Annotated in this window: 50 protein-coding genes and 1 pseudogene (1 of these 51 running past the window's edge); 27 read left to right on the forward strand and 24 right to left on the reverse strand. The window is 44.0% G+C overall.

The genetic code is table 11. The features are described from left to right. Positions 1-356: 356 nt before the first annotated feature. On the forward strand, positions 357-1,058 hold the full coding sequence (locus ACKLNH_RS17315; RefSeq protein ID WP_413113517.1) for an aspartate/glutamate racemase family protein: 702 nt from the start codon (positions 357-359) through the stop codon (positions 1,056-1,058). Positions 1,059-1,195: 137 nt separating this feature from the next. On the opposite strand, the gene ACKLNH_RS17320 is transcribed toward ACKLNH_RS17315, so the two are convergent. Both ACKLNH_RS17320 and ACKLNH_RS17325 read right to left on the reverse strand, forming a co-directional pair. After that, positions 1,196-1,591 carry an ACT domain-containing protein gene (locus ACKLNH_RS17320; protein ID WP_413113518.1) on the reverse strand — a complete coding sequence of 132 codons (396 nt, stop codon included), beginning with the start codon at positions 1,589-1,591 and terminating at the stop codon, positions 1,196-1,198. 33 nt (positions 1,592-1,624) lie between these two features. Beyond that, positions 1,625-2,548: an arginase family protein gene (locus ACKLNH_RS17325; protein ID WP_413113519.1), complete on the reverse strand. Its 924-nt coding sequence runs from the start codon at positions 2,546-2,548 to the stop codon at positions 1,625-1,627. Positions 2,549-2,723: 175 nt separating this feature from the next. Here ACKLNH_RS17325 and ACKLNH_RS17330 point away from each other — a divergent pair, with 175 nt between their 5' ends. After that, a complete protein-coding gene (locus ACKLNH_RS17330) occupies positions 2,724-4,118 on the forward strand; it encodes a methyl-accepting chemotaxis protein (protein WP_413113520.1) in 1,395 nt (464 codons plus the stop codon). A gap of 71 nt (positions 4,119-4,189) precedes the next feature. Here the strand turns inward: ACKLNH_RS17330 and ACKLNH_RS17335 are convergent, their stop codons facing one another. From ACKLNH_RS17335 to ACKLNH_RS17350, 4 genes are all read right to left on the reverse strand, one after another. Beyond that, the gene (locus ACKLNH_RS17335; protein WP_413113521.1) at positions 4,190-4,624 is read right to left on the reverse strand and encodes a hypothetical protein; all 435 of its coding nucleotides are present in this window, start codon (positions 4,622-4,624) and stop codon (positions 4,190-4,192) included. 19 nt (positions 4,625-4,643) lie between these two features. Continuing rightward, positions 4,644-5,492, reverse strand: a complete 849-nt coding sequence (locus ACKLNH_RS17340) for an alpha/beta hydrolase family protein (RefSeq protein WP_413113522.1) — start codon at positions 5,490-5,492, stop codon at positions 4,644-4,646. Positions 5,493-5,882: 390 nt separating this feature from the next. Further along, positions 5,883-7,961 (reverse strand): hybrid sensor histidine kinase/response regulator, encoded by a 2,079-nt coding sequence (locus ACKLNH_RS17345; RefSeq protein ID WP_413113523.1) that lies wholly within the window; start codon positions 7,959-7,961, stop codon positions 5,883-5,885. Positions 7,962-7,986: 25 nt separating this feature from the next. Continuing rightward, the gene (locus tag ACKLNH_RS17350; protein WP_413113524.1) at positions 7,987-9,189 is read right to left on the reverse strand and encodes an FIST signal transduction protein; all 1,203 of its coding nucleotides are present in this window, start codon (positions 9,187-9,189) and stop codon (positions 7,987-7,989) included. A 125-nt stretch (positions 9,190-9,314) separates the two neighbouring features. Here ACKLNH_RS17350 and ACKLNH_RS17355 point away from each other — a divergent pair, with 125 nt between their 5' ends. Beyond that, on the forward strand, positions 9,315-9,929 hold the full coding sequence (locus tag ACKLNH_RS17355; protein WP_413113525.1) for a hypothetical protein: 615 nt from the start codon (positions 9,315-9,317) through the stop codon (positions 9,927-9,929). A 2-nt stretch (positions 9,930-9,931) separates the two neighbouring features. On the opposite strand, the gene ACKLNH_RS17360 is transcribed toward ACKLNH_RS17355, so the two are convergent. Continuing rightward, positions 9,932-10,198 (reverse strand): hypothetical protein, encoded by a 267-nt coding sequence (locus tag ACKLNH_RS17360; RefSeq protein ID WP_413113526.1) that lies wholly within the window; start codon positions 10,196-10,198, stop codon positions 9,932-9,934. 432 nt (positions 10,199-10,630) lie between these two features. Here ACKLNH_RS17360 and ccoN point away from each other — a divergent pair, with 432 nt between their 5' ends. From ccoN to uspE, 10 genes are all read left to right on the forward strand, one after another. After that, a complete protein-coding gene (ccoN, locus tag ACKLNH_RS17365; RefSeq protein WP_413113527.1) occupies positions 10,631-12,055 on the forward strand; it encodes a cytochrome-c oxidase, cbb3-type subunit I in 1,425 nt (474 codons plus the stop codon). A 10-nt stretch (positions 12,056-12,065) separates the two neighbouring features. Beyond that, positions 12,066-12,722 carry a cytochrome-c oxidase, cbb3-type subunit II gene (gene ccoO / locus ACKLNH_RS17370; RefSeq protein ID WP_413113528.1) on the forward strand — a complete coding sequence of 219 codons (657 nt, stop codon included), beginning with the start codon at positions 12,066-12,068 and terminating at the stop codon, positions 12,720-12,722. Between the two features lie 11 nt (positions 12,723-12,733). After that, entirely contained in the window at positions 12,734-12,916 is a 183-nt protein-coding gene (locus tag ACKLNH_RS17375) for a cbb3-type cytochrome oxidase subunit 3 (protein WP_413113529.1), read from the forward strand. A gap of 3 nt (positions 12,917-12,919) precedes the next feature. After that, on the forward strand, positions 12,920-13,900 hold the full coding sequence (ccoP, locus tag ACKLNH_RS17380; protein WP_413113530.1) for a cytochrome-c oxidase, cbb3-type subunit III: 981 nt from the start codon (positions 12,920-12,922) through the stop codon (positions 13,898-13,900). A gap of 123 nt (positions 13,901-14,023) precedes the next feature. Then, positions 14,024-14,506, forward strand: coding sequence for a FixH family protein (locus ACKLNH_RS17385; RefSeq protein ID WP_413113531.1), 483 nt, complete (start codon positions 14,024-14,026; stop codon positions 14,504-14,506). Further along, positions 14,507-16,867: a heavy metal translocating P-type ATPase gene (locus ACKLNH_RS17390; RefSeq protein ID WP_413113532.1), complete on the forward strand. Its 2,361-nt coding sequence runs from the start codon at positions 14,507-14,509 to the stop codon at positions 16,865-16,867. Next, entirely contained in the window at positions 16,867-17,061 is a 195-nt protein-coding gene (gene ccoS / locus ACKLNH_RS17395; RefSeq protein ID WP_413113533.1) for a cbb3-type cytochrome oxidase assembly protein CcoS, read from the forward strand. Before ACKLNH_RS17390 ends, ccoS begins: the two co-directional genes overlap by 1 nt. Further along, positions 17,058-17,732 carry a sulfite exporter TauE/SafE family protein gene (locus ACKLNH_RS17400; RefSeq protein WP_413113534.1) on the forward strand — a complete coding sequence of 225 codons (675 nt, stop codon included), beginning with the start codon at positions 17,058-17,060 and terminating at the stop codon, positions 17,730-17,732. The genes ccoS and ACKLNH_RS17400 overlap by 4 nt, the downstream gene beginning before the upstream one ends. 67 nt (positions 17,733-17,799) lie before the next feature. Continuing rightward, entirely contained in the window at positions 17,800-18,552 is a 753-nt protein-coding gene (gene fnr, locus ACKLNH_RS17405) for a fumarate/nitrate reduction transcriptional regulator Fnr (RefSeq protein ID WP_413113535.1), read from the forward strand. A gap of 150 nt (positions 18,553-18,702) precedes the next feature. Further along, entirely contained in the window at positions 18,703-19,647 is a 945-nt protein-coding gene (uspE, locus tag ACKLNH_RS17410) for a universal stress protein UspE (protein WP_413113536.1), read from the forward strand. A gap of 68 nt (positions 19,648-19,715) precedes the next feature. On the opposite strand, the gene ttcA is transcribed toward uspE, so the two are convergent. Next, positions 19,716-20,609, reverse strand: a complete 894-nt coding sequence (ttcA, locus tag ACKLNH_RS17415) for a tRNA 2-thiocytidine(32) synthetase TtcA (RefSeq protein ID WP_413113579.1) — start codon at positions 20,607-20,609, stop codon at positions 19,716-19,718. Between the two features lie 208 nt (positions 20,610-20,817). Between ttcA and ACKLNH_RS17420 the strand changes: the two genes are divergently transcribed. From ACKLNH_RS17420 to ACKLNH_RS17440, 5 genes are all read left to right on the forward strand, one after another. Continuing rightward, positions 20,818-22,299 carry a carboxypeptidase M32 gene (locus ACKLNH_RS17420; protein WP_413113580.1) on the forward strand — a complete coding sequence of 494 codons (1,482 nt, stop codon included), beginning with the start codon at positions 20,818-20,820 and terminating at the stop codon, positions 22,297-22,299. 301 nt (positions 22,300-22,600) lie between these two features. Next, entirely contained in the window at positions 22,601-24,205 is a 1,605-nt protein-coding gene (locus ACKLNH_RS17425; protein ID WP_413113537.1) for an ABC-F family ATPase, read from the forward strand. A gap of 402 nt (positions 24,206-24,607) precedes the next feature. Further along, on the forward strand, positions 24,608-25,183 hold the full coding sequence (locus tag ACKLNH_RS17430) for a TMEM165/GDT1 family protein (RefSeq protein ID WP_413113538.1): 576 nt from the start codon (positions 24,608-24,610) through the stop codon (positions 25,181-25,183). Positions 25,184-25,501: 318 nt separating this feature from the next. Next, positions 25,502-26,518, forward strand: coding sequence for a manganese-dependent inorganic pyrophosphatase (locus ACKLNH_RS17435; protein ID WP_413113539.1), 1,017 nt, complete (start codon positions 25,502-25,504; stop codon positions 26,516-26,518). A 350-nt stretch (positions 26,519-26,868) separates the two neighbouring features. Further along, the gene (locus ACKLNH_RS17440) at positions 26,869-28,470 is read left to right on the forward strand and encodes a BCCT family transporter (RefSeq protein WP_413113540.1); all 1,602 of its coding nucleotides are present in this window, start codon (positions 26,869-26,871) and stop codon (positions 28,468-28,470) included. A 148-nt stretch (positions 28,471-28,618) separates the two neighbouring features. Here ACKLNH_RS17440 and ACKLNH_RS17445 read toward each other — a convergent pair whose 3' ends face one another. Next, complete coding sequence (locus ACKLNH_RS17445) at positions 28,619-28,981, reverse strand: DUF3319 domain-containing protein (protein WP_413113541.1); 363 nt, start codon at positions 28,979-28,981, stop codon at positions 28,619-28,621. A gap of 203 nt (positions 28,982-29,184) precedes the next feature. Between ACKLNH_RS17445 and ACKLNH_RS17450 the strand changes: the two genes are divergently transcribed. Next, positions 29,185-30,108: a tyrosine-type recombinase/integrase gene (locus ACKLNH_RS17450; protein WP_413113542.1), complete on the forward strand. Its 924-nt coding sequence runs from the start codon at positions 29,185-29,187 to the stop codon at positions 30,106-30,108. A 17-nt stretch (positions 30,109-30,125) separates the two neighbouring features. On the opposite strand, the gene ACKLNH_RS17455 is transcribed toward ACKLNH_RS17450, so the two are convergent. Further along, positions 30,126-31,109, reverse strand: coding sequence for a D-alanine--D-alanine ligase (locus ACKLNH_RS17455; RefSeq protein WP_413113543.1), 984 nt, complete (start codon positions 31,107-31,109; stop codon positions 30,126-30,128). 126 nt (positions 31,110-31,235) lie between these two features. Beyond that, positions 31,236-31,751 carry an SPOR domain-containing protein gene (locus ACKLNH_RS17460; protein ID WP_413113544.1) on the reverse strand — a complete coding sequence of 172 codons (516 nt, stop codon included), beginning with the start codon at positions 31,749-31,751 and terminating at the stop codon, positions 31,236-31,238. A 245-nt stretch (positions 31,752-31,996) separates the two neighbouring features. Here ACKLNH_RS17460 and ACKLNH_RS17465 point away from each other — a divergent pair, with 245 nt between their 5' ends. Beyond that, complete coding sequence (locus ACKLNH_RS17465; protein ID WP_413113545.1) at positions 31,997-34,678, forward strand: bifunctional acetate--CoA ligase family protein/GNAT family N-acetyltransferase; 2,682 nt, start codon at positions 31,997-31,999, stop codon at positions 34,676-34,678. Positions 34,679-34,721: 43 nt separating this feature from the next. Here ACKLNH_RS17465 and ACKLNH_RS17470 read toward each other — a convergent pair whose 3' ends face one another. Beyond that, positions 34,722-35,609, reverse strand: a complete 888-nt coding sequence (locus ACKLNH_RS17470) for a LysR family transcriptional regulator (protein ID WP_413113546.1) — start codon at positions 35,607-35,609, stop codon at positions 34,722-34,724. Between the two features lie 124 nt (positions 35,610-35,733). Here ACKLNH_RS17470 and ACKLNH_RS17475 point away from each other — a divergent pair, with 124 nt between their 5' ends. Continuing rightward, positions 35,734-36,648 carry a YeiH family protein gene (locus tag ACKLNH_RS17475; RefSeq protein ID WP_413113547.1) on the forward strand — a complete coding sequence of 305 codons (915 nt, stop codon included), beginning with the start codon at positions 35,734-35,736 and terminating at the stop codon, positions 36,646-36,648. Positions 36,649-36,890: 242 nt separating this feature from the next. Here the strand turns inward: ACKLNH_RS17475 and ACKLNH_RS17480 are convergent, their stop codons facing one another. Continuing rightward, positions 36,891-38,189, reverse strand: a complete 1,299-nt coding sequence (locus ACKLNH_RS17480; RefSeq protein WP_413113548.1) for a sigma-54-dependent transcriptional regulator — start codon at positions 38,187-38,189, stop codon at positions 36,891-36,893. Between the two features lie 198 nt (positions 38,190-38,387). Beyond that, on the reverse strand, positions 38,388-39,575 hold the full coding sequence (locus ACKLNH_RS17485; protein ID WP_413113549.1) for a cystathionine beta-lyase: 1,188 nt from the start codon (positions 39,573-39,575) through the stop codon (positions 38,388-38,390). 296 nt (positions 39,576-39,871) lie between these two features. On the opposite strand from ACKLNH_RS17485, the gene ACKLNH_RS17490 reads away from it, so the two are divergent. Continuing rightward, the gene (locus ACKLNH_RS17490; protein WP_413113550.1) at positions 39,872-41,143 is read left to right on the forward strand and encodes a hydroxymethylglutaryl-CoA reductase; all 1,272 of its coding nucleotides are present in this window, start codon (positions 39,872-39,874) and stop codon (positions 41,141-41,143) included. A gap of 141 nt (positions 41,144-41,284) precedes the next feature. On the opposite strand, the gene ACKLNH_RS17495 is transcribed toward ACKLNH_RS17490, so the two are convergent. Together ACKLNH_RS17495 and parM are read right to left on the reverse strand one after the other, a co-directional pair. Continuing rightward, the gene (locus ACKLNH_RS17495) at positions 41,285-42,049 is read right to left on the reverse strand and encodes a hypothetical protein (protein ID WP_413113551.1); all 765 of its coding nucleotides are present in this window, start codon (positions 42,047-42,049) and stop codon (positions 41,285-41,287) included. Continuing rightward, complete coding sequence (gene parM / locus ACKLNH_RS17500) at positions 42,042-43,073, reverse strand: plasmid segregation protein ParM domain-containing protein (RefSeq protein ID WP_413113552.1); 1,032 nt, start codon at positions 43,071-43,073, stop codon at positions 42,042-42,044. Before parM ends, ACKLNH_RS17495 begins: the two co-directional genes overlap by 8 nt. Positions 43,074-43,339: 266 nt before the next feature. Between parM and ACKLNH_RS17505 the strand changes: the two genes are divergently transcribed. Both ACKLNH_RS17505 and ACKLNH_RS17510 read left to right on the forward strand, forming a co-directional pair. After that, entirely contained in the window at positions 43,340-44,209 is an 870-nt protein-coding gene (locus ACKLNH_RS17505) for an NAD(P)-dependent oxidoreductase (RefSeq protein ID WP_413113581.1), read from the forward strand. A gap of 173 nt (positions 44,210-44,382) precedes the next feature. Next, positions 44,383-44,808 carry a hypothetical protein gene (locus ACKLNH_RS17510; RefSeq protein WP_413113553.1) on the forward strand — a complete coding sequence of 142 codons (426 nt, stop codon included), beginning with the start codon at positions 44,383-44,385 and terminating at the stop codon, positions 44,806-44,808. A gap of 114 nt (positions 44,809-44,922) precedes the next feature. On the opposite strand, the gene ACKLNH_RS17515 is transcribed toward ACKLNH_RS17510, so the two are convergent. Beyond that, positions 44,923-46,263 (reverse strand): DEAD/DEAH box helicase, encoded by a 1,341-nt coding sequence (locus ACKLNH_RS17515; protein WP_413113554.1) that lies wholly within the window; start codon positions 46,261-46,263, stop codon positions 44,923-44,925. A gap of 208 nt (positions 46,264-46,471) precedes the next feature. Here ACKLNH_RS17515 and ACKLNH_RS17520 point away from each other — a divergent pair, with 208 nt between their 5' ends. Further along, on the forward strand, positions 46,472-46,981 hold the full coding sequence (locus ACKLNH_RS17520; RefSeq protein WP_413113555.1) for an NUDIX hydrolase: 510 nt from the start codon (positions 46,472-46,474) through the stop codon (positions 46,979-46,981). Between the two features lie 14 nt (positions 46,982-46,995). On the opposite strand, the gene ACKLNH_RS17525 is transcribed toward ACKLNH_RS17520, so the two are convergent. Next, positions 46,996-47,928, reverse strand: coding sequence for a LysR family transcriptional regulator (locus ACKLNH_RS17525; protein ID WP_413113556.1), 933 nt, complete (start codon positions 47,926-47,928; stop codon positions 46,996-46,998). Between the two features lie 101 nt (positions 47,929-48,029). Between ACKLNH_RS17525 and chrA the strand changes: the two genes are divergently transcribed. Beyond that, entirely contained in the window at positions 48,030-49,163 is a 1,134-nt protein-coding gene (gene chrA, locus ACKLNH_RS17530; RefSeq protein ID WP_413113557.1) for a chromate efflux transporter, read from the forward strand. 343 nt (positions 49,164-49,506) lie between these two features. Here the strand turns inward: chrA and ACKLNH_RS17535 are convergent, their stop codons facing one another. The 3 genes and pseudogenes from ACKLNH_RS17535 to ACKLNH_RS17545 all read right to left on the reverse strand — a co-directional run. Next, positions 49,507-50,124: a fumarylacetoacetate hydrolase family protein gene (locus ACKLNH_RS17535; protein WP_413113558.1), complete on the reverse strand. Its 618-nt coding sequence runs from the start codon at positions 50,122-50,124 to the stop codon at positions 49,507-49,509. 108 nt (positions 50,125-50,232) lie between these two features. Continuing rightward, a complete protein-coding gene (locus tag ACKLNH_RS17540) occupies positions 50,233-52,203 on the reverse strand; it encodes an alkaline phosphatase D family protein (RefSeq protein WP_413113559.1) in 1,971 nt (656 codons plus the stop codon). A gap of 259 nt (positions 52,204-52,462) precedes the next feature. Continuing rightward, positions 52,463-52,852, reverse strand: a pseudogene (locus ACKLNH_RS17545) (beta-eliminating lyase-related protein); the annotation flags it as partial. 291 nt (positions 52,853-53,143) lie between these two features. On the opposite strand from ACKLNH_RS17545, the gene ACKLNH_RS17550 reads away from it, so the two are divergent. After that, on the forward strand, positions 53,144-55,252 hold the full coding sequence (locus ACKLNH_RS17550; RefSeq protein WP_413113560.1) for a methyl-accepting chemotaxis protein: 2,109 nt from the start codon (positions 53,144-53,146) through the stop codon (positions 55,250-55,252). A gap of 157 nt (positions 55,253-55,409) precedes the next feature. Here the strand turns inward: ACKLNH_RS17550 and ACKLNH_RS17555 are convergent, their stop codons facing one another. The 3 genes in view from ACKLNH_RS17555 to ACKLNH_RS17565 are tightly spaced (at most 19 nt apart) and all read right to left on the reverse strand, a layout consistent with a single transcriptional unit that may run on beyond the window. Beyond that, positions 55,410-56,177: an amino acid ABC transporter ATP-binding protein gene (locus ACKLNH_RS17555; protein ID WP_413113561.1), complete on the reverse strand. Its 768-nt coding sequence runs from the start codon at positions 56,175-56,177 to the stop codon at positions 55,410-55,412. A gap of 19 nt (positions 56,178-56,196) precedes the next feature. Then, positions 56,197-57,294: an amino acid ABC transporter permease gene (locus tag ACKLNH_RS17560; protein WP_413113562.1), complete on the reverse strand. Its 1,098-nt coding sequence runs from the start codon at positions 57,292-57,294 to the stop codon at positions 56,197-56,199. Position 57,295: 1 nt separating this feature from the next. Next, positions 57,296-57,671, reverse strand: the end of a protein-coding gene (locus ACKLNH_RS17565; protein WP_413113582.1) for an amino acid ABC transporter permease. The gene runs 827 nt beyond the window's last position; the window shows 376 of its 1,203 coding nt (coding positions 828-1,203); its start codon lies beyond the right edge, outside the window; the stop codon is at positions 57,296-57,298.

Consider the following 57,671-nt stretch of genomic DNA (forward strand, 5'->3'; position numbering starts at 1 on the left):
TCCGCAGCAAGAAAGCCCCGAAACGCACGGCCCAGCAGCGGGCTATCAGGCAGCTCGAAGCCATCAACCCGGTACTCATTCACTCGGAACAATTCAAAGCCAGCAACAGGAAAAAGCCATGACATCCCTACTCCACAGCCACTTATTAGCAATGATGAACTACCTTAAAAAGAGACAGTTTTAACTGGGAAAACTCACTGACATTTTAAAATGGGATAAACAAATGGTGTTAGTCCTATAGACAATAATTGTCTAGCTTGAAACATGGCTAAATGTTGGAAATGATTAGTGCGAAGTGATAATAATGGAGTATGTAAATTATTGATTAAGAATAAATTTGAGTTGCGGAGTATAAGATGAAAACAATTGGCATGCTAGGTGGCATGAGCTGGGAATCAACCGCTAGCTATTATAAAGCAATCAATGAAGCGGTTAAGTCTGAACTTGGTGGTTTACATTCTGCCAAAATTTGTTTGTATAGCGTCGATTTCAACGAAATCGAAAAGTTACAGCATGCAGGAGAATGGAATGAAACAGCACAGATTTTAGCGAATGCTGCTAAGTCAGTTGAAGCTGGCGGCGCCGATTTTTTGCTCATTTGTACCAACACAATGCATAAGGTCGTACCGGAGATTGAAGCTGAAATATCCATTCCCATCTTGCATATTGCTGATGCGACAGCCGAAAAGTTGCTTGCCGACGGTGTTAAAAATGTCGGGCTACTGGGGACACGATTCACAATGGAACAGGATTTCTATAAAGGCCGCTTAGTTGAGAAGTTTGATATCAATGTGGTTGTCCCCACTACCGATGATCAGACCATTATTCACGACATCATTTATGATGAATTGTGCCAAGGAATTATTCGCGTCGAATCAAGAGACGCGTATTTGAGTATTGTCGAGCGGTTACATGAACAAGGTGCTGAAGCGGTGATACTTGGGTGTACTGAAATCGCCCTACTTATCCAGCAACAATACACTCAAGTACCGTTATACGATACAACTGAGATACATGCAGCCAAGGCGGTTCAACGAGCAATCGCGAAAGAATATTAATATTAGACCAATGTCGTAAGGACAATCTGAGAATAACGACTACCTTTAATATTGTATTCCCTTGCAAAATTTGGCGACTTACTCATTTATAGTCATACCTTAATGAGTAAGTCGCATTTTTTATGCATTGCACAGTGTTAATCCATTAATTCAGTCAATGTCGCTAATGCTAACTCTGCGTTATCGATTGGAACAAAAATATGATCATGGTAATACGCAGCAATGACATTGGCACTGATCTGCTTTGATGCTAGTTTGCTAGAAACTGCCGCCGTTAAACCAACCGCATTAAGGCTAGAGTGAACTGACAGTGTAATTTGCTTAAATACACCATCGTAATGCAAGTTCGCATCGCTTGCGATCTCCTTATGTAGGACCAGCGTCAGCCCTTCCGCTTCAATAAAGCTAGCGATAGGATTTAGATGCAAATACTGAGTTAACTCCCCTGTTACGGTACAAAATACATATTCCCCTTGTTGTAGCGTGGGTAGCAAAGCGCGTAGCATTTCATCTAACTGATTGATTCCCGACATGTAACACCCTCTTTCTCGCGGGTCCGATATTGGTTATTGATAAAAGCCCCACACTGCATCAATCAACTTTATCATGAGCTCTTTAGATATGCCCTTTTTGTCTAATGCAGGTAGATATTCGACAAACTCAGCACCAATAAATTTGTTACTGGCTGCAATAGTACGCACCAAGTGAAGCGCTTCTCTTGCTGTTAAGCCGCCAACGTTGGGCGTTGCGCAAGCCCTGAATATGCTGCCATCTAATACATCATAATCAAACGAGAGATAGATATGATCATACTCCAGCTCTAACTTGGTCATTAAATCATCCACCGCTTGATTAAAACCCCGCTGTTCAATATAGGGAAAGTCGTAATTGGTAATTCCGTTCTCTTGGATGAGATCAAATTCATTGCGCATTAAATCTCGTACGCCAACATAGTAAATGTCTTGCGGGTTAAGGCAATTGTTTACGGGAATTTGCCAACCGTTGTGCGGATATTTGTTCATCATTATCGCTAACGGCTTGCCGTGTAAGTTGCTGACTAAGCTAGTATTGCAATCCGCGTGGGCGTCGACCCAAATGACCGCCACTTTCTTACCCCGCTCTTTTTGATGGTACTCCAGCACCGCTTGCAATGTTCCCACTGCGATGGAATGATCACCACCCAGAGTAACGGGTATACGTCCGTTACGGTAGCTGCTTAATAGTTCATGCTTTAGTTCATTGGCATATTGACGTAGGGCTTGATCTTTTTCTTCGTTGTCTAGTAGCTGCTGTACTTCTTTCGTTATACCCACATCACCGACATCTGTAATATCGGCGTGCCAACGGCTGTTCCTTACATCAATCCATTCAGACAATCCAAGCCACGTTGAGCGGTCTAATTGTCGGAGCGCATTAACCGTACTTTCTTTGGTACAAATGCGGCCCAATTGGTTAAGTGGTGCGCCAATAATGTCGAAGCGTCTCGTCAAAATTTTCTCTCCTCTCTATCAGTGATGATAACTAAACAGACTGTTTCCATTCTCTTACACATTTATGTGACGTACGCCCAAATGCGCGTTACACAATCAAGTTAATTAACGTTAGAATCGGCATGCGTATTACTAATGCGTATACATATATTTAAAAAAATCGTGGAATATGGTTATGAAAGAAGTCAGCTTTCGATGGATCGATCGATATCTCATTCATCTAAATTTTCAGCAAAAATTTTATTTGCTCCTCACACTGCCGATTATCGGTATCTTGGTAACAGCATACATCCTATTCAGCGCCGCGAGCTATCAACGCGATGCGTTGGTCACTAGCCAGATAGACACCATTGCAACGGTATTTGAAGTACAGCAAACAACAGAACAAGAAGCACGCCAACTGCTGTCGTCCAGTGCCGTTTCAGTAGGACCAGGTGAAAACCAACGCGCTGTTAATGGCTTCTATATTTCATCGCAGCCAACATCACATCTATTGGGTTATCTTAAGACCAGCTCGATGATTATTTCGTTGCTAACCCTATGCATGATTTTTTTAATCTTGTACTACATTATGACTTTTATCGGTGGTGCGATGTACGTTACACATCAGGCGCTACAGAGACTTGTTGATGGAGATTTAGTCAGCCGGCTAAATTTTATTCCAGTAAATGATGAGTTCAGCACCATCGCAGTCACGATTGATCGCGTTGCAGAACGAGAACAAAAACTGGTACAAGCCAGCCAAAAAACTACTGCGCTTATTCAGCAATTAAGTAGTCAGCTAAAGCAGAATAGCTTGAATTCAGAACAGATGACGGATACCCAATGTCAACATTTAGACTCACTTGGTAGCGCGTCCGAAGAGATGGCTTCGTCAATTCACCAAGTCGCTCAGCATGCATCAACCACATCAACCGATACGAAAGCAGCGCACGAGATGACAGTGAGTGGCAGAAATAAGGTCGGTGAGACGCAATCTGCGATTCAGCAGTTGAGTTCAGATATTAACCTCGCTTCTCGCGCAGTAACAAACCTCGATCAAAATGCATCACGAATTGATGAAGTGGTAGCGACCATCAACGGTATCTCCGAGCAAACCAATTTACTCGCGTTAAATGCAGCTATCGAAGCGGCACGAGCAGGAGAACAAGGGCGCGGTTTTGCTGTAGTTGCAGACGAAGTGCGGACGCTTGCAGGCCGAACGCAAGATGCAACCGTTGAAATTCAGCAGATGATTGAAGCACTGCAAAATGACAGCAAATCGTTGCTGGCTGTGATGGATAAAACCGTGCAATGTGCCGAAGGCAGCGAGTCACTAATTTCGGCGGTGGGACAGGAAATATCAGATATCGCAGAAAAAAATCAATACATCGCCGATAGAAGCATAGAAATTGCCACAGCTGCTAAGCAGCAAGGAACCGTCGCTGATGATATCGCTTCTAGCGTCGAGCAAGTTAAACAGCAGGCAACGCATATTGGAGCACTGATTGCTGCGTCTTCTCAAGAGATAGAACAATTGAATCAGCAAGCCGAAGGATTAGAGTCTTTAATGGCACCGCTACGCGTTTAGTGTAAATATTTTATCAGCGCCTCGTTGTTACGGGGCGCTCGTTTAAAAAAGAGTATTAACTACCGCTCTGTTCAAGACACTCTTTCTAGATACCAAGTTCCTCGGCATGGGCCGTTAGTAATGTGCCAGCTTCCTACTATCTGGTTATTGTTGGCAATCGCAGAGAAACGATAGTCCCAAAGACGATGGTTCGCATATAGTACCAATTCACCCTTTTCCGACACCCACCCTTGTAGCTGACTGTTGTTGTATGTAAGAGTAATAAGCGCTTTACCGTCTTCAATACTTCCGGTGATCGTCGTACGTTTGCATAGGCTGCTTTCAGTCATGTTGATACGCCTACCCTCCCACAGCCCATCAAATCGGGTGGTAACGTTAAAAACGGGTGATTCTGGCAGTTGCGGAAAAGTGCCCGTGTTATTACGACCAAATAGATCGAATTTACTCCCGAACACAATGACGAATATCGTACCAATGACGAGAGCTATTGCGATGTAATTTCTCATTGCTTTGCTATGTTATTACTTATTTTCCGATGATTAATTTATTATCAATCAGGTAACTATCTAAGGTTTCTTGCCATTTATCGGGGTAATCACCTAGCAGATGACCGTTCACGCTTCCTAAATCAAAGGCTTTAAAACTGCCCTGCCCGCCAGCAGAAAGAAACGCGTCATAATTTTGTCTTGAATGCCCTAATGAATAAAATGAGTCATTTCGACCGTACAGCCATAACGACGGAGCAGTATACTTTGCCCCCATCCGAGACAAGCTGCCATTTATAGTTTCTGCGCTATAGCAGTTCTCTGATATCCATCCACCAACAAAGTTAAGTACGCCTTTTACTTTCTCTGGATGCCTTCCCGCGTATGCAATACTTAAAATGCCTCCACGTGAGATACCGCCAATAACAACATGCTGGGCATCTACAAACGGCATAGCTCGAATCACATCTATTGCTGCATCTATATCGCTCAACGCTCTCTCTGCACCGGCTAATGATAGGTCCTGGTTGCAGGTATAACCTTGTTCGCGGTCTTCAGAAAAACCTTCATCATACATCCCTTCTGAACGACCTCGCCCTCTTCGCATCGGTATAACCACTGCCCAATTCTTAGCAAGAAAGTAGTCGACCAGTGCTTCAAAATAGTTAACCTTAGACGTGAAGAGATACGGATCTCGACCATAACCTGTTGAACCATGATTAAGTACCACTGTGGGTAGTGGTGATAGGGCTTGTTTCGGCTTATGTATTATGAATTCTAATTTAACGGGTTGATTATCGAGGGTGACTGGAACCAAAACCGTTTCCTCTGCCGACGCAGCAGGAAATGCCAAAAAAAAGAGACAACATGATATCCAGTGTTTTACCATTATTAGTATACTCCCTTTTAATATAATGAATAAATGCGGTCTCTAAAATAGCCTTAAGGTATAGCAAGCCACGAATGACAGCACTTATTAAGTTCGCCAACAGAAATGACTGTGGGACATTTAAAACCATGGCTACCGCAGCGCAAGTAAGCACGACTCTTACCTGCTAATAAATACGGACAATTATTAATTTCAGATTCAAGCTTAAAGCAAAAAGTGTCAACACCTTTGAATTATTCAGTACGACGAAGAGCCTTTTTTGCGATAAAGAACTCACATGCTTGACGATTTGCCTCGGTTGGTTGCGACCAAGCGCCACATAAATCAGATAGGTTGCCTTTATTCTTAATAAACTGTCTGCACTGGCCACACTTTTCCATTATATTCCCACTATTGTTTTGTTGGTGTTTGATACTTCTGTAGCATTTGGCTCATTGCACTAGCTCTAATTGGCTTGGCCAAAAAGTCGGTCATTCCACATTCAATACAAGCAGCACGATCTGATTCCATTACATTGGCCGTTGTTGCGATAATTGGCGTTGTAATACCGCCTTGACGCAACAACGTTGTGGCTTGATAGCCGTCCATGACTGGCATAGAGACATCCATTAAGATCACATCGAAATTTTTGTTCTGTTGCAGTACCATTTCGACCGCTTTCTCGCCATGTTCAGCCACTTCAACTTTATGGCCTTGCTTTTGAAGCATCAGTTTCGCGATCATTTGGTTTGCTTTACTGTCTTCTACCACCAAAACCGATAGAGAGGCTTTCTGTTTTAACTGTTGGGCCTCAATCACGGCACATGGCGATGAACATCGCTCGATAGGCATAGTAATAGTAAAACGACTTCCTACACCTAGCTTACTTTGAAGTTCGATGCACCCATTAAGCTTTTCAATAAGCAGTTGGCTAATCGCTAAGCCAAGCCCCGTTCCACCGTACTTTCGTGTAATTGAACCGTCTGCCTGTACAAATGGATTAAATAGATGTTGTTGTGACTCTTCGGCGATACCGATACCGGTATCCGAAATTGTAATGTTTAACTCATCGAGTTCTGCGGTTACATTGACAGAAATATGGCCTTGTTCGGTAAATTTAATCGCATTACCCACCAAATTAAATAATATTTGGCTAAAGCGATTTTTATCACCAACAATCCAGTCAGGTGTGTCATCAGAGACAAATACGTCAAAAATGAGCCCTTTTTTCTCGGCCTGTGGTTTAAGGTGGCCTGAAATAAAGCTGATACACTCCCTTAAGTTCATTGGCTCTAAGTATATTTCGATATTCCCAGCTTCAATTTTTGATAGGTCTAGAATATCGTTAATAATATTAAGTAAGAGGTGCGCAGATTGGTCCATCTGTTTAAGCCATGAGGTTTGCTCATTCGTCAGTGTCGAGTCCATTAACACGTCCATTAGCCCCATCACTCCATTCAATGGCGTGCGTATTTCATGACTCATCATAGCAAGAAATTGCGATTTAGCATTGTTAGCTAAATCAGCCTGTAAGCGTGCTTTCGTTATCTCTTCAATATGTTGCCGTCTTGAGGTAATGTCTTTGGCAATACCTCGAAAGCCTAGTAGGTACCCGTTACTATCGTAAAAAGGCTTTCCGCTTAATGCGAACCAGCGTGAGCCATCATCTTGTACCAGTTGGCATTCAAATTCATCAAATGCGCTGACACTAGCAAGAATTGCTTGCAGCGCTCGCTTTTTGTTCTCGCCACTGATGATGTCAAAAAGCCCAGTATTACTAACTCTACGCGTTTCTACATTTGGTGTGGATAAATAAGTAAAGCTGTAGTTTGTATCCACTTCCCAAAACCAGTCACCCGCGGTACGCGCAAAATCTTTAAATCGTAAGCGACTCTTAATGAGTTCTTGTGTTCGTGCCGTAACTAAAGCTTGCAGTCGCTCACGATAATCGATATCGATAATTGTTCGTTCGAGAAGCGGCCTGAACCGCTCAATAACTTTTCGGCATCCTGCGGTAAACGCATTCGGTTTACTGTGGGCAAAAATAAGAACCGCATCTCCAGAGCTAACAGTAACACCAGTGAGCAAGGCTGAACTCACATAAGACTGTAAGTGCGCAGGCAGCACACTAAACTCAGAGGTTAGCGCCGGGTTATACAAAGCAATTGATGCACCGTTTGTGGCTCGGTCAAACAACTCTCCCGCGCGCCACTCAATATCAGAAAACACCGCGTTTGTTGACACTAATTCGCTAAACGTCTGAAACCCACTCTCTCGGCTTAGCACCAGTGCAGTTTCGAAGTTCACATAACGACCAATGACCTCCAATAAACTGTTAAATACTTGCAATTTATCATTGGCTTCTGCCATAGCAGCAATACCTGCAAGAATTGCGGTATTTTCATCTTTTAGTCGTTTTTCCCTTTGCTGACTACGGTGCAGTTCAACTAAAGTCTCTTGCAGCTTTTCGGAATTAAAATAAGTATCCATCTGGTCTCATGTGGGTAGTCAACGACTATGATGCGCTTACAGTTTCAGAGTAAAATAGAACAGCTGAAATCATCAAGTTTCCGTGAGCGTTCTCGCCTCCAAGAAACTGTCCTTGCTCTCCGTAGGTGAAAGCGCAACTAAATGGTTTCTGATGCATGGCATTGTACATAAAACCCCGCACGTCGGGCATGCTTTCTTTCACCTGAAGCATGCATCCAGCACAATATATTGCAATACCGCCAATAGGGTTGATGTATTGCTGCGAACTTAGCTCCATTGCTGAATCAATTACCCGACCAGCACGTTTAATTAAACGCTCCCGGGTGCCCGCCATGAAATAAACTCTATCACTTTGCTCTATATAGGAAAAAAGCTTAATTCCTTGTCGCGGTGTTACTCCATAAGGATGGGATAGCTTGAAGTAAGCAGTACCGTTAATTTCGCCCGCGACACGACCCAGCGGGTTCATGCTTGCTAAAGAGAAAAAGTCGTCATCTGATTTGGCTTCAGAGCCGACACTCTTTAACCAGCCTTGATAAAGCTCAGCCGCGGGACGACCGTCCAGTTCAATAATCTCTCTTCCTTCAACTTTCGTAGCGATGGCACTTGTTCCAGTGCTTGCGTAGCCTGAATGAAAAGAGAGGCTTACTTCACAACTAGGATAAAAAACAGCGATAGAGATCCCATGATTAATGCATTTATCATTGGCGAAAATAGACCAATCGCCTCTAACCTTGTTATCAGCAGCACTCCCGCCCACTATTGGCACCGACGGTCCGATAATACTCTGAATACCGGCAATCACCCCCTCTTCGTGGCCTGGTGTTGCATGTAACAAAACCAGTGCTGGCAGTTCTCCTTTGCGCTGACTGCTCTCTATTGCAGACTTAATACACTCCTGCGCATCTGAATAGGCACTATTGTATGTGCCATTTGTGACCGCCGTCCCATAAGCACCATTTTTATCTTCAACAGCCCACAACACCAATGCATTTTCTGGATAAAATCCAGCATCACACATGGCACCTTGGCATGATGTACAACCCAAAATTTGTGCATCTGGAAATGAAGCTTGAATAACTTGCTTTACTTGCTCTGAATCATGGCTAATGGTGAAGTATACCAATAGCATTTCGGGCTGTGATATTTGAGCACTTAGCTGTTCAATACTTTCCGTTAGCGCTGTGTGTGTATTAGTATTATTCGAACCGGCTGTCGCTATATACATAGGTATTCATCAATATATTGTTGTAATTCGCACTACAATTATAAATGAAGTCGCTTATTCTAGCGAACGTCATTTGTTGTAATTATCGCTACCGAACACGCATTTTTAAAATTTGGTTGTAAGTCATGACAAAACAAAAAAAAGTACTCTTAATAAATGGCACTTCTCATGAAGGTATCGAGTGCGGGAAAGCGTTAGCTGATAGTGGCTATATACCTATAGTGGTAGACAGCAATCTTGAGGCTGGATATAAATTGGTCGAAGCAGAGCCTCGGATACGTTTTCAACATGCAGGCCTACACTCTCCTCATGCATACTCAGACCTGCTAAATATCCTCCCTAGCTATTTATCACCTTTTGATCACGTTGTTTTCTTCTGCTCAACACAGAGCGGACAAGGTTCTCAAGTCAGCATGTTCGAGTCAGAAAATTGGGATAGCCTGTCTAAAGCACTACTTATTAGTCCACTTTCTTTTATAAATAGCGTTAATTTAAACAAGGAAGTTAAATCTCTTATTCTTGTTGCAGATACGATTAGTTCCGACTTCTCCCTATCCCACCCTTTACTCAATTCATTATGCAGTTTTGTTTCTACTCAAGCCCTGCAAAATAGCTACTCGTTTCGTATAAACAGTGTGGAATATCACAGTGGAAATACAGCGCCTATTGATATTGCGAATATGTGCCTATCCATCATCAATGGCGCGGCGAGCTTTAACGGGAAACGCGTCCAAATTTAACCTTATTGTAGTGTCAGTCGGTAATGAACAGTCATGTTTTGGATTTCGACCTCAATCGGTAATGGTTCATCATCAATTAAAATATGCCACGTTCTTTTCTGGTTATCCAACTTCGTCGCGTCTAAAACGGTATCGTCGAATAAAAATGATAACGGTTCGACGTCGTCGGAAAAGGTAATTGCGAGCTTGATTCCTGTTGCTGATTCACCGCCGGTTGGCAGAAGCGCCACTGTCAACTGATTGGTGTCACACGTTTCTTGCTCTAGCAAACACCTAACCTTAATAGTCCGTGTTTGGTCTTGACCTTGGTTTTGTGTGTGTTGATATGTTCGCCAAATAAAAGCTGTACATAAAACAGATAACATGACGATTATTTGAATAAACCGTCCTTTGGTTAATTTTTCCGCAGGCATCATTCCCCCTATTGCTTGCTACATAGCTCAAACTTTTTAAAAAATGTTGCGTATCCGTAAATAGAATGTGGCGTTATGGGTGTCACTCATTCACGTTCTCAAGTATTATACATATTGTTACAGTGTGTTACGTGTTTGTGTGCATGTGCGGTTGAGTATCGAAAGCTCACTCGTCAGCTCAATTATATCTGTTTCATGCGCATAAGCCTGACCATTTTTACGTTCTGTGCAAGTTTTTCGAACAGGGAAACGTTGTGTAGTTGATAAATTAAAGTGGAAGCAAGCAAAATGAATCAAACAGCACAGCTTGATCAAAACTACAACTATACCGTGGTTCGTCAATTCACCTTAGCAACGATACTTTGGGGAATTGTAGGCATGGCGGTAGGGGTTCTCATTGCGGCACAGTTGCGCTGGCCGGAGTTAAACTTTGATATACCATGGCTAACTTATAGCCGGTTACGGCCACTACACACCAACGCGGTTATCTTCGCTTTTGGCACCAGCGCACTTTTTGCCACCTCTTATTATGTTGTCCAGCGAACATGCCAAACGCGTTTATTTGGTGGTCCGTTAGTTGCGTTTACCTTTTGGGGTTGGCAAGCCATTATCTTAGCCGCAGCAATAACTCTGCCTTTAGGGATGACCTCTGGTAAAGAGTATGCAGAGCTTGAGTGGCCAATAGATATTGCCATCGCTTTAGTGTGGGTCTCATATGCCATCGTCTTCTTCGGTACTTTGTTCATACGGCGAACCTCTCATATCTATGTAGCCAATTGGTTCTTCGGCGCATTTATTCTTACGGTCGCAGTCTTGCATATTGTTAATAGCATGGCCTACCCGCTAAGCCTGACGAAATCATATTCTGTCTACTCTGGTGCCGTTGATGCCATGATTCAATGGTGGTATGGGCATAATGCCGTAGGTTTCCTGCTCACCGCTGGGTTCTTGGGAATGATGTACTATTTTGTTCCTAAGCAGGCTGGGCGGCCTGTCTACTCTTATCGCCTCTCCATTGTTCACTTTTGGGCTTTAGTTTCTTTGTATATTTGGGCTGGTCCGCACCACCTTCACTACACAGCGCTTCCAGATTGGACTCAGTCATTGGGCATGGTGATGTCGCTTGTTTTATTCGCCCCCTCATGGGGAGGCATGATAAACGGAATCATGACCCTGTCCGGTGCGTGGCATAAACTGCGCTACGATCCTATTTTGCGTTTTCTTATCGTTTCTTTGTCTTTCTACGGTATGTCTACTTTCGAAGGGCCAATGATGTCGATCAAGACTGTTAATGCACTTTCCCACTACACCGATTGGACCGTAGGTCATGTTCACTCCGGCGCATTGGGTTGGGTCGCAATGGTATCAATTGGGTCTGTCTATCACTTAGTTCCCAAACTATGGGGTCAAGAAAGAATGTACTCAATTAAATTAATCAACGTTCATTTTTGGCTCTCGACCATTGGCACGGTGCTCTATATTGTTGCGATGTGGATTTCAGGCGTAATGCAAGGGCTAATGTGGCGTGCGGTCAATACCGATGGTACGTTAACCTACAGTTTCGTTGAGTCGCTACAGGCGTCATACCCATTCTATCTCGTTCGTTTTATCGGTGGCTTCATTTTCCTTGCTGGTATGGTGTTGATGGCTTACAACACATACAAAACGATCGTAGCGCCAAAAGCCAGCTTAAAAGTCGCTGAACAGGTTTAAGGAGCTAACGATGAGTACAAACAATAAGAATCGTCATGACATTATAGAGCGCAACGTTGGTCTTCTTGCTGTCTTAATCATTGTTGCGATTAGCTTTGGTGCCTTAGTAGAGATCATTCCATTAATGTTCCAAAAGCAAACAACAGAACCTGTGACCAATTTACGTCGTTATACTGCGCTTGAAATGGAAGGGCGAGACGTTTATATCCGTGAAGGCTGTAACGTTTGCCATAGCCAAATGATTCGCCCATTTCGTTCAGAAACGGAACGCTATGGGCATTATTCGGTAGCCGGAGAAAGTGTTTGGGAGCACCCATTTTTATGGGGTTCAAAACGGACAGGGCCAGATCTGGCTCGCGTTGGCGGCCGTTATTCGGACGACTGGCACCGCGTTCATTTAATCGACCCACGTGCTGTTGTGCCTGAATCTAATATGCCGGGTTTTCCTTGGTTAGAAGAAAATCAGTTAGATGGTGAATTAACGGGTAAAAAACTGGCAATATTCAATACGCTAACCAAAGGAAGTTGGCATGTTGATGACGCTGGTAACCCAATACCGCTTTACTCGGATGACTATATTGCAGGCGCAACAGATGAAGTGAAAGGTAAAACAGAAATGGATGCCTTAATTGCTTATCTTCAGTCGCTTGGCCATGCAATGCAATAGGGAGAGAAAATATGGATATCGGAACAATTCATGGTATTTGGACGCTCACTCTATTTGTTAGTTTCATCGGAATTGTATTGTGGGCATATAGCAAGCGACGTAACTCAGCGTTTAAGGAAGCTGCAAACTTGATCTTCGACGATGAAGAACAGCACCGTATGAGCAACTCGACGGATAGCACAAGGAGAGGATAGCCCATGACGACGTTTTGGAGCTTATGGATAACAGTAATTACGATATTTTCGTTAGTCGGAGTGGCTGGGTTACTCTATTGGTGTACTAAAGACACGATGGGAGTAGAAGAAGGCGAAGACATGGGCCACGAATATGATGGGATCAGGGAAATTAATAATCCCTTACCTAAATGGTGGTCATATATGTTTTGGGGCACCATCGCCTTTGCCATTATTTATCTACTTCTCTTTCCTGGTCTTGGTGCTTGGAAGGGCTTACTCGAGTGGCGAAGCTCTGACCAAAATGTTCAAACAGTGGAAGAGTCTAAGCAATCTGTTTTAGACGCTCAACGTGATAAGCGACCAGATCAGTATGCAAAGGAGCTGGACAACGCTAACGACTATTTTGGTGCAGTATTTAAAAAACTCGCCTATGCCGACAATGGCCGTGCTTATCGTCATCTCGAAGAGATAGCACGAGATGATGAAGCGATTAAAGTCGGTCAGCGCCTGTATTTGCAAAACTGTGCCCAGTGTCATGGCTCTGATGCACGCGGTCAAATAGGCTTCCCTAATTTGACAGACAATGCCTGGTTGTACGGTGGTGAAGCAGAAACGATTAAACAAACCCTGATGCATGGTCGCATTGGGCAGATGCCTGGTTGGTTAGATGCGTTCGGTGAAGATGGCGTTCAAGAAGTAGTAAGCTATGTGTTAAGCCTTTCTGGGCGAAAAGTAAACACGAAAGAAGCTCAAGCCGGTCAAACTCGCTTTGTTGTCTGCGCAGCGTGTCATGGCACCGATGGTAAAGGCAACCCAGCATTTGGTGCGCCTGACTTAACCGATGCTATATGGCTATATGGCGACTCGCGTGACAGTGTAATTCAGACCATAGCACATGGTCGTCAAGGTGTGATGCCAGCATGGGAAAATATTCTAGGCGAAGATAAAGTTCATCTTATTTCTGCTTATGTGTGGCAGCTAAGTAATCAAGCACAAGAATAAATGCACCCTTTAGGTCAAAATAATGTTATGCGTAGTTTAAATTCTTTGACCGCGACGCTACAAAGATGTTTCAAGCCCCTGTAATATGGGGCTTGTTTTGTATTTATAGGGAAGTAGTTATTCATGAAGAAGGCATGGTATAAGCAATTTTGGCCTTGGTTTTTAATCGCCCTTCCAGCATCTGCCGTTATTGGGTCTTTAACAACAGTCTCTATCTTTGCAAAGAACAAAGTATCGCTGGTGGCAGAAGATTATTACAAGAAAGGAAAAGCCGTTAATTTAGATTTGTCACGCATCGAACTTGCCCAACAATCCGGCATTAATGCTCTGCTTACTTTCGAGAATCAACAAGGTGAAATCCTTTTCAATCAGGGTGAGCTCGCCGTTTTGCCTTCTCTGCGGATCACATTTAGCCATCGTACATTGCCTGACCAAGATTTTGACCTGCTAATAACGCCGGATGCTTCCGGTATATATAGATTTAATACGACAGCAGTAATAAACGGCCCTTGGTTCATAGAAGTTGAGCCTTTTGATCGGTCGTGGTTGCTGTCTAAAAAAGTAACGTTGCCAATTCAGGGCGCTTGGCTACTAGAGGGAAACTAGATGGATGTAGGCTGCTATCATTGTGGTGAAATAGTACCAACAACAAGCCATTTTTCGCTGTCAATCTTAGGCAAGGAACGGCAGATGTGTTGTCCTGGTTGCCTCGCCGTAGCCGAAACGATCGTTAATAGCGGGCTTACATCTTACTATGAGTACCGAACTGAAAAAGCAGAAAAAGTCGATATTGTTCCAGACGAAATAAAACAATTACATCATTACGATTTACAAGAAGTGCAAAACGATTTTGTTATTCAGGACGATGACACTAGCGAGGTGACGTTGTCACTAGAGGGTGTCACTTGTGCTGCTTGCGCATGGTTGATTGAAAATCAATTAATGTCTATTGAAGGGGTTAAAAGTATTCTTGTCAACACGACAACTCACCGAGCGCGTATACGATGGAATAATGACCATGTAGCGTTAAGCGCGTTACTGCAATCCATTACTCAGCTGGGCTATAATGCGGCCCCCTTTTCTGCCGACGAGCAAGAACTATACTATCAGCGCTCTGTAAAACAGTACCTCTACCGTATAGGTATTGCGGGTCTTGCTACAATGCAAGTAATGATGCTGGCTGTGGCACTTTACTTTGAAGTCTTCTCGGATCTTGATGCTGAGTTTAGATACTATTTTCGCTGGGTTAGCCTTATTTTTGCAACCCCTGTCCTACTCTATTCTGCTTTACCGTTTTACCTTAATGCGTGGCGGAACATTAAGGCATATCACCTTGGTATGGATGTGCCAGTTTCACTGGCTTTATTGTTAGCCTATGGTGCCAGTTTAGTTGCAACGGTGACTGGCCGCGGTGAAGTCTTCTTCGAGTCTGTTTCAATGTTTACCTTCTTTTTACTCGTAGGCCGATTTTTAGAGATGAGGGCAAGACATCAAGCAGCAACGGCCAGTGCCAATCTATTAAAACTGATCCCGACCCTAGCACGGAAAGTGAGTGGTGAGCAGATACTGGCCAAGCTGGTTAAAACGGGCGATCGTTTATTGCTACATCCCGGAGAAACCGTGCCAGCCGATGGCATTATCGTAACGGGTTTCTCCGAATTTGATGAATCGATGCTAAGTGGCGAATCGATGCCAGTAAGTAAATGTGCTGGCGAAAAAGTGTTCGCTGGTACAATTAACGGCGCTGGAAATATCGAACTGGAAGTTAGCTGTGAATCAAAATATTCGATGATTAATACCATCGTCAGATTGCAAGACGAAGCGCAATTGTCTAAACCACAACTGGCAAAGTTCGCTGATACCGTCGCTCGCTATTTTGTCATGGCTATCTTGATAATATCTGCTGCAACATGGATTTATTGGCATCAACATCGCCCCGATGACGCCTTTTGGATTATGCTCTCAGTACTCGTCGCCACCTGCCCTTGTGCACTATCTCTTGCAACCCCTACCGCTTTAACGTGTAGCACCTCGCAATTAAGCAAATGTGGCATTCTCATTCGTAAAGGCCATGTGATTGAAACACTGAGTAAAGTTAACCACCTTATTGTCGATAAAACCGGTACGTTAACTGAAGGTAAAGTAAAATTAGTACGCACAACCGTGCGAGGTGATTGGGATGAGAACACGGTATTAAAGATTGCTGCCAGTTTGGAGTCATTTACGAGCCACCCCATCGCCGATGCCTTTTTGCCATGGAGAAATACCGACTACATTTTTAGCGAGGCTACCAATAGGATTGGGCATGGCCTTCATGGCATTTTAGAGGGTAAAACTTGGAAAATAGGCACTTGGCAATTTGTTTCGTCAGGAGAATCGCCCGATAAATCAGTACAAGTATGGCTGAGTTGCGACAATGAGGTCGTCGCCGGATTTCACTTAAGCGATCCAATTCGTGCATCAAGCCCTGCTCTAATACAAAATGCTTACCAAAATACTATGCGCGTTACTATGTTAACTGGTGATCGTTCAGACACTGCACAACAAGTCGCGACAACACTTGGCATAAAAGAGCTGCGTAGTGGTAATTCGCCTAGTGATAAGCTAGCTTATCTTTCATCCCTCAGTAGTGACGCTGTCACGCTGATGGTCGGCGATGGTGTGAATGATGCCCCTGTACTGGCTGGAGCCCATCTTTCTGTTGCTATGGGCAGTGGCACTGACGTCGCTAAGTCTTCTGCAGATTTGGTTTTGCTCGGCGATGACCTAACCAAACTACTGCATGCAAAAGAGGTGGCTAAGCACACTTATCGTATTATCCGACAAAATTTATCATGGGCGCTGGGTTATAACGTCGTAATTTTACCATTGGCGGTATCCGGCCTTGTTGCCCCCTATATTGCGGTGCTCGGTATGTCTGTTAGTTCGTTAATCGTAGTCAGTAACTCACTGAGGTTAATGAAGTAATGGAAAGTCTCTATCTGCTAATCCCTATCGCCATTTTGCTGGTTTGTGTTGCTGTGGCGATCTTCATATGGGCAGTTAAATCTGACCAATTCGATGACCTTGAGCGTCAAGGTTACTCTATTCTCCTCGATGATTTGCCGAAGAAAAAGAAAACAGATGACAATAAAAGTGCAATAAAAGGAAACAAGCGATGAATGCAGATTGGCTAGCAGCATTCAGTATTGGTTTAGTCGGTGCTGGGCACTGTCTGGGGATGTGTGGCGGCATCGCTTCCGTAATAACAGTAGGGATAAACCCTGATAAACAGCGCTTGCGTTGGCTCTATTTGCTGTTTTATAACGTAGGTCGTATTCTGTCTTATGGCTTAATTGGTGGTTTATTTGGAGGCGTAATTGCAGCCATTTCTCATCTAACATCGGCATATATGGTGTTAGCTAGCCTGCGCTTTGGAGCTGGAATTCTTATGCTCTTATTAGCTCTATATATTGGTGAATGGTGGAAAGGTTTAGTCTACATTGAACAAATAGGGCAAAAAATTTGGCAACCTATTGCTCCTTACGCAAGCAGACTATTACCGTTAAATAGCCCTATTGCAGCGCTGCCTTTTGGTTTTTTATGGGGGTGGCTACCTTGTGGTTTGGTCTATTCTACCCTTAGTCTTGCCGCCGTTAGTGCTAATAGCTTTTCTGGTGCAATGACGATGATTGCATTTGGCATGGGTACCCTGCCAGCAATGCTTCTTATTGGCGGTGCTGCGGGTCAATTTCATATGCTATTGAAAAATAAAGCATTTAAGCAAGTCACGGGGCTGCTTCTACTCGCTTACGGTTTACACACTTGCTTTATCGCGGTTCGAATGCTGTAAAAAAATAGTCATCTGCTATTTGATTGTGGTAAAATTTTGACTTAAATCAAATTGGTAATGCAGGCTTATGATTTCAGACAAACTCTCTACCAAACGTATTCAATCGGGCGGTTGTGCCATCCATTGTCAGGATTGTAGTATCAGTCAGCTATGTATCCCTTTTACGCTCAATGAGTCAGAGTTAGATCAACTAGACCAAATCATTGAGAGGAAAAAGCCAATCCAAAAGGGGCAAGAGCTTTTCAAGGCAGGAACTGAACTAAAATCACTCTATGCTATTCGTTCTGGTACAATCAAAAGTTACACCATCACAGAGCAAGGTGATGAACAGATAACCGCATTTCATTTAGCGGGTGACCTTGTCGGTTTTGATGCAATTACAGATATGTCGCATCCAAGCTTCGCACAAGCTCTTGAAACATCTATGGTTTGTGAAATACCTTTTGAAATCCTAGATGATTTATCTGGAAAAATGCCCAAGCTACGCCAGCAAATAATGCGCCTTATGAGTAATGAAATCAAAGGTGACCAAGAAATGATCTTATTGCTATCGAAAAAGAACGCAGAAGAGCGTCTTGCTGCCTTTTTGTACAACCTTTCTACTCGCTTTTCTCAACGAGGCTTTTCGCCACGCGAGTTCCGTTTGACAATGACTCGAGGCGATATCGGTAACTACTTAGGTTTAACCGTTGAAACCATCAGCCGGCTACTAGGACGCTTCCAGAAATCGGGGATGTTATCAGTGAAAGGTAAATATATTACTATTAACGATCATGATGAACTTGCTCGTTTGGCAGGTAACTCTCGCGACGGTGAATAAGTCTCACTAACCTGTTGCCAATCATAATGAAAAGTGACCTAGACGTTTTGCGTGAGGTCACTTTTCTTATCTAAACTCGGCCTAATATTCCCCCTTATCTTATTATTTGCGTTAAAGTAATTCTATACGGTTTAACGTAAGGATTTAGATATGGGCAAGTTTAATAAGATCTTAGTAGTTATTGACCCCGCGTCAGATCATCAGCCTGCACTTTCCCGAGCACTTCAGTTATCAGAGCGTTGCCCTAATACGGAAATAACACTGTTTCTCGCGATCTATGACTTTTCATATGAAATGACCTCCATGTTATCTGCGGACGAAAGGAAAGCAATGCGCACAGGCGTCATTCATCAGCGAGAAGCGTGGCTTAACGAGGTGATTGAAGAGCCGGTATCAAAAGGACAGAACATTAAACTGAACGTGGTTTGGCATAACCGTCCTTATGAAGCCATTGTTGTTGAGGTAATAACGCAAGATTATGACTTAGTTATTAAAGCTACTCACAAACATGACACACTCGGCTCCATCATTTTTACCCCCACTGACTGGCACCTATTACGCAAGTGCCCTTGCCCCGTGTTGATGGTTAAAGAGCACAGTTGGCCAGAAAATAGCAAAATAATTGCGGCAGTAAATCTTGCGTCAGAGGACGAAGCACACGAACAGTTAAACGATAAAATCGTGAAAGAAGCGCAGGGCTTTGCTGACATGTTGAATAGCGAAACCATTTTACTCAACGCTTACCCATCGACACCAGTGAACATTACGATTGAATTACCAGAGTTTGACCCTGCCTCTTATACAGATGCAGTTAGAGGGCATCATCTCACGGCAATGAAAGCTCTAAGACAAAAACATGGTATCGATGATGAATCAACGCGAGTAGAGGAAGGGTTAGCTGAAGATATCATTCCAGCGGTCGCAAAAGAGTTAGATGCTGAATTGGTTATTCTCGGCACGACCGGACGCACAGGTCTCTCAGCCATTTTTATCGGCAATACCGCTGAGCATACTATCGACAAGTTAGATTGTGATTTGCTCGCACTGAAACCAGAAGGCTATATTAGCCCACTGGATCCTCGGCATCATAAGTAACGGGTAATGTAATGAGCTACGACGGAAAAAGCCCTGAAAATCAGGGCTTTTTTCATAAGGCGTGTTGTCTATATATGTGTTACATCGATAAAAAGCGATTCATCTATATTGGTTGACGATACCGTCGCTTCGTTAAATTCGTACTCTTTTCGCTCACCATCACGATCAAGAGGCAAATTCACAAAATCAAATGCCTCTTTATCCGCTAACTGGCTTGGACTGACATTCTGAATAGACTTAAAGATGTTCTCTACACGGCCCGGTGTTTTCTTATCCCACTCAATCAACATTGCTTTAATAGCTTGGCGCTGCAAGTTTTCTTGTGAACCACAAAGGTTACAAGGAATAATTGGGAAATTCTTATGCTCTGCGTATTTAATCAGATCTTTCTCACGACAATAGGTCAGTGGGCGAATAACCACATTACGACCATCATCAGAACGTAATTTCGGTGGCATCGCTTTTAAACGAGCGCCATGAAACATATTTAAGAACAGTGTTTCTACGATGTCATCTAAATGATGACCTAACGCAATTTTTGTTGCACCAATTTTTTCTGCGAATGAATACAAGGTGCCACGTCGTAAACGAGAACACAAACCACAGGTCGTCTTTCCTTCTGGTACTTTCTCTTTAACTACTGAATATGTATCTTTATCAATAATATAATAAGGGATACCTAGCGTTTTAAAGTACTCTGGCAAAATATGATCAGGAAAGCCAGGCTGCTTTTGATCAAGATTAACTGCAACAACATCAAATTTAATCGGCGCAGCCTTTTGTAGACTGAGCAAGATGTCCAACATCGCAAATGAGTCTTTCCCCCCACTGATGCAAGCCATTACAACATCATTTTCCTCAATCATGTTGTAATCAATGATGGCGTTTCCAACATTTCTTCGCAAACGCTTTTGAAGCTTGTTGAATTCGAGTACTTCTTTTCTGTTATCTTGATCTTTCATCGTCATCTTTTACATCATTTGTTAGACAAATCAGCGTTTGCTGGTAGTTCGGGGCGCTGATTATACGTTGTTTTGCACCAATAAACACTACACGTTTGCGCTATCCTGCTTTTTCACAGCAGAGCCTAACACTTATAGCGATTTATCTGTCAAAAGCGTCGGCAACTGCCCTATAATTCAGCAATATAGAATGTCACTCTGGGGTCGTATTATGTCGTATCTTAAGCTTTGCCAACATTTTGTTAGGCTGTCACATTTTCAGCACCTGGGCGCCATCTGTGGTTGGGATCAGGCTGCTATCATGCCAGTAGGTGGACAAGAAGCTCGCGCGAATGCGATGGCTGAACTTGCGACGCTACAACACCAACTATTAAATGATCTCTCTTTACCTGAATGGTTTCAAGCGGCGAGCGATGAAATGCTAACGGAAAATGAAGCGATCAGTTTGCGGGAAATGAAACGCGTTTGGCAACAAGCGACAATACTTCCCGAGTCTTTAGTGCAAGCGAAATCACTCGCTGGGTCTCGCTGTGAACATGCTTGGCGTCAGCAACGAGTTGAGAATGACTGGACTGGTTTTAAACACAATTTAGAACAGGTCGTTTCCTTGTCTCGCGAAGAAGCACAGTATCGTGCAGACATTGCTAACACGACGCCCTATAACGCAATGCTCGACCTCTACGAACCGGGGATGACTACCACAAAAATTGACGCTCTATTTGATGACATAAAAAGCTGGCTGCCTGAGCTTATTCAACAAGCTAGCGATAATCAAGGTGCTCATCTACCACAAACACCCACAGGCCCGTTTAGTATTAATAAGCAAAAGCAACTTGGCTTAGAAATTATGGGGTGGCTTGGCTTCGATTTTGATCGTGGTCGGTTAGATACGAGTGTCCACCCATTTTGTGGCGGTGTACCTAGCGATGTCCGTATTACGACCCGTTACGATGAAAACGACTTTACTTCGACGTTAATGGGCGTGATTCATGAAACGGGACATGCTCGTTACGAACAAGGTCTACCTAAAGCATGGGCCGGCTTACCCGTTGGGGAAGCCCGTTCTATGGGGATACATGAATCGCAAAGCCTGTTTTTTGAAATGCAGCTATCCCGTCACCCTGATTTTATCGCTCGACTCGCGCCAAAAATAAAACAACATTTCCATCGCGAGAACGACCCGGCACTCTCAGCTGCAAACCTAGTGCGCTTAAATAACCAAATTTCACCTGGGTTGATACGTGTAGATGCCGATGAAGTCACTTATCCTGCTCACATTATTCTACGCTATGAAATTGAAAAAGCACTGATTGAGGGTGCCATCGAAGTGGCAGATCTACCTGATGTGTGGGACCAAAAAATGCAAGCGTATTTAGGGATTTCAACGGCTGGTGATTATAGAAACGGTTGTATGCAAGATATTCACTGGACCGACGGCAGTTTTGGCTATTTCCCAAGCTACACGCTTGGCGCCATGTATGCGGCACAATTTATGGCGGCAATGAAGAAGACCGTCGATGTTGACTCTGTGATTCGCAGTGGCAACCTCTCCCCTATTTTTACATGGTTATCAGACAATATTTGGAGTAAAGGTAGCTTGTTATCAACCGATGAGTTAGTGAAGCATGCCACTGGTGAGACACTAAATGCGCAGTTTTTCCAAGAGCATTTAAGAAGTCGCTATTTGTAGTCAAAAAGCTAAACAAGTGCAGCAATCGCTGCTCTTGTTTAGCTTGTCAATACAATATCATCTACCGTCATTAGGCCTTCTGACTTTCATCTGGTTGGACGTTTGGGTCTGAATCCACTTATGCTCTGGTAAACGACTAGATATAAACTCTCTATTCCCACCATTTGTGATCAGCATCTCACAACTATCATTTTCTCAATATATCTGTATAATCCCCCGCCTATTCAATTTCGCTTTCATTTCTGATGATATCGTCTCGCCCGCGAAGCGATTAACCAACTTCTATACTAGGAATACTTCTTTGATTTCAACCGCAAACATCACAATGCAATTCGGCGCAGAGCCATTATTCGAAAACATTTCAGCTAAGTTCGGTAACGGTAATCGTTACGGCTTAATTGGCGCCAATGGATGTGGTAAATCAACGTTCATGAAGATCCTAAGCGGTGCGCTAACACCCAGCTCTGGAAATGTATCAATTACACCAGGACTAAAGCTCGGTGTACTAAGCCAAGATCAGTTCGCATTCGAAGAATACAGTGTGATTGATGCGGTTATCATGGGTGACAAGAAACTCTGGGAAGTAAAAAAAGAGCGTGATCGTATCTACTCATTGCCAGAAATGAGTGAAGAAGATGGCATGCAAGTTGCCGAGCTAGAAACCGAATTTGCGGAAATGGACGGTTATACCGCCGAGAGTCGCGCTGGTGATATTTTGTTGCAAGCCGGTATTGAGGAAGAGTTCCATTTTGGTCTAATGCAACAAGTCGCGCCAGGTTGGAAATTACGTGTGTTATTGGCTCAGGCACTGTTCGCAAATCCAGATATCTTGTTACTCGATGAACCAACCAACAACTTGGATATTCATACGATTAGTTGGTTAGCTGAAGAACTTAATAAGCGTAAGTGCACCATGATAATCATCTCGCACGATAGGCACTTCTTAAACTCTGTGTGTACGCACATGGCAGACATCGACTACGGTGAACTACGCATTTATCCTGGTAACTATGAGTATTTCTTAGAGGCTTCTGGCCTTATCCGTGAACAGCTATTAGCATCAAATGCTAAAAAAGAAGCAGAAATTAACGAGCTACAAGACTTTGTTAACCGTTTCGGTGCGAACGCTTCGAAAGCTAAGCAAGCCAGTTCACGAGCGAAACGCATGGATAAAATTAAGCTCGATGAAGTAAAAGCAACCAGTCGTATCAGCCCGTCTATTGATTTTGGTGAGGGTAAAAAACTCCATCGTCAGGCGTTAGAACTACAAGATTTAAGCCATGGGTTTGATGGCGAGATTCTATTTGAAAAAGGTAATTTACTGCTTGAAGCAGGCAAACGTCTGGCGGTAATCGGTGAAAATGGTGTAGGTAAAACCACCCTACTACGCTGCCTTGTGAATGAGCTAGAGCAAACCCACGGTGTGGTTAAGTGGTCTGAAAATGCCTCTATTGGCTATTGCCCGCAAGACAGTTCGGCCGATTTTGATAATGACTTAACCATATTCGACTGGATTTCTCAGTGGCGTACCACAAAACATGACGATTTGATGGTGCGCGGTATCTTAGGTCGTTTGTTGTTCACTGCTGATGATGCCAACAAGTTAGCGCGTAACTGTTCTGGTGGTGAAAAAAACCGTCTGTTGTTTGGCAAGTTAATGATGCAAGACATCAATGTGCTTGTTATGGATGAACCCACTAACCATATGGATATGGAAGCCATTGAAGCGTTAAACAATGCGCTTAAGAACTACCAAGGTACGTTGATTTTCGTTAGTCATGACCGTGAGTTTGTCTCTTCGCTTGCAACTGAAATTATTGATGTTAAAGATAAACAGCTTATCAACTTCCAAGGAACGTATGATGAGTATCTTGCCCACCAAAAAAAGATGTTAGCAACAGCATAAATTTGCCACGCTTTTACTGACAACAGTGCAGTGTGTTGTTACTAACACATTCGCCAGCAGCCAGCTTAGTTATACTAAGCTGGCACATTAAGTTTGCCTATCTTCGTCGAACTGAAATGAAACCACAAAACCTCTCATACTCTATTTCATAATGCTCAAATTCAACCATTACACCACTTGTATTCTATCGATCACTTTATTCACAAAATTAACTGTCATGCTTTGAGAGCAAAAATCTAAATCGGATATCATGGTACAATCAACGTCTCGCATGACCACCGCACAGTGTGTTCAACATCTTGCCTTGATGACTATGATAGCTTTCGATGTTTGGCATTCTTAATGCTATTATCTTCGCCTTAAATACTCCAAGCTTACTTTTGAACAGACAATAGAGATACCATGATATCCAACCCAGACCTATTTCCATCTTACCTTTTGACTTTTGGAATGATCTTTCTCGCCGAGATTGGTGATAAGAGCCAACTTGTCTGCATGACACTAGCTTCACGCCACAGAGCCAAGCCCGTATTGCTAGGTGCCGTGAGTGCGTTTGCGCTACTTAACCTTCTGGCGGTTACCCTAGGCACGAGCTTAACCTATGTTATACCTGAAACATGGCTTATTGTTGCTGCAGCCAGCCTATTCGCACTTTTTGGGATACAAGCATTACTCAATTCCGACGAAGAAGAAGAGAGTGCACCAAAGCTTGGAAGAAGTATTTTCATCACCACCTTCTCGATGATTTTTGTTGCCGAGCTTGGGGATAAAACGCAACTCGCGGTCGTATCACTAAGCGCGACATCGCCGCCTATTTCTGTTTGGATGGCTTCTACACTGGCATTGGGCGCAACGTCTGCCATTGGCGTTTTTGCAGGTAGGACGTTTTTTAAACGCTGTAATACCGTTTTACTGCATAAAATCAGTGGCCTATTTTTCATCACCATCGCTATCATGATGATAACTAGCCTTATCTAGTTTGCTCAAACGACCTGTCCCTACCGAGCTAATGCAAGGTGGGGAACATGATCACGCGATCAATTCAAGCACGAAGATGAACAAAGCAAGAAGGGGCAAAAGCGCAACAAAAAAATGCAACAAAGATGCATGGTATGTTAATTCATTCGCATAACAAGCCTAATTGCAACCTGAGTGATTATAAGTTCTGTAATATTAATTACAGCGTCCGAGAATAATATATTGTTATAAATACTTCATGCACATGCAATGTAAATGCAACCGGACGTGGATAGCTTTATCTATTATTAGATTATTCACTTATACTAGAGATCATTTATGAAACACACTATTTTGGGGCTTGCCATTCTTGCTTCTTTTTCTAGCCTAGCTAGCAACGCATTAGACTTATATACGTTATCAAATAATAATACCGATAATCTCATGTGGGTTGGTCACACTAGCCCTGATACTGACACTGTTGCATCGGCAGTGATGGCTGCAACCATCTATGGAGGGAAGGCAACAACACCAGAAAATCTTAACCCTGAAAGCCAATTTGTATTTGAATATTGTAATAGCCCAACACCACAAATAACCACCGACTATGCTGCTTATCAAGTTGGTATTGTAGACTTTAACCAAAGCACTCAATTAGCACACACTATCGAACCAAGCTCAATCGTAGCGATAATTGATCACCATGCAATTGGCGGAACGCCAATTAACATACCAAATATTGCTAGCATAGACATACGCGCTTGGGGATCAACCGCGACTATCCTAGCATCAAATGCAGAAGCCCTTAACATTAAGCTACCAAAATCAGTAGCCTGTGTTGGTCTTGGTGCAATTCTTTCAGATACAGTGATCTTTCAATCGTCCACTACGACAGACTACGATAAGGCTTACGCTAACAAATTAGCAAAAATAGCGGGCGTAACAGATATCGAAGAATTTGGGCAACAAATGCTAATAGCTAAGTCGGATTTGAGCCATTTATCTGCTGATACTATTTTAACCATGGATTATAAGAATTTTGAGTTTGGTGGTAAAAAGGTGGGTATTGGTGTCGCAGAAACCCTAACCGCCCAACAATTGATTGATAGGAAAGATGAGTTTGTCTCTGCCATGAAATCATATAAGGCAACGGAACAGCTCGACTACCTGTTCTTCTCCATCACTGATACAAAAAACAAACGCGCAAATATTATGTGGGTTGATGATGGAGATAAACAAATTCTCAGCCGCGCTTTCGACACCAAGATTGATGGTGATATTTTATCTCTAAATGGCGTTACCTCACGTAAGCGCCAAATTGGACCGGCTATTCAACAATCGATTGAAAGCCTGTAATTAACTGCACAAAGCGAGCCTATTTCAATAAGATTGAGGTGGGCTCCCTTCTTGATGTCTACTACTTCATATGACATAAACAGTAGAAATACCTAATCACTTAGATATTTCGTCCACGAAACAATCTTCATTTCACAAACAACACAACTTACTACCCAAACCTTGTCCCAAGTCATTGCATGTCAATATCCGGCGTTATGCGTTAGGAGGTTAGCCTATTCATTGTTACTATCACTAGCAACAAAACGCAGCAAAATATTTCGACAACGAAGCAATTGCTGAAAAACGGATGTTTTTTTAACCACATTACGTCTGAGTGATTGGTGGTCAAACGTTTTATAAGGAAATGCATGAGTACGTATAAAGATAAATACAGTATTGAAAATACTGACTACACCATTGGGCAAGACAATATACAGAAATGGGGGTTTGATGTTCACAACCCTGTATTTGGCCTAAGTGCTGGCTTAATTATCCTCTTTCTTTTCGCTATATTATTATCCGACGCCGCAACAGCCAACACCACCATAGACAGCATCAAGTGGCAGGTCATTAATCTCTTCGATAGTCTCTTTATTTGGTCAGGCAACCTCTTTTTGGTTATCTGCCTCTTTCTAATTGTTACACCATACGGGAAAATCAGACTTGGCGGCGCGACAAGCAAGCCTGAATATTCAATGCCCTCTTGGCTATCGATGCTATTTGCAGCTGGCATGGGAATTAGCCTCATATTCTGGGGCGTCGCTGAACCTTCGGCCTTTTTTACGGGCTGGGGAGGAACACCGCTTGGTGTTGAAGCATACTCTGCTGAAGCGAAACAAGTCGCTCTAGGGACAACCATTTTCCATTGGGGAATGCACGCGTGGGCATTTTACGCCATCGTCGCGCTATCGCTTGCTTTCTTCAACTATAACAAAGGCCTACCCCTATCAATGCGCTCGATATTCTATCCCATCCTTGGTGATCGTACTTGGGGTTGGTTTGGACATATTATCGATGTGCTCACCGTTTTGGTGACGATTTTTGGAATGGCCACTTCTCTTGGGCTTGGCGCTAAACAAGCGGCCAGTGGCTTAAACCATATTTGGGGTACAAGTTTCGGAATTGAATTACAGTTCGCTGTTATGTTGTTTGTCACATTAATAGCTATTCTATCGATAGTAAGAGGCATGCATGGCGGTGTAAAACTGTTAAGCAACATTAATATTTGCGTTGCCTTTCTCTTTCTTACGTTCATGGGGATTATCGGGTTTAGTTCGTTCAAAACTAACCTACCATTGGCAATTGCTGGCTACATTGAAAATATTATTCCTTTAAGTAATCCCCATGGTCGAGCTGATGCAGAGTGGATGCAAGGCTGGACAGTATTTTATTGGGCATGGTGGGTGACGTGTGCGCCATTTGTTGGGATATTTATTGCTCGTATATCGAAAGGTAGAACCATTCGCGAGTTCCTATCTGCGGTTATCTTCATCCCCTCAATCGTCTGTATTCTTTGGATGACGATTTTTGGCGGGACTGCGATTGACCAAATAATTAACAATGTCGGAGAATTTGGAGCCAATGGCATCACAGATGTATCATCGGCACTGTTTCAAGTCATTAATGCTTTGCCATTCAGCTATGCCATTTCGGTGCTCGCTGTCGTACTGATCATGATTTTTTTCATCACAACCGCTGATTCGGCCTCTCTCGTGATAGACAGTGTAACGTCAGGAGGTAAGATCGATGCGCCGGTTCCACAGCGTATTTTCTGGGCCATATTATCTGGCTCTATCGCGGCGGTATTGCTTTGGATTGGTGGAACAGAGGCAATACAAGCCCTGCAAGCTGGTACCATAATTGCGGCACTGCCCTTTACATTCGTGTTATTGCTGATGTGCGTTAGTTTAATGAAAGGGCTTAGTACCGAGCCTGTGCCTGAAAAAATGCCGTTAGCGGCCATCAAATAAAGTAACGACTATGGCGTAAAGCAAACAGCTTACGGCAAGCGACAGTAAATCCATTGTTATCGAAAAAACCAGCATCAGCATCATTTATGCTGATGCTATTCCAGCACATATTTTTTTGACTCGCAGCGTCTGTATGGTTCGTTAAGGGTTAGCGCAATTTATCAATGTTCTGGTCTAATACACGTTTAACAGCAGCGAGTGACCCCTTTAGTAACTGGCCTCGAATAAGTAAATACCACTCATTCTCTTTCCCTGAGTCATTTATTATTTTAAACCCATGATGAACACAGCTTTGTTGAGTTGGACGTTCTTTAATATGTGTATTCTGAGCCTGCTTTTTAATTTGTTCCGGGCTAACAAACGCCCGCATCTCAGTCGACCAGTCGATACACTTTCTAATGATATCTAAGTCACCTACCACATCATTACCATAAATTTTCGCTTTCCAACAACCTGGCTCGCTTGTAGGGTTATCTATGGTAATTCCACGATGAAATATGCGTTGTCTCACGTATTTTCCTTATGGCTGATGCTGGCTATAAAACCGCTAAAATATGGGTTACAAGTTACTTAATCCTAAGGACTAAAATAATGTCAAGTTGAGACGTGGTCTACATTTTTAATTGAAATGTCATTCTATCACAATCAACGTAAACATCTTTAGTTATAGTGCGTTAGAATGTATTTATCCTTAAGAAAGAAGTGATATGACTCATGAAAAGAATAAAATCCCCCTTTTTATCACCGATTGATGATATCGAGCAGTGGCAACAACTCAGCCACCAGCAGTACTCACATAACAGTTTGTTATCACTTAGGAATGACTGGCATCGATTTCTCGCATTCTGTTACTCCATCCATACACCAGCGTTACCTGCACAGCCCACAACGGTCGTTCGTTATCTTAATGAGATGTCAAAAAGCCGAAAGTACTCGACGTTGCGCCGTTACCTCATATCCATTAATACCGTACACAAATTGGCACACCAACCAGAGCCCAGTCGTTTCCGTGAAGTTCAACGCTTTTTGAAATCACAACAAGTGATTAAACAACACGACCACATTCAAGCTGACGCACTTCACCGCTCTCACCTCGATAAGTTGTACCTGCAACTTCATCTGAGTGAAGAGCGAAAAGACAAACGAGATCTGGCCATCTGGCACCTGATGTTTGAAACTCTGATGAAACGATCAGAATTGATATCGCTCAACTATCACCACTTCTCCCCTACAACCAATGTCGTCGTATTAGAGGACAGTGAATACACGTTATCACCGCGTACTAGTGAGTTAATTCATCAATGGTTAAATGATGCAGATATTTCCCACGGACCTCTCTTTAGGGGACTCGACCGTCATGGCAACATTAGCGATCGTAACATGGACCCTTCGGCTATATATCGTGTTTTCCGGCGCGCTAGTGAATTGTTAGGCCTTCCCAAACATATTACTTTTTCTGGTCAATCTCCACGGGTGGGGGCCAGTAAAGCGTTAGCGAACGATGGCTTAACATTAACTGAAATTCAAGTAGCTGGACGGTGGAAAAGCCCTGCTATGCCCGCTCAATACTTAGGAAAAACAGAGAAGAGTGAGCAAGAAAAGCAGCGCTTCAAAAAACAAAAGCAGTGGCTAAAGTAGCCACTGCTGACGATTCATTATGCGCGTTCGATGGCTTGGCGTAGAAAATCAACCATGCTATGCCCGTTATTTTCGAGCAGCTTAGGGAACATCGAGATAGGTGTCATACCTGGGAAGGTATTGATTTCATTTAATAGAATCTCTTCATCTTCAGAGAGGAAGAAGTCAATTCTTGACAGATCACGCAACTTCATGTGTTTAAATGCTTTCTTTGCCAAGCGCATCATTTCATCACGTTGAGCTTCACTAATATCGGCATTCAGTGTTGTCGATGAGTGGCTTTCTGTACTGTATTTTTCGTCATAGGTATAAAACGTGTCATCAGGACTAAAAACTTCCCCTGGTGGCGTGACTACGACTTCACCATCAATTTCGTAGGCCGCGATTTCCAACTCACGAGGTTTTAGTGCTTTTTCAATCAGTACTTGATCAGAGTATTGAAATGCTTCGTTTAGCGCCAACGTCAATGAGGCTTCGTCAGTCGCTTTATAGCACCCAATCGAAGAGCCTTGGCACGCAGCTTTAACAAAGACGCTACCCCACTTCTCCAGTGCCGCCGTTGCTTCTTTTAATGCCTGCAAATTATTTTCACTTAAGAAAAGGTAAGGCGTATTCGGGATCTCGAGTGCATCAAACCACAGTTTAGTCGTGATTTTATTAAAACAGTTTTTACTCGATTCTGAATTACAACCGATATAAGGCAAGCCCATCATCTCAAGCATTGATTGTAGATCCCCTGTCTCACCCGGGAACCCATGAATGCATGGAACAACAACATCAATCTCTAAATGTGTATCACCAACAAGCAGAACCTTATTCCAACCCAACTGACAAGAATGACCATCTTCAGTTAGCCAACCGTCATCCGTCATTAACACTTGAATTACGTCAAAATGTGAGATCAGAGAAAGCTGTGATCGGATAAATTTTGCTGATACTAGAGACACATCGTGCTCTGACCCGCCTCCACCACATAAAAGCAATACACGCTTGGTATTCATTCTAAACCTTTACTATTTACTCTCGGCGAAAGCCGCCGAATTTACTGCCCCTATCTTATCGAATTAGCAACCAGATGATAGCCCTAAGAGCAAGATTCTCAATCTGGATGCCTATTCCATGAACGCTTATCTCAATTGCCACATCTCTGACGTATTTGACAGATCAATATCTCGAATAAACGGACCATGTCGTTTTACGTCTGCTGGCAGCGCATCCAACGCTATTTTCGCCGCTTCTCTGGAAGAGAATGCACCATACAATAATGTAAACCAAGGCGCATCATTAAGCGTTTTCTCATTGACAAAGATAGGCTTTTCATCAGGCAATGCAGTGATAAAACGGTCAAACCCTTCGCTATTTCTCAATGCCAAGACTTGAATAGAGTACTGCTCCAAGAAGGTTTCAGCTTGCACGTCTTCAACTTTGTCATCAATTAACTCTGCTGTTCCCTGCTCCACAACATCATCCCAGTCATTTAGCTGTTCTTCTTCTGGCAATGCTATAATCGGTATATCTTTACTGACAACCGCCTGTTGGTATTGCTCTATTTCGGCATCAGAAGCCGTGACCGTTGTCGTTACCTCGCTACTCGCACACCCCGCTAACGCAATACATGCGCCTAATATCGTTATCTTTTTCATTCTCTTACTACCTAACTGCACAATAGTAAGCATACTGCCGCTGCTGAAAGAAACGATCAAGTAACTTATTAAAAAATATACGTGATACATAGACCTCCCCTCAAAAATGGTTCGACATCACACCATCAGCACATGGTTTACCACACAAGATTGTTAATTCGTTAAAATTACATCAAACGCTTGTTAACGCACCCATACACTGCAGTCTCGTGGAACCCACTGACAACTACTCGTTAAGGCCAACTATGAATAACGGACTCGATAAACTACTCAATCCCTCGTCCATTGCTGTTATTGGTGCATCAGATACAGAAGGTAGAGCTGGGTATATTGCCGTAAAAAACCTACTACGTGCCGGATTCAAAGGCCCCATTTTACCTGTTACACCAAAGTATGACGCGGTATGTGGCGTGTTGTCCTACCCAACAATTGCTGCGTTGCCCCGCATACCCGACATGGCAATTTTATGTACCAAAGGTGCTAGAAATGCCGAGCTGATAGAAGAGTTAGGGCGCCAGGGTGTAAAACTCGCTATCGTTCTTGCGTCAGGTATGTACACCGGTGAACCTTCCGCATTATCTTTAATGCTAAGTAACGCCAAAAAGTATGGGATGCGTTTGATCGGTCCAAACAGCATGGGATTAATCTTACCGTGGCTAAATCTCAACGCCAGTTTCGCTCCTATACCTGCCCAGAAAGGCAACATCGCTTTTATCTCTCAATCGGCAGCCGTATGCTCAACTATCCTTGACTGGGCAGCAAATAAGAACATCGGCTTCTCAACCTTTATCTCTCTCGGTGATAGTTGTGATGTGGATTTTTCTGAACTGCTCGACATCGTATCGCGAGACAGTAAAACTTCCGCAATTCTGCTCTATATCGACGCCATTAACGACCCACGGCGGTTTATGTCTGCAGCGCGTGCTGCTGCGCGAAATCGGCGTATTTTGGTATTAAAAAGTGGTCGGTGCGACATCAGTGCACAATTATCACAATTACACAGCGGTGGAAAAATTGGCAAAGACCCTGCGTACGAAGCAGCGATCCGTCGTTCGGGCATGTTACGTGTCCATACAACCCATGAATTGTTTGCTGCCGTAGAAACCTTAACTCATGCCGTGCCTTTGCAAGGGGAACGGCTTGCCATCGTAACCAATGGCGGGGGACCAGCAATACTCGCCATTGATGCCCTGATGGAAAAAGGAGGGAAACTCGCACAGCTTAGTGAGACTACGCTATCTAAACTTAAAGGCGCCCTACCTAGCGTTTGCCACAATCAAAATCCTGTCGACTTAATGGGTGATGCTGACGCACAGCGCTATTGCACCGCCATAAAAATACTCTTAGATACCGATGATTTTGATGCCTTGTTGATCATGCATTCCCCTTCAGCAATATCAACAGCCACACAAACGGCAGAAGCGGTCATCGACGTAATAAAACAGCACCCGCGGGCACGTCGATTTAACATACTCACCAATTGGTCGGGTGAAAAAAGCGCTGGTAGCGGCCGCCACTGTTTATTTACCGCTGGAATACCGACCTACCGTACACCTGAAAGCGCCATTTCAGGCTTTATGCATTTAGTCGATTACCGAAGAAATCAAAAACAACTCATGGAGACACCAATTTCCGTTAATGATGATCGTAAATCTGCAGTCCAAGCCCGGTGTTTAATTGAACAAGCCATCGCAGAAGGGGCGCTATCACTACAAACACATGAAGTAAGGCCGATTCTTGAGGCCTATGGTTTTAAAACGCTAAGAACTTGGTTAGCGTCAGATCCAACTGAAGCTGTTTATGTCGCTGAACAAATCGGTTATCCGGTAGCGGTAAAATTGCGCTCACCGGATATTGAACATAAGTCAGAAGTTCAAGGCGTTGTTTTACAGCTACGCGATGCCACGGAGGTGGCTTCTGCGGCACAGGCTATCTTAGACCGAGTCAGCCTCTCCTACCCTGAAGCAAAAATAGATGGACTCATTGTCCAATCAATGGCGAATACCACCAGCGCACAAGAATTACGCATTGGCGTCTATCGCGATGCAGTTTTTGGCCCGGTCATCGTTTTAGGCGAAGGCGGAGCGGAATGGAACCTTAATAACGATGCCGCCGTTGCTATTCCCCCCCTTAATATGGCATTGGCACGGTACCTTATTATAAACGCCCTAAAAAAAGGGAAAATACGCCAACGTAGCTATCCACACTCGCTCAACATTGAAGCACTATGTCGTACCCTAGTAAGGCTGTCGCAAATGGTTATCGACTGCCCGCAAATTATCGAACTAGATATAAACCCCTTATTGGCCACCCATAATGATATGACCGTCATTGATGCTCAACTGCACTTAACCAGCGAAAGCAGTGAGTATTCTCATCAACACTTGGCCATTTGCCCTTACCCGAAAGAGTGGGAGCTAACTGTCACGCTGCATAATGGTACAAATCTGTTGTTACGACCTATCCTTCCCGAAGATGAGCCCACCCATCAGACGTTCATTCAGCAAGTAAATAAAGACGATCTCTACAAACGCTTTTTCTCTGACGTCGGCGAACTCGACCACGAAGCGCTCGCTGCGTTAACTCAAATTGATTATGACAGAGAGATGGCGTTTGTTGCGGTACATAATAACAACGAGATATGGGGTGTTGCTCGCGCACTTGGTGACGCGAAAGGAGAAGAAGCCGAATTCGCAATACTTGTTCGTTCAGACAAAAAAGGGCTTGGACTCGGTAGGATCTTAATGGAGCAAATCATTCGATATAGCGAGGCACGTCAGTTATCGCGTTTAACCGCTATGACGATGCCATCTAACCGCGGCATGATCACTCTCGCGCAGAAACTTGGCTTTAGTGTTGATGTGCAGTTTGAAGACGGCATAGTAGAAATGGAGCTATTGCTCCCACTACATAATAGAAAGAACTAAATAGCGGAAAGAACTAAGCTAGTACAGCTAAGCCGCGCTAAAATTAACGTAACCCCTTTAAGCGTGGAATATGTTCAATGCACCACGCTTTAGCTTTACCCATTTCGCTGCGCCGCCATGCCAATACCATCTCTAACTCAATCGTCGCCTCATTACCAAAGGCGACTAACTCTCCCCGATTTAACTCTTGTTGAACGCTTGCTAAGTTATATGTTCCGATCCCCAAACCGAGTTTTAATACTTTTAACTTATCAGTCATTGAACGAACACGCATCACCGATTGTTTATCAAGGATATTGTACGAGATAGGCGGAGACAATATCGCGCTATCACGAACAGCGACAATTCGAAAGTCCCTTCTGACTTGCGGCGCTAATGGATTATTATGATTTAATATTGGATGGTCAGGATGAGCAACCCATCCCATCACCAGATTACCCAACGGAATCGTCTTTACATCAGTTGGGATCACATCAGGCTTAGGCGCAATCACTAAATCTACCCGCTCCTGTGCCAACGCTTCCCAGCAACCAGCGAGAATTTCTTCTTGAAAGTGCAAACGCGTTCGCCCTTTTTCTTCCAATTCACTAACAAGTGGTAAAAGTGAACCTATATCGACTATCCCATCATAACCAATCGTTAACTCAAGCTCCCAGCCGTGGGCGAGCGTCATCGCATCTCCAACCATCTCTTCTGCTGCCAATAATAGCTGCCGGCCTCGTTCTAACAATAATTGACCTGATTTTGTAAAAACCGCCCGATGTCCAGAACGGTCAAAAATCATAAGGTCTAAATCCTGCTCAAGCTTTTGCACTTGATAGCTTAACGATGAAGGAGCGCGCTGCAGTTCATCTGCCGCCGCCGCGAAGCTTCCACGTCGTTCTATTGCATCCAATATCTGTAATGCTTCGAAAGAGAGCAGTTTATTCATCGGGTATCCTTTCCTATATAAAATTGGATAAATTAAATTAGCAAACATTGATTGATAACCCAATCAAAACTTTTTATGGTAATTGAATCACGGTATACTCTTTCTTTTGCCAGAATTTATTCGCATGAACCCCTCTCACTTGCTTTTCTATTTTTGCGCGGTTATCTGTTTTCATCCAGCCATTCAGTCACCCACAGCATTAATCCTTGGTTTCTCACTCTCTTCGTTTGGATTAGTACCAAAACACTTACCATTAGCAAAATGGAGTAAACGGCTTCTCGCCATTTCAATCGTTGGCCTCGGTTTTGGGATACAAATAAACGCAGCGATTGAAACAATACAACAAGGCTTTATTCTTATTGTCGTCAGTCTTATTGCCACCATTATCATCGGATGGTATTTGGGTCGACTTTTTGCAGTGCCTACCCAATTACGCCACCTGATATCCTGTGGTACCGCGATCTGCGGCGGCAGTGCCATCGCTGCTGTCGGGCCAGCCATTAATGCAAAACCAGAATCAATGTCCATTGCGCTTGCCACGACATTCTTTTTGAATGCTATTGCATTGTTTATTTTTCCAATTATTGGCCATGCGCTGCAATTAGATCAACAGACATTTGGCTTATGGAGCGCGATTGCTATACACGACACGTCTTCTGTTGTAGGAGCAGCTGGTGCATACGGTGAGCAAGCATTGCAGGTGGCAACCACGACCAAATTAGCTCGTGCCCTATGGATAATACCCGTTGCGTTTATTAGTAGTTTGGTTTTTCGCCAGAAAGGTAAGACCGTCGCAATTCCAATGTTTACCTTAGGGTATATTGCGACCATGTTATTAAGTAGCTATCTACCTGCATATAGTGGAATCTACTCAGTACTGTTTAATAGCGCTAAGCAACTTCTGGTGGTCGCGCTGTTTACCATTGGCGCCAATATTACTGTCGATCAGTTTCGTCAAGCTGGATTTAGGCCATTAGTTCTGGCCGTTTGTTTGTGGGCTATCATTTCTGGCGGCTCTTTGATTTATTTGATGGTTTAGATAACCACACGTATAACAACAGAGCAGTAAAAACAGAAAAGTGGAATAGCGCCGACGTTAAGCCTTCGAGGCTCGCTGAAGTAAATATGAACACGATTGCAAATATAATCAATATAATTGATGGCATAATAATCTCCCTATGAGTGAGATTATGGCCGAGACATAACGAAACAAAAAATACCCATTCTTACTTACTTAGTGCGAATGGGTATATAGAGTATTAATCTGTCAGCTGTCTGTGGTCACACGCTACTACGTATCTCCGCCAGAAGGTTGTGTTTATTCAGCAAACGATACATCGTTGCTCTTGACACACCCAGCTCCTTCGCTGCAGAGGATATTTTCCCTTGATGAGCTTCTAGTACGTTTAACAACGTTTCGCGCTCTGCATCGTTTTTTGCCGTGCGCAAACTCGCCTTATTTTTACCTACATCTGGTAGGTCAAAGTGCACAGCATCAATAAACGTTCCTTCACACAGTAATGCCGAACGTTTTATCTGGTTCATTAACTCACGACAATTCCCTGGCCACTCATAATGGGTTAATACCTGCATCGCGGCATCTGTAAATTGGGAGGCATGCAAGTTATATTCGGCCCTAAACTCACTCAAATAGTACTCTGCTAGTTTTGGCACATCCACCATACGCTCTTTTAACGTAGGGACACGAATATGCATAACGTTAAGACGATAATAAAGTTCTTGCGAGAAAGACCCTTCTTTTACCAACTCTTCTAAATCACAGCTCGAAGAGACGATAATACGCAAATCGGCCATATCCTGGCTAAAATCCTTTGCCTCTAATGCCTCTATATACCCTAAGAGCTGCGCTTGATGCGTAGCAGAAAGCATCTCTACATTACTGATATATACCGTACCTTCTTCAAAGGCTTCGTTATTCGGTTCGGTAAATGCTAACGACTCAATGGCATTGGCATTTAAAGCATGGAAAATGGTAGAGCGCCGTGCTGACTGGCGATGAATTTCTTCCGCTACCAGCGTCTTACCTGCACCAGCCTCACCACTGATCACCACATGCATATCTGTCATCGCGACCCGGCGTACCAGTTCTTTCAGCTGTGTTGCAGATTTTGAGTCACCAATAATCCCCTGCCTATCACGCTGATGGTAATTTCCAACCACACTCGTTTCAATTTCTAACATGCCATGTTGATGGCCAATCGTGGATATCAACTGGTTGTGAGGTACTGGCATGGTAAAGTAGTCGACACAGTAATTATTAATAAACGTACATATTGCACTTAAACTCAGTTGTTGCTTATTTAGCAACGCTATCCAGCGCACTTGGCTAGATTTCGCTGCCCGCTGAGCAATACTTTGAATACTAAAATCATTACCACTTAAATCAACGACACAAATGCAAGGGCTCAATTTCTTCAACATTTCGTCGGCTGCGCGTAAATCGTAGCAACAATGCGTAACCCACTCGTCTTTTTCTAGCTGTGCTAACCAAGGCTCATAATTACAACCAATCGCCACTAATTTCGCGCACTCTTTAGTCGTCTCATGATAGCTGGCCACGGCAGTTCCCTCATAAGTTATTAGAGTTATCGATTTTTGCATCATCATTGATGCTTGATTATTAATGCAACTATTTAAAAGATAGCAGTGATCAACTAAAACACCACAACACGATGCACATCATGTGTATGTTTATGCGCCAAGTTGATACGACCGAAAGGATAAGGTAGCAAAAAATGCTACCTTAATAGACAAGTATTATTGGTTTAAAACGTTGTTAAAGCGTGCGAATCCAGCTTCAAGATCGTGGATCAGGTCATCTACATCTTCCAAGCCAATATGTAGCCTTAGTAATGGGCCCGCGAACGTTGTGGTTGTCGCGGTACGTAATGAAGAAATATCTTCATTGGCTAAAATTAGACTCTCAAATCCGCCCCACGAGTAGCCCATGCTAAAGTGTGTCATACCATCCAGCAATGCTGTTAACGCTTCACTGTTTCCACAATTTAACACCACAGAAAATAGCCCATTGCAGCCTTTATAATCGCGAAGATAAAACTCATGTCCAGGGCAGGAAGGCAGTGCTGGGTGGCGGACATGATCAACCTCTGGGCGTTGCGCCAACCATTTAGCGACTTTAAGACTGCTCTGTTCATGTTGCTTTAAACGGACGCCTAAAGTACGTAATCCACGCATCGCCAAATAGAGGTCATCTGGGGAGGTACATTGCCCCATGAGATAACTGTGCTCCCGCAGTTGATGCCAATACTTCTTACTGGCTACCGCCGTTCCTAACATTACGTCAGAATGACCTACAATATACTTGGTTGCTGCCTGAACTGAAATATCCACGCCATGTTCAAACGGAGAAAAATTAACCCCCGCCCCCCAGGTATTATCTAACATCACGATCAAGCCATGTTCGTGGGCAACTCGAGCCAACGTCGGCACATCTTGCACTTCCATTGTAATAGAACAGGGCGATTCCAAGAAAATTAACACGGTATTCTCTTGTATCAAGTCGCGTATTCCTTCGCCGATCATCGGATCATAATAGGTTGTCGAGACACCCAATTTCTTTAGTACTTTGTCGCAATAATCCCGCGTCGGTTCATAAGCACCATCGACCATTAAAATATGATCGCCAGCTTTAACAAAAGCAAGAATTGCGTTAGCAATCGCGGCAGTTCCACAAGGATACACCGCACATCCTTCCCCGCCTTCAAGCTCAACCATTGCATCTTGAAAAGCAAACGTCGTGTTAGTCCCTCGGCGTCCATAAAATAGCGTTTTGTTGGCTCTATTCTTTGTGGCGTGGGCTTTCTCTTCAACACTGTCAAACACAATGGTTGATGCTCGACAAACCGGTGGGTTTACCATGCCTTGTGTCCACTGCTTACTGCGTCCGGCCGTTACAATACGGGTATCACGTCTTTTTTCGCTCATCCTTTGCCATTGTTCCTTTCAATATGGGGCCATTCAATTTTGACCCTTAACTATAACGCTCTCTTTAAATTACTGCGCTAATTGGCAAACAGCAAGGCAAAATGTGTTTTGTTTCTCCACCCTATTCCTTCTGATTACATTACAACATACGCCAAACACCAGGTACCCACGTGGTTTAACAAACTGATGGACATCAAAAATTAAAAATTGATACAAAATAGTGATAATTTGACCACACATCATTTCACTTTTAAGAGTACAATTGTTCGCTCAAACGCAGTAACCGAAAGATACCAATGCCAAAACTCAATCTACAGCAGCAAAACTACGACAACGCATCTCTAGGGAACATTACTGGTGAAGACATCTCGCGTAAACTCAGTCAATCTCAAACACCATTGCGCGCAGTTCAGACGAAGAATCCTTATATCTCTCCGAAACAAGTCAGTAAACGATGGGGAGTTCTAGACAACGAAACAGCCAAAAACGAGTTGCTAGATAGCAAAACTGTCGATGAAATGGATTGCTATAAGAAAAATATTGAAAACTTTATTGGCACAGTAAAGATGCCAGTCGGGCTAGTTGGCCCCATGCGTGTCAACGGTCTGTATGCCAATGATGATTTTTACCTGCCTCTAGCTACGACCGAAGCGGCATTGGTTGCTTCTTACAACCGTGGCGCGCAACTCATTAGTGAGTCTGGCGGCGTGAGCGCCATGCTGCTTAGCGAGGCAGTAATCCGTACTCCAGGGTTCTGCTTTGATACATTGGCTGAAGCGGGTCAATTTGTCGCTTGGGTTGTCACCAAATATGAGCGATTTAAAGACATCGCGCATCAAACGACCCGCCATGGCAAGCTCGTCGATGTTAGCGTCAATATCGAAGCAAATAACGTTTACTTAATCTTTGAATACACGACAGGGGATGCATCAGGCCAGAATATGGTTACCATTGCGACCAACGAAGTGTATAACTACATCCTTTCCCACTCACCGATCACGCCTAAATATGCCTACGTTGAAGCAAACCTTTCTGGTGACAAAAAAGCTACGGCGCAAAGTTTACGCAACGTACGCGGCAAGAAAGTCTCTGCAGAAGTGATCATTCCAGCGGAACTGGTGAAAAAGCGCTTACATACCAGTGTCGACTCGATGGTGAACTACTGCAAACTCTCCGCGACAGGGGGCGTGCTTAGCGGTTCAATCGGTGTGCATGGTCACTATGCTAATGGCCTTGCTGCCTTGTATATTGCATGTGGTCAAGATGCAGCGTGTGTTGCAGAATCTGCGGTGGGTATTACCCGCTTAGAAAAAACGCAATCAGGCGATTTGTACGCTTCTGTGACCCTACCTAACCTTATGATTGGTACAGTCGGCGGAGGAACGGGGTTGCCAAGCCAGCAAGCGTGCTTACAAATTGTCGGACTCGCTGGAGAAGGCAATGCAAAAGCAATGGCTGAAGTGACAGCAGGACTCTGTCTCGCTGGTGAGCTCTCTATTATTGGTGCTTTAAGTGCCGGGCACTTTTCTCGCGCCCATCACAAACTAGCTCGCAACGCCTCAAAATAGTTTGTAGCTTATCAACTGCCATATTAATGCGGTGTCGAATACATCGCATTAACAGCTTTAAACGTGGTATCTAATAAACACCACAAAACAAAAAAGCACACATCTGTGTGCTTTTTATTTCTGCAAACAATGTAACGTTGGTTAGAAAATACCTTTCTTTTTGATTTTCTGCACACTCGCCAAACGTTCGTTGAGATCACTCACTGGAGACACAATCTCTTCAGCAGTTGAAGCCCCTTCCTTCACGTTAGCGATGCCCGTGCCGCTGGCCAACGCTTGAATCGATGCCTGCTGCGCCACTAACATCTTTTTCAACGCGTCTAGCTCTTTTGCTTGCGATTCAACCATACCGAGTAGACGGCTATTTTGTTGCGTTAGTAGATTGTTTGTTCCTGATAACTGCTCAACCACCGATTCAGCAATGGCTTTACTGTCTACGCTACTGTCTACGTTGTTCACTGGTGTCGTCGATTGGGCTGTAAACGCTTCTCGTGTTAGTAGAGCTTCTTCTCTCACCTGCGCTGTTATTGCGGTTTGCAGCGCATTAAGTGTCGCCTGCCCTAAAGATTGCTCATCTTTCGCGACTGAACCAACGTCATTGCTTTCAAGGCCCAACCCTTGCAGGGTTTTACTCAGGGTGAACTCTGAAATCTGTGACTCAGTCAACTGCGCACTCAACTGCTGTGACAGTTCAGGGTTCAACAAATGTAAAAACAACCCGCTTAGGTAAACTTGCTTATGCACATGAATAGCATTGTGCAGCGCAAGGCTAGATTCATCCATAGCGCTGAGTTTACGCCGCTCTTCTGCCCACTGATGCATCACCTTGCTGGCATAAAGATCTGCCGGGTTATTCAATGGGTCTAGAAAAATGGAGTAACTAACGCGTTTGAGCCGATTAGCCATTCACAACCTCTTGCTCTGGCAAGTTAACCGCTTCGCCATCTGCATGGTATAAGCAAAGTTCGCGGGCTAAGGCTTCTTGTGGTTGGTCGACCAAAACAACACGCTCGCCCAATGTTTCATAAGCTTTTTTAACCGCTGGATAAATCAAGCTAGCACCGCCACCAACAAGGTAAACACGGTTTGGGTTTTTTGCGAACTTCTTCGCTTCGTAAGCCACTTGCTTACCCAGCTCATCAATTTTGGTCGCGATTTTCTCTAAAATATGCGGAATTTGTGTTTCGTCATTCACGACTTCGCGCACAAAATCTAAATTATCACGCTGCTTAATCAACTCATTTGCGACGAGGTAGCTCGAATCGCTCTCCGCCACTGCCAATGATTTACGCGCCACATCTGTCACCATGGAAACGCCAATTTCATTGTTACCATAGATAGCAGAAACATCTTCAAACTCGCCAACAATGACGCCCATATCCAACGTAGTACCACCAATATCAATCACCAGCGAACGATTAAACTGACTGACCGATTGCATGGTTAACGTTGATAACACAGCAGGCAAACTTTCTGGCATCACTTCCACGTCAACAATGTTGAACAATTCGCCTTTATTAAGCTCAATACTACGCATTAAATTCTCGCGCTTTCGCGCAATTTTTTCTTCATTCTTTTGGCAATCTTCAGCGTTATAGTATTCAGTAATAGGCAATGTTACGACAAGCGTTACTGGGCATGGCTCAATACCTGTCTGTAGCAACGCATGGTGAACCGACAACAAGTTTAAATCATCATATTGGTAATCGACGTGGGTCGTCTCCAGCGCCTTATCTGACGTCATGTCGTAGGTGTACTTGGTCGTCCCTACGGTATAGTTGTAGATTTTTTTGTCTTTTCTCAGCGCCGCACTTTTCCAGTTTTTACGAAACGAGTTCGGTGAAATTACGGTATGCAGTTCACCGTTTTCTAACCAGCTAACCTTTACGTTGGTTGAGCCATCATCAACTGCAAATTTACGTGGAGCCATTGTCATTGTGATCCTACTTCTATTCTCAATGAAGGAGATTTTAAAATTGCATGAAGTAAATAAAATCAAAGCCATAATGGCAAACTAGACGCACAATATTTGAAGCAGCGCGGCAAAATAAAAATATTTTTATCAATTATTTAAGCAATGCGCAATAACGGTCGAGCGTTAAATATCTTCAGCAATGGGGCAAAATGCGTTGGTGGTTGCCCTTTCGTCGTAAGGAGCGGTATGATTCAAACAAACAAACGGATGAGGCGATTGATATGTTGAATAATGTTGCATTTATTGGGCTTGGAACCATGGGGTACCCAATGGCAGGACACCTTAGTAACAAAGGTTACAATGTTACCACCTTCAATCGTACTACGAGCAAAGCCCAAGCTTGGGTCAAGGAATACAACGGCGCTTTTGCACATACCCCCGCACAATGCGTAGACAATGCCGATATCGTGTTTACCTGCGTTGGCAACGATCAAGACCTACGAGAAGTTTACTGTGGCGAAAATGGAATCCTCGCATCAGTAAAACCCAACACGCTCTTGGTGGACCACACTACCGCTTCACCACAAATCGCCCGAGAGCTTGATAAGTTAGCGCGAGATAAACAGTGTGCTTTTATTGATGCGCCTGTATCTGGCGGTGAAACCGGCGCAATTAACGGCCTCTTAACCATCATGGTGGGTGGAGACGAGGCCGCATTTAAGCAGGCCGAGCCCGTTATGCAAGCTTATGCTAAATCAACGGCACTAATGGGGTCTATCGGTAATGGTCAGGTCACCAAAATGGCTAATCAGCTTTGCGTTGCTGGTGTCTTACAGGGTCTTGCTGAAGCGATTACACTGGCACAAAGCGCAGGGCTAGATATTGAGAAGATGGTGAATGTCCTTAAGCACGGCGCAGCCGGTTCGTGGCAAATGGAAAATCGCGCAGTCACCATGGCAAATGATCAGTTTGATTTTGGTTTCGCTATCGATTGGATGCGTAAAGATCTGGCCATCTGCTTTTCCGAAGCAGATAAACTGGGTGTTGATCTTCCATTGGCACGCCTCGTCGACTCAGCATACGAGGACTTGCAGCAGCAAGGAGAAAACCGTAGCGACACATCTGTATTGATCAAACAATTTAAGCGCTAACTACCCTGCTCGACGCCCGTTATGTCGAGCATTCCTTTTAGGCTAACTAAATGAAAACGCTGTACGCTTTTATAATTTTACTTCTCTCCTCCATAATAAATGTGGTAAATGGAGCACCATCGGTCTACCAGATAAAAATGCTGGATTTCACCGACAGCTACGGAAACGTCAGGATGCGCCATCACCCAGGTTTTCCCTTTCCGGACCCATTACGCATCACGCGTAATCTGAATCTGGAAGGCGCTAATATTGCGCGGCTTCCGCGCACAGTAGACATTGGCGGTAACTTGAATTTGGCCTACACGCCAATCAAGCGATTGCCACAGCGGATACGTGTCGGGGGCTATATTAATTTGGCGCATAGCCAAATTGAATCCTTGTCTAACGGGTTGCAAGTACACGGCGATCTATCGCTGATTGCAACACCAATTAAATCCTTGCCACCCTATCTCTATATCGCAGGGAACTTCTATATAGGCGGAACCAGCATAACGCAACTTCCCCCTTACCTGATGCTGAAGGGTGACTTACATTTAGGCGGGAACCCGTTACCAGACATTCCGGAAACAGCACAAATTGATGGGCTCATCTATTACTGATAAAAGGCTTTTGCGCCGCAACCTAGCACGTCGAGTGGCATTTCATGCTATCAAAATAAAAAATGCGCCATGAATGACATGACGCATTTTAAGGGATAGTGCTAGTTTGAAGGGTTATTCTGGGTCTGGCATTTTACGCTTCTTCGGAACAAACACGCTATCACCCACCGCGACATTCTTATAAAAGGCCTTGTCGCGTTTAGGCGCTGCTGTACCTTGCTTTTTCGGTGCCGCTTTCTTCTGACTTTTTCCAGCCGCTGGCTTGCCTTTTGGCTTAAAGGTTTTCTTTGGCTTCGGTTTTAAGCCTTTAAATTTACCTTCAAAACCTTCAATGACCGTAAAGCTGATGCTTTGAGACAAAAACGCCTCGACATTTTTAAAGCTAATCCAATCTTTCGGGCCAACCAAAGAGAAGGCTTGGCCTTTGTTACCAGCACGTCCGGTTCGACCAACACGGTGTACATACTCTTCAGCATGTTTTGGCATATCAAAGTTGAATACGTGAGAAACGTTTTCGATATCTAAACCACGAGACGCGACATCTGTCGTTACGAGAATCTTATGCACATGACGCTCAAACTGACTCATGATGTTATTACGTGCCGTTTGATTCATGCTACCACTCAGTGCCACCGCTTTACGCTGTTGTTTGTTTAGCATTTCGGTTAAACGGTCTGTATCGCTGCGGGTCGCCGTAAAGATGATGACCTGTTTGTAATCTTCAGTCTCTAGCAAATGGTTAAGTACGGCTTCTTTGTGATCTAAGTGATCCACCAACACAAATTTCTGGTCAATATCTTTATGCTCTTCATTCGACACGCCAACTGAGATTTGTTTTGGTTGTTCTAGCATATCAGCAGCAATCGTGTTCACTTGCTGATGATCCAAGGTTGCAGAGAACATCATGGTTTGACGACGACGGTGAGAAGCGGCGGCATTAATTTTTTTGAGTTGTTCTTCAAAACCCAAATCAAGCATACGGTCGGCTTCATCCAAAATAAGCATTTCTAAGCCATCTAAGCTCATGCTACGGTGTTCTAAGTGATCGGCTAGACGTCCTGGGGTAGCAATAACAAACATCGGGTCTTTATTGCGAAATACTTTCACTTGATCATTAAAGTTTTCACCACCTAGAACCAAGGTCGCATCGTATGGCGTACCAGCAATCAACAACTTAAGTTGCCCATACACCTGTTTCGCCAATTCGCGGGTTGGGGTCAGAATCAAAACTCGTGGGTCACGGCGGGTGAAAGGCTTACCGCGATACATACGTTGCATTGCTGGCAATAGAAAAGCCAACGTTTTACCCGAACCTGTTTTTGACGATGCAAGTAAATCTTTTCCGGCAATTCCCACTGGGATCGCCTGCGCCTGAATATCAGTCGCTGAAGTAAACCCTAAATGGTCAACTTTTTTCAATAGGCGATTATCTAAACCAAGATCTTTAAACTGCAAAATATAACTCCAAACCCAACGGGCAAAAACTGTGCAATGACATGTATGCTAAATAGCGCGCGAGGATAGCATGAACCAAGGGTTATCGTGAAGCCCAGCGCATGTAAATACTGGTATTATATACGCTCAGAAGCAAAAGAGGCAGTACATCCCTGCTTCCACGACGTTTTAGAGAGTGACTGACCACATTTGTATAAGGAGGTTAACCATGAGCAAGCTGCATCACCAATGGAAATCTTTTTCGTTAGTCGAAGAGCCAATCGCATTCCCCGATGGTCGCCAATGCTACCACACCACACTCAAACACCCCGGCGCAAGTGTCATTATGGCACAAACAAAGCAGGGGCAATTCGTTCTGATCAGGCAGTTTAGACCCTCATTAAAACGCTGGATAATCGAACTGCCGGCTGGTACCCGCGAGGGAAATGAATCACCACTGACCTGCGCAAAACGGGAATTAATCGAAGAGACAGGCTACAGCGCTCAACACTGGCAACACTTAGGGCAAATCCACCCAGCCCCAGGCTTTTGCGATGAGGCACTAGAGATCTATCTCGCCACAACGTTAAGCCAAACAGACACCAATTTTGATGATGACGAACTCATCGAGGTACTCACCCTAGATTTAACAACAATCACTGCGTGGATTAAAGCCGGAAAAATTACCGATGCGAAAACCATCTGTGCTTTTATGTTACTGGGGTTACATAGCCGATAACGACGTATTACCCGCTACACAGAGCGCGTCATTTCGTCGGCGGTTATCACACGCTCGATGAGTGCTAAAAGCCATGCGAGCTTGTCACTCTGTGCTCGATGGCGTAACCACACCATGGATATATCGAAGTTTCCAACATCCACCGGTGGTTCACAACGGCTGAGATGTTGATTGTAAGGGGTTAACAGTGCCATTCTTCGCGGGATAATACAAATTAGCTCTCTTCCTATCATTAAGTTACCGACAGTTAAAAAATTTTTTGAGGTAACAGTGACGCGACGCTTTAAACCTAACTCACTGAGTTGACTATCAACTGTACTATGAAAACTGCCATCCGGACTGACTAACGCTTGGGCAATATTGGCAAACTGCTGTGGCGACAGCGGGCACTCAATATCGACAACCTTTGGGTCATAAAGACAAACGTGCGACTCGGTATACAGTTTTTTCCCCACAAACTGGGCTGGTAAGCGGGGGAAACTGCCAATGACGATATCAACTTTCTCATTGTTGAACGCGTTTTGATAGTCTTGGCGATTAACATTAACAAAGCCAACTTTAGCGCTTGGCGCTTGAGCGAGAATCGCTTCATAGATAGCAGGGGCAAAGACTGACTCTGCATAATCACTTAAGCCTATCCGGCAAACGCCATTATATTGCTCAGCGTCGAACTGCTCTTCTTGCAATATTTTGCTCAGCGTATTGTTCAGCAATTGATCAATCATCGGCGCCAGTTTCGTTGCACGATCAGTTGGAACCATTTGATGGCCTTTGCGTTCAAACAATCTGTCATTAAACATCGCTCGAAGCTTTTGTAAGTTATGACTCATGGCAGATTGACTAACAAAGCATTTGGCGGCCGCTTTAGTCACACTACGTTCTTGATACAATTGGTAAAACGCGACCAATAGATTAAGGTCTACATGACGCCAGTCTATTTGACTCATTCAATATCCTGTTTTGCTAATAGTAACAATTAAAACTATTAATTTGATTCATTCTAGACCAGTCGTTACCTTCCTTCTACACCCATTTTGATGAGCGCAATATGTTTACTCTGTTTAAAACGTTTTTCTTTCTTGGCTGGATTAGCTTTGGTGGCCCTGCGGCACATATTGGATATTTCAGAAACACTTTTGTTAAAAAACTACATTGGCTATCAGAAGAAGAGTACGGACAACTGGTCGCCTTAAGTCAGTTTTTACCCGGACCGGGATCAAGCCAAGTTGGTTTTGCGATTGGCTATAAGAAAGCTGGCATAGTTGGCGCCTTTACTGCTTTCTTCGCGTTTACACTTCCATCTGTTCTCATTATGTTATCGCTAGCAGCATTGAGTAGCACCGTGACTGAAACAGCGACATTTCAGGCTGTCGTTCATGGTCTCAAGCTTCTTGCCGTTGTTGTTGTGTTCGAGGCCATATTGGGAATGTATCAAAATTTCTGTAAAGAACGTACGACGGTGTTACTCGCAACCGTTACCGCTATTACGTTACTTATCTACGGAGGAACAGCAGTACAAATAGGCACTCTGGTTTTCGCAGCAAGCGTGGGTGCGAGAAAGCTGACTGGCGAGCCGCAACCTGTGCAACGTAAAGCCACAATCAACATGATACCTATGCTAACCTTCGTTCTTTTAATCTCTATCGGCTTTGCTTCGCCACTACTAATGGGCGGAACAAAAGTTTTTGCGGAATTTTTCCAAGCAGGAAGTTTAGTCTTTGGTGGCGGCCACGTTGTTCTACCGTTACTACAAAGCATTGTCGGATCTCAACTTAGTCCAGACGAATTTTTAACCGGATACGCAGCCGCACAGGCGATCCCCGGACCAATGTTCACGCTTGCCACATACTTAGGGTATTTTCTGTTACCAGAATCGCCTATCTTGGGCGCATTAACAGCGACCATCGCCGTTTTTTTACCTGGCTTTTTGCTCATTCTAGCGGTACTGCAAAACTGGCATACTTTAGCGAAGCAACCCAAATTGGCAGGGGCGATTAAAGGGGTGAATGCCGCCGTTGTCGGGTTATTAATGTCGGCACTGTATTCGCCCATTTTTACAGAAGCAGTATTTAACACTGTTGATATGGCAGTGGTTATACTGGGGATTGTCCTTCTCAAACAATTTAAAATGCCCATTGTTTGGTTAGTCGTTCTGTTTGCCGTGTTAGGTTGTGTTGTTTAACTTCGGTACACTCTCTGCCATGATCGTGTCAAGTCAATCGCACTTTCAACATTACTTGTCGCTTCAATGTCAGGGTTGCCAATGCTCCTGAACTAAAAGACGAGTTATTCACAACAGATGAACACGGCCGAGCCTTTATCCCTGCAACGTTAAATGCCAGCCGCTCTGTAAAAGTAACTGCATCTGATAAGGATCAATATGTTGCTTCGGGAACTATTTTCTTTAGCGACTCTGATTAATGCAAGCCTCATAAGCCCTGTATAGCAGGGCTTCTTCTTTAAGGTGTTTTAATAGCAATCCAGACAATAGTCTTAAATTAATCTGAAGGGCATATAACAGCACGCTACTCCACCAGCCATGTAGCCGATGTCACAACGTCATCGCCCGCTGTTACCTCGGCAACAAATTGTTTCCCCGCTTGAACTTTGCCAACACCAGATGGGGTACCCGTCATCACGATATCACCATCGTTCAATGTCATGAATGACTGGATTTCTTGCAAAATCACTTCAGGCGAATAAATCATCAGTGAAACGGTACCAGATTGAATTAGCACATCATCGATTGAAAGGCGCAAGCCCAATTCACCACTCGCAGCCGTTGGTAAAGGCACAAACTGGCTAAATAGTGCTGAACCATCGAACGCTTTACACCGCTCCCACGGTAGTCCCTTTTGTTTTAAATTGTTCTGCACACCTCGCTTCGTGAGGTCCAAACCTACTGCTACAGCATCAAATCGGCCATTTCGGTAAAGAAAAGACAACTCCGCCTCATAATGAAGCGCATCTCCACCGTGTGAAGCTAGCAAGGTGTCTGTTATGGCAGAGTTAGGCTTGGTGAACAGTACCATCTCATCAGGTACTTCATTACCTAACTCGTGAATATGAGCCACATAATTACGGCCAACACACACGATTTTATTCGGTGTCACAGCTTGCTCCTCAACAATAACTTGTTTCATGCTTTATAAATCCCTTCCAGCATTCCCTTGTAAGAGCAAAGTATCATCGATAAAAATAGCCGGCAATGGCGACGTTGAAAAACACATTATTAGCAACGAAAATATTGACTAATCGACACTTTGCTTCACGTTAATTGGTGGGAAACCAATTCGTTGCCCTTCTGCCGTTAAAATGGCGATGTCGATAGGTTTACCGTTAGCATTGAGCTTAACTTCCCCTATTGCACTGCGGTTAAGCAAACGATGATTACCCAGCAGATCTGGGTCGCGCTTGAAAATTTTGAGCCGCTTTCGTTTAGTCAGCCAGTTCAGCGGTGAGCGAGGGCTGTACAATATTCGATCCATAAAGTCACAAATACGAAGTAGCGCATTCGGGAATTCATTTTTTAGTCCACTCGCGGTGATTTGATAAATATTAGGGCTACTTTTTCTAAAGCGAAGTTTAATGTCATAAACGAACGAATAGTGCACGTCACCCGACAAAATAACAAAGTTGGTCGGTGTCTTAGAATGAGTAAAAATACTGATCAAGGTATTAGCGGAGCCTGGATGAGCCATCCAGTTTTCAGCATCGATCAATAATGGCTGACCAAACCATGTCATTACTCGCTGTAAAGATTCAATAAACTTGACCCCGAAAATCGGTGCCGCAGATACAAGAATCACCGCAGGTTCATTTATCAATTCCATCTGCAGTTCACTGAGCGCTTCCCAATCCATCAGTCCCGAAGGCTTATTCATCTTTGATTCTGAACGCCAACGACGGGTGCGAGTGTCGAGTACTAACATTTTGGGCTGGGTGTTGATTGTGTAATGCCAATGCTCGAACCGGTACAGATAATCAATCAAGCTATCTTGGCTATCACTAGACGGTCTATTGAAGTATCCATCCACATGCCTTAAAAACGTCTCATCAAATTTTTCAGGCGCATTCCCCCACCCCTGACATAACCAATAGCTGACCAAGCCATTACCGATGATCCGTCGAGAGAAATGATGATGATATGCCGCTTGCTCCCACCCCACCGTTAGATTCCAATCATCCGTTATATCGTGGTCATCGAAAATCATATAGGTAGAAATATGTGCCATTAAGCGGCGAACTTGCGGTAAACCTGTGACAAACTCATCAATGTGTTTTTTTTCTTCAGCCCACAGCTTTTGCCACTTAGTCTCTAACGTATTTCCTTGCCATTGAAATTGATTTTTCTCTAAGCTCGCATTATCAACCAAGTTCCACAGCACAGGCGACCATACGAGTAGGTACATCGCATTAAATTCACTTAGCGTGATCAAATGGTTTCCTGACTCTCGAGAGCTAAATACTGGCACTTTGCGTCTAAGCCAACTTTCAACTCGTGGGAAACGCTGAATAATGTCATCCCAGCCTTCAAGGTCATGCGGCAAGAGTTTTTCTCTGCCGTAAAAATTCTCAGCATGGCTGAATAACGACTGCGTGTCAGCTATCGGTGCTTTAACAAAACTCTCATCGTAAAGGCCTAACAAGCAAATCACTTGCTGAATGCAGTCTAGCGTTGATCCGGCGACATGATCAGCATAGATTTGATCACCACTCATCATCAGCAGCGACGGACGCTCTTCAACACTTAGTCCAGCCACCTTTGTGTCAGCAGCCACCAAACTGTCTTTACTCGGGAAATGTGGATTACGGCAAGAGCCGTGCATAACATAATCAGCTTGAGTTTTAATGGTAAATGTCGGCCGTGATTCCTTGGCATAGAGCAATTCAGGGATTAATTCAGTTAACAGACCATCTTGGGTTTCAATCTCGTACTCCAAAGGGGTATTCACTGGGTAGTCGCCAAAAAAGGTGACCTGATATACCCAAGCACGCTCACCAATCTGAATATGTTTTCCATATGAGAGTTGGCCTGCAAATAGTGGTAATTGCTCGCCTTGATGATAAAGGGTAAAGGTGCCTTCGAGTGGTTGAGAAACCGTAAGCCATATCGTCAACGTCTGGGACGAGACCTTACGCAAAATTGGCCCTGAAAGAATGAGGGGCAAAGACTGAGGCGAATAGACCGGAGCGGCAGTTTGTGGCGATTCCACGATCATAAAGCACGAAATCTCTATTAACTTTACTTTTTCTTGAGTATAGATACAACATTAGCAGCTATCTGATTAATAACGCTAAGACTTTTAAAAATTGAGATTTGGGCCGTATCTCGCGATGAAGCTTGCTTTATAGACACTCAGCCTATTTAAAAATTGATAGTTGAAACGCCCAAAGCCAACGACGTTGAGCGCTTCAAAAAAGAAGAAAAACGTGCCTTACGCTTCTACAGTGAAACGACTGACACGTTTAATTACCGGTTTAAGCCAGTGCTAAAGCGTTATTGTCAGTGGCCACCTTTGTTTGTGTCGCTTCAACATCTTTCAAACGAGCGGTGAAGTGACGCAGTACGGGGGGGTCATAGGTAAATTCTAACCCTTTCACATTCGCGGCGTTCTCCTTCACTTTTTCGAATGCTTCAATAATGAAATCCATATGTGTTTGGGTATAGGTGGCACGCGGAATAGTTAAACGAAGCAACTCTGCTGGGCAATGGTGTTGTTCACCTGTTGCAGGGTCGCGCCCCTGTAATAAAGCGCCGATCTCAACGGCTCGGATACCTGCTACCTTGTATAACTCGCAAGCTAAAGCATGGGCTGGGAATTGGTTTGCAGGAATATGTGGCAGTAATTTACCCGCATCAACGAATGATCCCCAGTTATCTAGCAATGGATTGATTAATTCTTAACGCAGATTCAACTTATTGCCCATTCCATTGTGCTTTATTTTGGTGCGCCCGTGCACTGACCGAGAAAGTCCCTTACCCAATCCGTACAACGCAGATCCTTCTTCGAACCCAACATCTTCACAATATAGCTAGTGATACACCAAAGCCAACATAGGTCACGCCATTTAAGTATCACCTTGGCTTTATCACGTCGGACATGGAATAGTACTTGCTTAGTTTATCTTACTGAACTGATTACAAAAAAAGGAATTTGTATGAATCTAAGTAGAGAAGAGAAACGCTGGTTGCCTGTTTGCGGCAAAACTGGAAAAATCGCCATGAAGCGTTCATGCTTTTTAAACCGACACCGTGATAATGAGCTTAAACAAACCTTCGAGAGTATTGCGCAAACTCGCATATCACTATTGAAATCTTGGACCAATACCCAATGGGACTTTCTTAAAGACATAGCCCAATACCTCGAGAGTAAAATCGACGATGAATGGACTGAAGCACTAGAACGATCGCTAAGGCGCCACAACAATTTTTCAGAACTGTTTGTTGTCAATAGAGACGGTAAAGTCACCCACTCTTCAACGCCGAGCAGAGCGGGTGAAACGGTTGCTTGCAAAAACGCTTTGCACCAAGGGCTAGAAACAACCTATCTGCATGGCCCTTATATTGACCCGGTGACTTTAAACCTTGGCCGAACGAGTTCAAACTTTCACGATGCCGTTACATTAATGTTCTTTATTCCAATTAAAACGGGTCAAGTTTGTCTGTGTGGCAGAATCCCTAACGATGTAATGAGTGATCTGATCCAACGTGAAGCTGGGCATATTTATAGAGAATCTGGTGACAACTATATTTTTATGGTTGAAGCAAAGCACGACACGAGTATTCGTCCCGGTACTGCACTGTCACGTTCACGCTTTGAAGACAATACTTTTTCACACGGAGAAAATTTAAAGGCAGGCATAAATACTCAGTGGGGACAGGTAAAAGTACATGCACATACTGAGTTCGAGATTATATTTAATGATCCTGCGACACGCCAGCTTCACCCTGGAGTAAGAGAAACGATCCGCAATGGTGAGAATATCTATGTTGGGTATCCCGGCTACTCCGACTATCGACATATTCCCGTCATAGGTAAAGGCGTCACATTCAGTTTGCCTGGCAGCCCTGATCGCTGGGGTATGATGTGTGAATCAGACTTAGAAGAAGTACACCGTCACCGCTCCATGAGCCATTCAATGACGAATAAAGTAGCAACGATTAACCTTGCAACGTTGGCCACATTCTTTGTACTGATGACCAGCGTCACGTTACCACTTTGGGGGCAACTTCTTGCAGGTGTCGGTCTTGCAACACTCGCTACGTGTATATTTAAGCTATTGTGCGCAGCTCCATTGACGAAACAATTATCGCAGATGACGCGGGTTATGCGCTCGTTAGCGGAAGGAGACGGCGATCTTTCACAGCGACTAAATACTGACCAACGTAATGATGAAATCGGCGACCTCGGCCGCTGGGTAAATAGCTTTATAGATAACCTCGAATCGATTGTTGCTCAAATTACAACAGCGAGTAGAGAGGTAGAAAGTGTTACAGAGTCAATGTTAAGGCGGTGCAACGTACTGATGTCTTCTAGTGCAACCACCACCGACTCTTTGGCTAGCATGTTGTCGGTCACAGAAGAGCAAAGCAATGAGATTGTAAAAGCGAGTCAATCAGCCAGTACAATGCGTGGGTTACTCCAAGATACCGTAGAAAGCAGTGAAGCTGAATATCAAGAGGCCGTCACGCGAGCGAGTGAAATTAAGAAAATTGTCGAAGACTCGGCTTCAAGTGTTAATCAAGTCAACTTAGAGATGCACAACATTGGTGACATTGTCACTCTTATCACCGATATCACCGCTCAAACCAACCTACTCGCTCTCAACGCTGCGATTGAGGCTGCACGGGCTGGGGAGTATGGACGCGGATTTTCTGTTGTTGCCGACGAGGTACGTGTCCTTGCAGATAAGACGTCGCAAGCGGCGCAAAAAATAGGATCTCAAATGCAGCAATTGCACGACCAGTCAGCGTCTGCCGTTAAAAGTATGGAGATCGGAGTAAAGAATGTGGATGACAATATTACCATTGTAGATTCGTCAGCGCGGAGTGAATCTCTGCATAATTCGATCAATAATCTACTGTTAACTATCGATACTATCGCAACAAGTAGCCATCAAAATCAACACGCCGCGAACGAAGCACAGCAATCATCTGACCAACTGAAATTGGCAGCTAAACAGTTATCCACCAGAACCAATATGATGCAGAACGCCATCACTCGCCTAAATCAACTAACAGGACGATTTGAGATAAAAGCGAGCTAACCGCTAGTAAACATAGCGCTTACGCTTTAAGTAAGCGCTCTTAGTTTTAAGTTTATCCATGCTAATCGAAAATAGAAACAAAAAAGGCGCCCTATCGGACGCCAAAGGAGGCAAACAGCACCTAACTTGTTATCACTGACTGTTGATGTAGAAACAACTAATGAATAATTTGCTGTAAGAACGCTTGGGTTCGATCAAACTGCGGCGCACTGAAAAAGGCTTCTGGCTCGTTTTGTTCAATGATTTCACCCGCGTCCATAAATATCACTCTATCAGCCACTTCTCGGGCGAAACCCATCTCATGAGTCACACAGATCATAGTCATGCCTTCTGATGCCAACTCCACCATAACATCAAGCACTTCTCTCACCATCTCTGGGTCTAATGCCGAGGTGGGTTCATCAAAGAGCATGACTTGTGGTTGCATCGTTAAAGAACGCGCTATCGCGACACGCTGTTGCTGTCCACCCGACAACTGTCCTGGGAATTTGTGGGCTTGGTCAGCAATTCGCACACGCTTTAGGTATTCCATCGCCAGCGCTTCCGCTTCTTTCTGGGGCATCTTCTTCACCCAAATCGGTGATAATGTGCAGTTTTCCAACACCGTCAAATGGGGGAATAAATTAAAATGCTGAAAGCACATACCCACTTCACGCCTAACTAACTCGATGTTTTTCAGATCATCCGTTAGCTCTGTCCCCGCCACCATAATTTGGCCGCGCTGATGATCTTCGAGATGGTTAATACAGCGGATCATCGTCGACTTACCTGAGCCTGACGGTCCACAAATAACAATTTTCTCACCCTTTTTTACAGTTAAATCGATATCTTTTAAGACATGAAACTCACCGTACCACTTATTCACTTTCTGCAAGCGAATCACTGAATCTTCTGGCACTGACTGATAAACGGTTTTTGTATACATAGTGACTTCCTTGTACAAGTTAATGCCTATGTTGCGTATTTAGCTTACCTTCCAGGTAAATACTGTAGCGCGACATACTGAAACACATAATCCAAAACACCAGAGCAGCAAAAACAAAACTCTCGGTAGAAAAACCTAGCCATGCTGGATCACTATTGGCTGACTGAGCAATGCCGAGAACATCGAACATACCGATAATCAATACCAAACTGGTATCCTTCAGCAGAGCAATAAACGTATTCACAATCGAAGGTATACTGATCTTCAATGCCTGTGGTAGTACGACCAAGCGCATCAACTTCCAATAACTCAACCCTAGCGCTTCGGCTGCTTCAAACTGCCCTTTGGGGATCGACTGCAATCCGCCACGGATCGCCTCGGCCATGTAGGCAGAGTTAAATAACACCACACCAATCAAAGCTCGCACCAGTTTATCTATTTCTGTCCCGCCAGAAAGAAACAATGGCAACATAACGGACGCCATAAACAACACAGTAATCAACGGAACGCCACGCCAAAACTCGATATATACGGTACTAAAGCTGCGGACAATTGGCATTTGTGAACGGCGACCCAACGCTAATACCACACCGACAGGCAATGACACCACAATCCCTGTTAGTGCAATGACCAACGTGATGAGTAAACCGCCCCAAAGGTGTGTTTCAACTGCAGGTAAGCCCGCCACACCGCCATATAAAATAAACACAGACAAAAGCGGAAAAATGGATAGAGAGACAACCAGTAGCCATTTTTTGACGACGGCGTTGCCCACCAACATTCCAGCAATGATGCCAAGCAGACCAAGCATAAATGCTATTGGTCGCCAGATTTCTTCACTCGGATAAAACCCAAACATAAACTGCTCGAAGCGCGCTTGAACAAACACCCAACAGGCACCATCTCGGCTACAATCTTCTCGGCTCGAGCCGATCCAATCAGCATCAAGCAATGCCCATTGGAAAATATGGGTCAATACGAAAAAAAGACTGCAGGCAATAACGCCAGTAACAAGGGTATTAAATATAGAAGAGAACAAATTTTCTCTAAGCCATGCCGAAATACCAACCATCTTCGATGGTGGTGCTTCTGAAGGCGAAAAATAAAAGGCTTTCATATTATCGCTCCACCAGGGCCATTTTACGGTTATAGATATTCATCAACAGTGAGGTTAACAAACTAAAAGTTAAATAAACCGCCATCGTCATCGTAATGATCTCTATCGCCTGCCCTGTTTGGTTCAATGTGGTTCCTGCAAACACAGAAACAAGATCAGGAAAGCCAATCGCCATTGCCAAAGAGGAGTTTTTAACCAAGTTCAAATACTGGCTGGTCAGAGGGGGAATAATGACACGCATCGCCTGCGGAATAACCACCAACTTGAGCACAGAAATTGACGGTAGCCCCAATGCACTCGCTGCTTCAGTTTGCCCCCTATCAACCGCCATAATTCCCGAACGAACAATTTCTGCAATAAAGGCTGCGGTATAAATA

The sequence above is a fragment of the Thaumasiovibrio clandestinus genome (assembly GCF_047250365.1).
GTDB lineage: Bacteria > Pseudomonadota > Gammaproteobacteria > Enterobacterales > Vibrionaceae > Thaumasiovibrio.

Bases quoted from the DNA above. Each gene is read 5' to 3' on its own strand.
- ACKLNH_RS17315 (WP_413113517.1), top strand. From the start codon at position 357: ATGAAAACAATTGGCATGCTAGGTGGCATGAGCTGGGAATCAACCGCT.
- ACKLNH_RS17320 (WP_413113518.1), bottom strand. From the start codon at position 1,591: ATGTCGGGAATCAATCAGTTAGATGAAATGCTACGCGCTTTGCTACCC.
- ACKLNH_RS17330 (WP_413113520.1), top strand. From the start codon at position 2,724: ATGAAAGAAGTCAGCTTTCGATGGATCGATCGATATCTCATTCATCTA.
- ACKLNH_RS17335 (WP_413113521.1), bottom strand. From the start codon at position 4,624: ATGAGAAATTACATCGCAATAGCTCTCGTCATTGGTACGATATTCGTC.
- ACKLNH_RS17340 (WP_413113522.1), bottom strand. From the start codon at position 5,492: ATGGTAAAACACTGGATATCATGTTGTCTCTTTTTTTTGGCATTTCCT.
- ACKLNH_RS17345 (WP_413113523.1), bottom strand. From the start codon at position 7,961: ATGGATACTTATTTTAATTCCGAAAAGCTGCAAGAGACTTTAGTTGAA.
- ACKLNH_RS17350 (WP_413113524.1), bottom strand. From the start codon at position 9,189: ATGTATATAGCGACAGCCGGTTCGAATAATACTAATACACACACAGCG.
- ACKLNH_RS17355 (WP_413113525.1), top strand. From the start codon at position 9,315: ATGACAAAACAAAAAAAAGTACTCTTAATAAATGGCACTTCTCATGAA.
- ccoN (WP_413113527.1), top strand. From the start codon at position 10,631: ATGAATCAAACAGCACAGCTTGATCAAAACTACAACTATACCGTGGTT.
- ccoO (WP_413113528.1), top strand. From the start codon at position 12,066: ATGAGTACAAACAATAAGAATCGTCATGACATTATAGAGCGCAACGTT.
- ACKLNH_RS17375 (WP_413113529.1), top strand. From the start codon at position 12,734: ATGGATATCGGAACAATTCATGGTATTTGGACGCTCACTCTATTTGTT.
- ccoP (WP_413113530.1), top strand. From the start codon at position 12,920: ATGACGACGTTTTGGAGCTTATGGATAACAGTAATTACGATATTTTCG.
- ACKLNH_RS17385 (WP_413113531.1), top strand. From the start codon at position 14,024: ATGAAGAAGGCATGGTATAAGCAATTTTGGCCTTGGTTTTTAATCGCC.
- ACKLNH_RS17390 (WP_413113532.1), top strand. From the start codon at position 14,507: ATGGATGTAGGCTGCTATCATTGTGGTGAAATAGTACCAACAACAAGC.
- ccoS (WP_413113533.1), top strand. From the start codon at position 16,867: ATGGAAAGTCTCTATCTGCTAATCCCTATCGCCATTTTGCTGGTTTGT.
- ACKLNH_RS17400 (WP_413113534.1), top strand. From the start codon at position 17,058: ATGAATGCAGATTGGCTAGCAGCATTCAGTATTGGTTTAGTCGGTGCT.
- fnr (WP_413113535.1), top strand. From the start codon at position 17,800: ATGATTTCAGACAAACTCTCTACCAAACGTATTCAATCGGGCGGTTGT.
- uspE (WP_413113536.1), top strand. From the start codon at position 18,703: ATGGGCAAGTTTAATAAGATCTTAGTAGTTATTGACCCCGCGTCAGAT.
- ttcA (WP_413113579.1), bottom strand. From the start codon at position 20,609: ATGAAAGATCAAGATAACAGAAAAGAAGTACTCGAATTCAACAAGCTT.
- ACKLNH_RS17430 (WP_413113538.1), top strand. From the start codon at position 24,608: ATGATATCCAACCCAGACCTATTTCCATCTTACCTTTTGACTTTTGGA.
- ACKLNH_RS17435 (WP_413113539.1), top strand. From the start codon at position 25,502: ATGAAACACACTATTTTGGGGCTTGCCATTCTTGCTTCTTTTTCTAGC.
- ACKLNH_RS17440 (WP_413113540.1), top strand. From the start codon at position 26,869: ATGAGTACGTATAAAGATAAATACAGTATTGAAAATACTGACTACACC.
- ACKLNH_RS17450 (WP_413113542.1), top strand. From the start codon at position 29,185: ATGAAAAGAATAAAATCCCCCTTTTTATCACCGATTGATGATATCGAG.
- ACKLNH_RS17455 (WP_413113543.1), bottom strand. From the start codon at position 31,109: ATGAATACCAAGCGTGTATTGCTTTTATGTGGTGGAGGCGGGTCAGAG.
- ACKLNH_RS17460 (WP_413113544.1), bottom strand. From the start codon at position 31,751: ATGAAAAAGATAACGATATTAGGCGCATGTATTGCGTTAGCGGGGTGT.
- ACKLNH_RS17465 (WP_413113545.1), top strand. From the start codon at position 31,997: ATGAATAACGGACTCGATAAACTACTCAATCCCTCGTCCATTGCTGTT.
- ACKLNH_RS17470 (WP_413113546.1), bottom strand. From the start codon at position 35,609: ATGAATAAACTGCTCTCTTTCGAAGCATTACAGATATTGGATGCAATA.
- ACKLNH_RS17475 (WP_413113547.1), top strand. From the start codon at position 35,734: ATGAACCCCTCTCACTTGCTTTTCTATTTTTGCGCGGTTATCTGTTTT.
- ACKLNH_RS17485 (WP_413113549.1), bottom strand. From the start codon at position 39,575: ATGAGCGAAAAAAGACGTGATACCCGTATTGTAACGGCCGGACGCAGT.
- ACKLNH_RS17490 (WP_413113550.1), top strand. From the start codon at position 39,872: ATGCCAAAACTCAATCTACAGCAGCAAAACTACGACAACGCATCTCTA.
- ACKLNH_RS17495 (WP_413113551.1), bottom strand. From the start codon at position 42,049: ATGGCTAATCGGCTCAAACGCGTTAGTTACTCCATTTTTCTAGACCCA.
- parM (WP_413113552.1), bottom strand. From the start codon at position 43,073: ATGGCTCCACGTAAATTTGCAGTTGATGATGGCTCAACCAACGTAAAG.
- ACKLNH_RS17505 (WP_413113581.1), top strand. From the start codon at position 43,340: ATGTTGAATAATGTTGCATTTATTGGGCTTGGAACCATGGGGTACCCA.
- ACKLNH_RS17510 (WP_413113553.1), top strand. From the start codon at position 44,383: ATGCGCCATCACCCAGGTTTTCCCTTTCCGGACCCATTACGCATCACG.
- ACKLNH_RS17520 (WP_413113555.1), top strand. From the start codon at position 46,472: ATGAGCAAGCTGCATCACCAATGGAAATCTTTTTCGTTAGTCGAAGAG.
- ACKLNH_RS17525 (WP_413113556.1), bottom strand. From the start codon at position 47,928: ATGAGTCAAATAGACTGGCGTCATGTAGACCTTAATCTATTGGTCGCG.
- chrA (WP_413113557.1), top strand. From the start codon at position 48,030: ATGTTTACTCTGTTTAAAACGTTTTTCTTTCTTGGCTGGATTAGCTTT.
- ACKLNH_RS17535 (WP_413113558.1), bottom strand. From the start codon at position 50,124: ATGAAACAAGTTATTGTTGAGGAGCAAGCTGTGACACCGAATAAAATC.
- ACKLNH_RS17540 (WP_413113559.1), bottom strand. From the start codon at position 52,203: ATGATCGTGGAATCGCCACAAACTGCCGCTCCGGTCTATTCGCCTCAG.
- ACKLNH_RS17550 (WP_413113560.1), top strand. From the start codon at position 53,144: ATGAATCTAAGTAGAGAAGAGAAACGCTGGTTGCCTGTTTGCGGCAAA.
- ACKLNH_RS17555 (WP_413113561.1), bottom strand. From the start codon at position 56,177: ATGTATACAAAAACCGTTTATCAGTCAGTGCCAGAAGATTCAGTGATT.
- ACKLNH_RS17560 (WP_413113562.1), bottom strand. From the start codon at position 57,294: ATGAAAGCCTTTTATTTTTCGCCTTCAGAAGCACCACCATCGAAGATG.